General features: G+C 66.5%; 41 protein-coding genes, 1 tRNA gene and 2 pseudogenes. 19 read left to right on the forward strand and 25 right to left on the reverse strand.

Going from position 1 to position 44,611, the window contains the following annotated elements; all coding sequences use genetic code 11:
- The first annotated feature begins 309 nt into the window (after window positions 1–309).
- The 4 genes from MKK63_RS25840 (at window position 310) to MKK63_RS25860 (ending at window position 6,125) form a co-directional block, all read left to right on the forward strand.
- Complete coding sequence (locus MKK63_RS25840; protein ID WP_244006767.1) at window positions 310–1,458, forward strand: ATP-binding protein; 1,149 nt, start codon at window positions 310–312, stop codon at window positions 1,456–1,458.
- A 333-nt stretch (window positions 1,459–1,791) separates the two neighbouring features.
- A complete protein-coding gene (locus tag MKK63_RS25845; RefSeq protein WP_244006712.1) occupies window positions 1,792–2,682 on the forward strand; it encodes an alpha/beta fold hydrolase in 891 nt (296 codons plus the stop codon).
- 908 nt (window positions 2,683–3,590) lie between these two features.
- Window positions 3,591–5,327 (forward strand): carbohydrate-binding domain-containing protein, encoded by a 1,737-nt coding sequence (locus tag MKK63_RS25855; RefSeq protein WP_244006713.1) that lies wholly within the window; start codon window positions 3,591–3,593, stop codon window positions 5,325–5,327.
- 357 nt (window positions 5,328–5,684) lie between these two features.
- Entirely contained in the window at window positions 5,685–6,125 is a 441-nt protein-coding gene (locus tag MKK63_RS25860) for a hypothetical protein (protein ID WP_244006715.1), read from the forward strand.
- Window positions 6,126–6,485: 360 nt separating this feature from the next.
- On the opposite strand, the gene MKK63_RS25865 is transcribed toward MKK63_RS25860, so the two are convergent.
- The gene (locus tag MKK63_RS25865; RefSeq protein WP_244006717.1) at window positions 6,486–6,728 is read right to left on the reverse strand and encodes a hypothetical protein; all 243 of its coding nucleotides are present in this window, start codon (window positions 6,726–6,728) and stop codon (window positions 6,486–6,488) included.
- Window positions 6,729–7,037: 309 nt separating this feature from the next.
- Window positions 7,038–7,340 carry a histidine kinase gene (locus MKK63_RS32305; protein ID WP_409564561.1) on the reverse strand — a complete coding sequence of 101 codons (303 nt, stop codon included), beginning with the start codon at window positions 7,338–7,340 and terminating at the stop codon, window positions 7,038–7,040.
- A 131-nt stretch (window positions 7,341–7,471) separates the two neighbouring features.
- Between MKK63_RS32305 and MKK63_RS25875 the strand changes: the two genes are divergently transcribed.
- Entirely contained in the window at window positions 7,472–7,684 is a 213-nt protein-coding gene (locus tag MKK63_RS25875; RefSeq protein WP_244006768.1) for a DUF4287 domain-containing protein, read from the forward strand.
- Window positions 7,685–7,886: 202 nt separating this feature from the next.
- Window positions 7,887–8,774, forward strand: coding sequence for a LysR substrate-binding domain-containing protein (locus MKK63_RS25880; protein WP_244006719.1), 888 nt, complete (start codon window positions 7,887–7,889; stop codon window positions 8,772–8,774).
- A gap of 71 nt (window positions 8,775–8,845) precedes the next feature.
- Here MKK63_RS25880 and MKK63_RS25885 read toward each other — a convergent pair whose 3' ends face one another.
- The 4 genes from MKK63_RS25885 to MKK63_RS25900 form a co-directional block, all read right to left on the reverse strand.
- Entirely contained in the window at window positions 8,846–9,925 is a 1,080-nt protein-coding gene (locus MKK63_RS25885; protein WP_244006721.1) for a molybdopterin-dependent oxidoreductase, read from the reverse strand.
- A 62-nt stretch (window positions 9,926–9,987) separates the two neighbouring features.
- Window positions 9,988–10,320 carry a cytochrome c gene (locus tag MKK63_RS25890; protein WP_244006724.1) on the reverse strand — a complete coding sequence of 111 codons (333 nt, stop codon included), beginning with the start codon at window positions 10,318–10,320 and terminating at the stop codon, window positions 9,988–9,990.
- Between the two features lie 11 nt (window positions 10,321–10,331).
- Window positions 10,332–11,543, reverse strand: a complete 1,212-nt coding sequence (locus tag MKK63_RS25895) for a molybdopterin-dependent oxidoreductase (protein ID WP_244006725.1) — start codon at window positions 11,541–11,543, stop codon at window positions 10,332–10,334.
- A 112-nt stretch (window positions 11,544–11,655) separates the two neighbouring features.
- Complete coding sequence (locus MKK63_RS25900) at window positions 11,656–11,973, reverse strand: hypothetical protein (RefSeq protein ID WP_244006726.1); 318 nt, start codon at window positions 11,971–11,973, stop codon at window positions 11,656–11,658.
- A gap of 534 nt (window positions 11,974–12,507) precedes the next feature.
- Between MKK63_RS25900 and MKK63_RS25905 the strand changes: the two genes are divergently transcribed.
- Both MKK63_RS25905 and MKK63_RS25910 read left to right on the forward strand, forming a co-directional pair.
- Complete coding sequence (locus MKK63_RS25905; RefSeq protein WP_244006727.1) at window positions 12,508–14,532, forward strand: TonB-dependent siderophore receptor; 2,025 nt, start codon at window positions 12,508–12,510, stop codon at window positions 14,530–14,532.
- Window positions 14,513–14,905, forward strand: coding sequence for a hypothetical protein (locus tag MKK63_RS25910; RefSeq protein WP_244006728.1), 393 nt, complete (start codon window positions 14,513–14,515; stop codon window positions 14,903–14,905). The genes MKK63_RS25905 and MKK63_RS25910 overlap by 20 nt, the downstream gene beginning before the upstream one ends.
- Window positions 14,906–14,918: 13 nt before the next feature.
- Here MKK63_RS25910 and MKK63_RS25915 read toward each other — a convergent pair whose 3' ends face one another.
- Window positions 14,919–15,845 (reverse strand): LysR family transcriptional regulator, encoded by a 927-nt coding sequence (locus tag MKK63_RS25915; protein WP_244006729.1) that lies wholly within the window; start codon window positions 15,843–15,845, stop codon window positions 14,919–14,921.
- A 95-nt stretch (window positions 15,846–15,940) separates the two neighbouring features.
- On the opposite strand from MKK63_RS25915, the gene MKK63_RS25920 reads away from it, so the two are divergent.
- Both MKK63_RS25920 and MKK63_RS25925 read left to right on the forward strand, forming a co-directional pair.
- Complete coding sequence (locus MKK63_RS25920) at window positions 15,941–17,035, forward strand: aldo/keto reductase (RefSeq protein WP_244006731.1); 1,095 nt, start codon at window positions 15,941–15,943, stop codon at window positions 17,033–17,035.
- A gap of 61 nt (window positions 17,036–17,096) precedes the next feature.
- Window positions 17,097–17,375 carry a hypothetical protein gene (locus MKK63_RS25925; RefSeq protein ID WP_244006733.1) on the forward strand — a complete coding sequence of 93 codons (279 nt, stop codon included), beginning with the start codon at window positions 17,097–17,099 and terminating at the stop codon, window positions 17,373–17,375.
- Between the two features lie 160 nt (window positions 17,376–17,535).
- Here MKK63_RS25925 and MKK63_RS25930 read toward each other — a convergent pair whose 3' ends face one another.
- Complete coding sequence (locus tag MKK63_RS25930; RefSeq protein ID WP_244006734.1) at window positions 17,536–17,958, reverse strand: DUF2852 domain-containing protein; 423 nt, start codon at window positions 17,956–17,958, stop codon at window positions 17,536–17,538.
- Window positions 17,959–18,297: 339 nt separating this feature from the next.
- The gene (locus MKK63_RS25935) at window positions 18,298–20,040 is read right to left on the reverse strand and encodes a sensor histidine kinase (protein WP_244006735.1); all 1,743 of its coding nucleotides are present in this window, start codon (window positions 20,038–20,040) and stop codon (window positions 18,298–18,300) included.
- Window positions 20,041–20,160: 120 nt separating this feature from the next.
- Here MKK63_RS25935 and MKK63_RS25940 point away from each other — a divergent pair, with 120 nt between their 5' ends.
- Entirely contained in the window at window positions 20,161–20,319 is a 159-nt protein-coding gene (locus MKK63_RS25940; protein ID WP_244006736.1) for a hypothetical protein, read from the forward strand.
- A gap of 138 nt (window positions 20,320–20,457) precedes the next feature.
- Here MKK63_RS25940 and MKK63_RS25945 read toward each other — a convergent pair whose 3' ends face one another.
- Both MKK63_RS25945 and MKK63_RS25950 read right to left on the reverse strand, forming a co-directional pair.
- On the reverse strand, window positions 20,458–22,074 hold the full coding sequence (locus tag MKK63_RS25945) for an FAD-dependent oxidoreductase (RefSeq protein WP_244006738.1): 1,617 nt from the start codon (window positions 22,072–22,074) through the stop codon (window positions 20,458–20,460).
- 523 nt (window positions 22,075–22,597) lie between these two features.
- Window positions 22,598–23,326, reverse strand: coding sequence for a helix-turn-helix transcriptional regulator (locus tag MKK63_RS25950; protein ID WP_244006740.1), 729 nt, complete (start codon window positions 23,324–23,326; stop codon window positions 22,598–22,600).
- A 471-nt stretch (window positions 23,327–23,797) separates the two neighbouring features.
- Here MKK63_RS25950 and MKK63_RS25955 point away from each other — a divergent pair, with 471 nt between their 5' ends.
- On the forward strand, window positions 23,798–24,514 hold the full coding sequence (locus MKK63_RS25955) for a Crp/Fnr family transcriptional regulator (protein ID WP_244006742.1): 717 nt from the start codon (window positions 23,798–23,800) through the stop codon (window positions 24,512–24,514).
- Window positions 24,515–24,834: 320 nt separating this feature from the next.
- Here MKK63_RS25955 and MKK63_RS25960 read toward each other — a convergent pair whose 3' ends face one another.
- The 7 genes from MKK63_RS25960 to MKK63_RS25990 form a co-directional block, all read right to left on the reverse strand.
- On the reverse strand, window positions 24,835–26,853 hold the full coding sequence (locus tag MKK63_RS25960; RefSeq protein WP_244006743.1) for a hypothetical protein: 2,019 nt from the start codon (window positions 26,851–26,853) through the stop codon (window positions 24,835–24,837).
- 21 nt (window positions 26,854–26,874) lie between these two features.
- On the reverse strand, window positions 26,875–27,861 hold the full coding sequence (locus tag MKK63_RS32070) for a phosphatase PAP2 family protein (RefSeq protein ID WP_244006744.1): 987 nt from the start codon (window positions 27,859–27,861) through the stop codon (window positions 26,875–26,877).
- Window positions 27,862–27,979: 118 nt separating this feature from the next.
- Window positions 27,980–29,800: an adenylate/guanylate cyclase domain-containing protein gene (locus tag MKK63_RS25970; RefSeq protein ID WP_244006745.1), complete on the reverse strand. Its 1,821-nt coding sequence runs from the start codon at window positions 29,798–29,800 to the stop codon at window positions 27,980–27,982.
- Window positions 29,801–29,974: 174 nt separating this feature from the next.
- Window positions 29,975–30,502 carry a hypothetical protein gene (locus tag MKK63_RS25975; protein WP_244006746.1) on the reverse strand — a complete coding sequence of 176 codons (528 nt, stop codon included), beginning with the start codon at window positions 30,500–30,502 and terminating at the stop codon, window positions 29,975–29,977.
- 253 nt (window positions 30,503–30,755) lie between these two features.
- Window positions 30,756–31,514 (reverse strand): multiprotein-bridging factor 1 family protein, encoded by a 759-nt coding sequence (locus MKK63_RS25980; protein ID WP_244006747.1) that lies wholly within the window; start codon window positions 31,512–31,514, stop codon window positions 30,756–30,758.
- Window positions 31,515–31,606: 92 nt separating this feature from the next.
- A complete protein-coding gene (locus MKK63_RS25985) occupies window positions 31,607–32,197 on the reverse strand; it encodes a class GN sortase (protein WP_244006749.1) in 591 nt (196 codons plus the stop codon).
- Window positions 32,194–34,371, reverse strand: a complete 2,178-nt coding sequence (locus tag MKK63_RS25990; protein ID WP_244006751.1) for a marine proteobacterial sortase target protein — start codon at window positions 34,369–34,371, stop codon at window positions 32,194–32,196. Before MKK63_RS25990 ends, MKK63_RS25985 begins: the two co-directional genes overlap by 4 nt.
- Window positions 34,372–34,724: 353 nt before the next feature.
- Between MKK63_RS25990 and MKK63_RS25995 the strand changes: the two genes are divergently transcribed.
- The 4 genes from MKK63_RS25995 to MKK63_RS26010 all read left to right on the forward strand — a co-directional run bounded on the left by MKK63_RS25995 (window position 34,725) and on the right by MKK63_RS26010 (window position 37,816).
- Window positions 34,725–35,711: an SPFH domain-containing protein gene (locus MKK63_RS25995; protein ID WP_244006753.1), complete on the forward strand. Its 987-nt coding sequence runs from the start codon at window positions 34,725–34,727 to the stop codon at window positions 35,709–35,711.
- An 11-nt stretch (window positions 35,712–35,722) separates the two neighbouring features.
- Window positions 35,723–36,616, forward strand: a complete 894-nt coding sequence (locus MKK63_RS26000; protein WP_244006755.1) for a hypothetical protein — start codon at window positions 35,723–35,725, stop codon at window positions 36,614–36,616.
- A gap of 27 nt (window positions 36,617–36,643) precedes the next feature.
- On the forward strand, window positions 36,644–36,799 hold the full coding sequence (locus MKK63_RS26005) for a hypothetical protein (protein WP_244006757.1): 156 nt from the start codon (window positions 36,644–36,646) through the stop codon (window positions 36,797–36,799).
- Between the two features lie 384 nt (window positions 36,800–37,183).
- Window positions 37,184–37,816 (forward strand): outer membrane protein, encoded by a 633-nt coding sequence (locus MKK63_RS26010; RefSeq protein WP_244006758.1) that lies wholly within the window; start codon window positions 37,184–37,186, stop codon window positions 37,814–37,816.
- A gap of 7 nt (window positions 37,817–37,823) precedes the next feature.
- On the opposite strand, the gene MKK63_RS26015 is transcribed toward MKK63_RS26010, so the two are convergent.
- From MKK63_RS26015 to MKK63_RS26025, 3 genes are read right to left on the reverse strand one after another with little or no spacing between them, the layout of a single operon-like run.
- Window positions 37,824–38,420 carry a GNAT family N-acetyltransferase gene (locus MKK63_RS26015; protein ID WP_244006759.1) on the reverse strand — a complete coding sequence of 199 codons (597 nt, stop codon included), beginning with the start codon at window positions 38,418–38,420 and terminating at the stop codon, window positions 37,824–37,826.
- Window positions 38,421–38,455: 35 nt separating this feature from the next.
- Window positions 38,456–39,499 carry a MaoC family dehydratase gene (locus MKK63_RS26020; protein ID WP_244006760.1) on the reverse strand — a complete coding sequence of 348 codons (1,044 nt, stop codon included), beginning with the start codon at window positions 39,497–39,499 and terminating at the stop codon, window positions 38,456–38,458.
- Between the two features lie 12 nt (window positions 39,500–39,511).
- Window positions 39,512–39,814: a YggT family protein gene (locus tag MKK63_RS26025; RefSeq protein ID WP_091722957.1), complete on the reverse strand. Its 303-nt coding sequence runs from the start codon at window positions 39,812–39,814 to the stop codon at window positions 39,512–39,514.
- A 123-nt stretch (window positions 39,815–39,937) separates the two neighbouring features.
- Here MKK63_RS26025 and MKK63_RS26030 point away from each other — a divergent pair.
- Window positions 39,938–40,013: transfer RNA gene (locus tag MKK63_RS26030), tRNA-Ala, on the forward strand.
- Window positions 40,014–40,647: 634 nt separating this feature from the next.
- Here the strand turns inward: MKK63_RS26030 and MKK63_RS26035 are convergent.
- Window positions 40,648–40,926 (reverse strand): annotated as a pseudogene (locus tag MKK63_RS26035) (transposase family protein); the annotation flags it as partial.
- Between the two features lie 621 nt (window positions 40,927–41,547).
- Window positions 41,548–41,757: a hypothetical protein gene (locus MKK63_RS26040; RefSeq protein ID WP_244006761.1), complete on the reverse strand. Its 210-nt coding sequence runs from the start codon at window positions 41,755–41,757 to the stop codon at window positions 41,548–41,550.
- A 551-nt stretch (window positions 41,758–42,308) separates the two neighbouring features.
- Here MKK63_RS26040 and MKK63_RS26045 point away from each other — a divergent pair.
- On the forward strand, window positions 42,309–42,599 hold the full coding sequence (locus MKK63_RS26045; protein WP_244006762.1) for a hypothetical protein: 291 nt from the start codon (window positions 42,309–42,311) through the stop codon (window positions 42,597–42,599).
- A 62-nt stretch (window positions 42,600–42,661) separates the two neighbouring features.
- On the opposite strand, the pseudogene MKK63_RS26050 reads toward MKK63_RS26045, so the two are convergent.
- Window positions 42,662–43,120: pseudogene (locus MKK63_RS26050) on the reverse strand (hypothetical protein); the annotation flags it as partial.
- Window positions 43,121–43,322: 202 nt separating this feature from the next.
- Between MKK63_RS26050 and MKK63_RS26055 the strand changes: the two are divergent.
- The gene (locus MKK63_RS26055; RefSeq protein ID WP_244006764.1) at window positions 43,323–43,601 is read left to right on the forward strand and encodes a hypothetical protein; all 279 of its coding nucleotides are present in this window, start codon (window positions 43,323–43,325) and stop codon (window positions 43,599–43,601) included.
- Window positions 43,602–44,019: 418 nt separating this feature from the next.
- On the opposite strand, the gene MKK63_RS26060 is transcribed toward MKK63_RS26055, so the two are convergent.
- Window positions 44,020–44,611 (reverse strand): outer membrane protein (locus tag MKK63_RS26060; RefSeq protein ID WP_244006766.1); only part of this gene is annotated, 592 nt, incomplete at its 5' end.

The following is a 44,611-nucleotide window of genomic DNA, read 5'->3' on the forward strand; positions in this document are numbered from 1 at the left end:
CAGGCTCGCTTGACTATGCTGGATCGCTCGACGGACTGCCCCCGTCGTTGTGGCGCTGCCGTGAAGAACCTGGCCCATAGCGCATCCCTCCACTCCGAGGTGAAGAGTGCACCATCAAACCCTGGGATCAAACATCTAACCGTCGTCAACGACATCCTCGACTTCTCTAAACTGGAGGCCGGGCAGGTCGAGATTACGTCACGGCCGTTCGCGCCTGTGGCCCTGGTCGATAACACCGTCTCGATCGTTCGGGGCTTAGCCGAGGCAAAGGGACTGACGCTTGCCGTCAGCTTAGATCCTGCGTTGCCCATGTGGTTGATCGGCGACGAGGACCGATTGCGGCAGGTGCTGCTGAACCTGCTCAACAACGCCGTGAAGTTCACCGCACGGGGCAGGATCGACTTAAGCGTAACCCTGAGCGGCTCGAAGGAGGGGGCGGTCCAACTCCGCTGTTCGGTCCAAGACACCGGCATCGGCATACCGGCGGACAAGCGCGACCGCCTGTTTCAGCGCTTCAGCCAAGTCGATGGCTCGATCGGACGGGATTTCGGCGGTAGCGGGCTTGGTCTGGCGATCTCAAAAGCGCTTGTTGAGCGCATGGGCGGGGCGATCGGCGTCGAGAGCGTGATTGACCACGGCTCAACCTTCTGGTTCGCCCTCGAACTCCCTGTGGCAAGCGAACCGGCTATCGTCCTGGAGGCCTCGTCCAACTCCAGTGGTCGCTTCGGCCGACGCCTGTTGTTGGCTGAGGATGTTCCGCTGAACCAGGATCTCGCCCGAGCGATCCTGGAACGCGCCGGGCATAGTGTAGACGTGGTCAGCGACGGCGCCGCGGCGGTGGCTGCGGTGCAGGTCAAGACGTACGACCTCGTGCTGATGGACATCCAGATGCCGGGAATGGACGGCATGAGCGCCACGCGGCACATCCGTGCCCTGAAGGGTGCTGCCGTGCGCATGCCGATCGTAGCTATGACGGCCAACGTTCTGCCGGAACAGGTGGCAGAGTTCCGCGCCGCGGGCATGGACGATCACATCGGCAAGCCGTTTCGGCAAGACGCGCTTCTCTCGGTGGTCGCTCGCTGGGCCTCGGATGGAGCACACGCGGCAGTGATCTCGGACCTCGACAGCTCCGTCTTCAACGAGATGCGCGATATGGTCGGCCACGAGCGCATGGTCGGCCTGCTTGCGATGCTGGCGGATGAACTCACGCAGCGGTTCGGACCGTCCTCCCACTCTCACGAACGCAAGCAAATCGCCGAGGATGCGCACGCGATGGTGTCGGCTACGAGCATGGTGGGCTTCGCTTCACTCGCAACTCTTTGCAGAGAAGTCGAAACCGTTTGCCGCTCGAAAGAGGACCACACAGTACTTTTAGGAATCTTGCGCGCCCGCTCATCCGAAACCGTCGCCCGTATCGCCACCATTCGCTCTGAACTAACTTTGAGTCTTGCGGGTTGATTACTCAGGAATACGGGCGCTCTATCAGCTGTTTTGGTGGAGATCGGCAATAATAATCCCATCAAATAGTTTTCCGAGTCCGGAATTTTACATATAATCTGTGACGAATCCCGATCAATATTTGCTCAGGACGGTGCGCTTGCTCCGTCGTCTTTCTTGGCGATGGACCTGCCGCTTACGGCCAAATCAAGTTGCGTTACAAAGCGACTCTGAATGGCGGGGCTGGGTGGAAAGCAGTCGGGCAGCTTTCGTGAGGAACCTGCCGTATAGGGGACGTTAAGAGCCCAATTCGATCCGCTGAATTTCCTCATGGGACGCAGCACGGAGTGTGAGATGAAGCGTTTCCGGACTGGCGTTCTCGACATCGGCTACAACGAAGGCGGACCGCCCGACGGTCCGCCCGTCCTTGTGCTTCATGGTTGGCCGGATGATCCGTCTGGGATGGTGAACGTTCAGCAACATTTGCACGACGCCGGTCTCCGCACGATCGCTCCGTGGTTGCGCGGCTTCGGCGGCACGCAGTTCCTATCAAATGAGACGTTGCGCGACGGCAGGGCGCTCGTTCTTGCGCAGGACGCTATCGATCTTCTGAATGGTCTGGGCATCGAACGATGTATGGTCATCGGGCACGATTGGGGTGGCCGCGCTGCCTACAACTTGGCAGCGCTTATCCCAGACCGGCTCGAAATGATCGCGGTGCTCGCCATAGGCTACGCACCCTTCGGTCGATTCGAGACACCTGATTTCAAGCAGGCGCGTCGTTGGTGGTATCAGTGGTACATGAATACCGATGGCGGCGCGGAGCGGGTGCGGGCAGACCCGATCGGCTTTGCTCGGGCGCAATGGGATAGCTGGTCGCCTGCCGGATGGTACGAGGAGGCCGCGTTCGTTCGAGCTGCCGAGAGCTTCCTCAATCCCGACTGGGTAGCGATCACGCTTCATGGCTATCGGTCTCGGTGGCTGCCTGAGGCCGTCGACGAGCGATATGCGGGCGTCGATCAGACGATTGCCCGCACCGGCAAACTCCGCGTTCCGACGTTAATGATCCAAGGGGATGCTGACGCGTGCGACCCGCCGTCGGCCTCGGCTGACGATGCCCGCTGGTTTGAGAACCGCTACGAGCGATTGGTCTTACCTGCCGTTGGTCATTTCCCGGCGCGCGAAGAACCGGATGCGGTCGCTCGCGCGATCCTTCGCTTCCGCCAGGAGACGTTGCGAGCTTAGTTGGGTGGGGACTGCCACCGCTCTTCGGAGCCGAATTACCGTCGGCGATTGTTCGGATAGGGTCGGAAGCGCGACGGCTGCGATGGGTGGAAATCTGCCAGTCCGCTTGTGGATGCAGAAGCCAAGCAGCGGACGTCCGAGGTCCAGCAGAAGCTGGCCGAAGACTGACAGGCTGGTTTCCGCTGGGCGATGCGAACGTGCAGACATGAGCCTATTGCCGCCACCGATCTTTCTCAGGCCTTCGGACGATAGGCTGGCGACTCGGCTGGGTGGAAAACCGCCTGCTTAAAATAGCGTGAGTGCGGCTAGGGCGCGGCATAAGGTGCCATGCCCCCGAGAAGCTGGGTATCAGCCGGCTGTTCGAGCAGTCCCACCTGCCGGCGCGCGCTACCCTGAACAAGCTCGGCATCATTTGAGCGACGTTCCACCGCTGGTACGAGGCCTACAGTCGGGACGGCTCCGAGGGCCAGGCCAACCGCTTTCCGCCGATACCCTCGACAGAATGAGTCCCCTCCAGAGCCAAGCCGCCATCGATTTCCTTAGCAGGCAGCTATGCCATCAGTTCAAGGGGCGGCGGTTAAGCTAAACTGCTCGGGGAGGTTCAGCAGCTAGCCTCAAATTTTTGCATGCTCATTCCCTTCTGCAATCCGAGTTCATCATATAGAATAAAAATCGGTCTTATAATTGCCAAACTATAATGCTCCAACGGCTGGAAATGATTGGCAGAAAGATCAGCCATGCCTGGTAGTAACGTGAATCTTGTTATAGCCGGCGACAGCATTGGAGCCGGCAGCATCAGCGGTGCGGATCCGTGGCATGACCTCGATCTAGGTGGGACGTACACAGTCAAGAACCATTCGTTCGCCGGAGCCTATATAGGCCAGCAAGCTGGGCTGAACGAGAGCGCCGTGCTGAAGGACTTCGATCCAAATTCCGGCACCAATTGGCTGGTTGTTCAGGCCGGAACCAACGACTTGGCGCAGGGCGCAACGGCTTCTGTCTTGTACACCGGGGTCCAGAAACTGGTCCAAGACGGACATGCGCAAGGCTTCAAGGTTGCCGTTGCCACCGTGCTGCCGCGGAGCGACGCTGTGTTTGCTTGGTCGAGCGCTGACGAAAGTGCTCGGCTTGCGTACAACGACACGGTGAGGGCCAACTCCGCTGGCGCTGACGCGATCGCCGACATCGCCGCGAGTCCGATCATGGGCAGTGCTGCCGCGCCTGCTAATGCGGCTCTTTACCTCGACGGGCTGCATCCGACGGCATCGGCGGTCCAGGCCTATCTCGAGCCCATCTATGCCGCTGTCTTCTCGTCCAGTGCCTCGTCGGTTCCTGCATCTCAGCCGAGCGAAGCTCCCGCTCCAGTCTCCTCGACGCACTCCGATACCACGCCCGCCGCTGGGAACGCGCCAGCGGAAGTCACCACACCCGCACCCGCTCATACGTCCGACCCAGGCATCACGCCCGCCGCTGGGAGCACGTCCGGAACTGACGTCGGCTCGGGAAATAATACCCTGGTGGTCCATGTCTCAGGTGACCACTACCAGGGCGATCCGCAGTTGCAGATCTACGTGGATGGCAAGGCGGTGGGCGGCACGCAGACCGTCACGGCCGTTCACGGCCTGAACCAGTGGCAGGACATCGCGCTGAAGGGCGATTTCAGCCCGAACAGCCCGCATGCGGTTGAGGTGCGCTTCCTCAACGATGCGTACGATGGCAGCGGGCAGTTCAGCGAAGGTCATGACCGCAACCTCTATGTCAGTTCCGTCAGCCTGGATGGCCACAGCTTCGGGACCTCGGAGGCCGACCCGGCCGTCCTCCTGCAAAACGGCGGCGTCACCATTGCCACCACCGCCGCCACCGTTGCGCCAGACAACACCAGCCCCCCCGACACGAGTGCCGCAGCGGGAACGGGCGGCACGGCACCGGCCGTCAGCGCCACGACGATCGGCGCGGGGGAGAATCAGCTGGTGCTGCAGATCAGCCAGGACGCCTATAACGGTGACGCGCAGTACACGATCTCCGTGGATGGCCACCAAATCGGGGGCGTCCAGACCGCTCATGCAGCACACGCAGCGGGTCAGTCCGACACTCTGACCGTGAAGGGTGATTTTGGTCCGGGCGATCACGCCGTTAGCGTCAGCTTCCTCAACGACTTTTACGGGGGCTCAGCGAGTACGGATCGCAATCTGTACGTCGACGGCGCCAGCTACGACGGCATGACCGTGGCCCATAGTAGCCTAAGCCTGCCCAACACTGGATCGCAGCAGTTCACCGTCCCGGGAGCGGGAACGGGCACGGGTACAGGCACAGGCTCCGGTACGTCTGGCGCCGCCACGGCTGCTGCTGCGCCGTCCGCCCCAACCGTCGCGCTCACGCACGACACCGGAACGGGCGGTACCCACGCGACCAGCGATGGCCTGGTGACCTATGCGCCGTCCGTGAGTGGCGACACGCTGCACTACAAGCTCGACAACGGCGCGGTCACTACGACGACCCCAGTCCTGGCCACCGACGGCAGCGCCGACGGCCAGCATACGGTCACCGTCTACGAGACCGATGCAGCTGGCCACACGTCAGCCGACGCCAGCCTAGTCTTCTCCCTCGACACCCATCATGACAGCAGCGGATTCCACATGGCGTGAGGGGGCGATACGGGCAGCTCTCGGTGCTACCCGTTGCGCTGAATGATCGCGGCAGAGGACGAGATTCGGATCGGCAATGCTGGTCACGCGCCGGGATATTGCGTCCCGCTATCCCGGCGCAGCTCGTATTATGGCGCCGTCTGTAAGTTTACCGCGGCTCAGTCAATTCCATAATGTTGAGACCGGGCGTTGATTAGCAGATTATATTCTGCTTTATTCACTTCTATGCCCGGCGCTTCAATGAAACTCGATCATCGCGCTGGCTGAGCTGGGCCTTGATTGACATCAGCACGGACCGTGTGACCCTGCACTAACTTTGAACTTGGACCACCGCGTGAAGGCCGATCATAATCCCAGATGGTCGACGCTCAGCGGTCGGAGCTGGAAAAGATTACCGGGCGCGCGCAACGGCTTCGCGCCGAACTGAGAAGCGCCCGCGACGCAGCTCAGAGCGACGTGACCAACCTGAAGCTCCTGAAGACGTACTTTCTCGATTGCTTGGTGCGGGCGGGTGTTCCCGGCATCACCACCGAGGATTGCGTAGAGATTTTTCCGGCGAATTTCGATCCAGAGCTCTATGGCCAGGATCAGGACGATCGCGCCGTTACAAACTTCGCGACCCTGAGCAGTGGTGGGAAAAAGACACTGTTCAAATGCTGCTTCGCAATCGCCGCCCGCCGGTTGGCGGTGCAGCTCGAGACTCCACTTCCGGGGATGCTGATTATCGACTCGCCGATGAGGAACATCAGCGAGCGAGAAAATCGTGAGCAATTCGGAGGTTTCTACACTATGGTCTGAGAGCTGAAGGCAACGGAGCTACGTAAGACGCAACTAATACAGATTGACAAGGAGCTCTCTCCGCCTGCGGGTGTCCTAGTGCTCTGACGCATTCACTTCGTTCATGCGAGTGAGCACTAGTTCTTTGGTTTTGCATCAACTCTTCCAAACTCGGCTGACGCCTCCGCCTGGATCGATGCACCAGGATTAAAGCTCTTAGAGCGGCACAGGCGTCCAGAGGATCCGGTCAATCCACCCCTCATCCCTTACAATCAGGGCAAGTGACCCTGCGCAGCGCCTTCCATCTTGGACCGGAATTCGACGTGCCAAGTGTCATTCCTACTACTTAACAATGTTCAAACGTACCACTCAACAGCGGGATCAGGCGCCCCCCTCACTAGCAACGTCCGCTTCCCGGCAAACATCAAATGTCAGCTCTTGGCGCAAAGCTGTCGGACGTTCGCTCGGATTGAACGCCTGTTTTTGGATTTCGCCACCCGAGACCGGACTGATTGGAAACCACTCAACCTTGACGCCCGGAACGCCGTCGATGGTTCTCCAGGCCACTCGTTCAGACTGAAGCGGCAGCTCGAACACCACCAGAAAATACTGTTGCCGCTTCACCCACCGTCCGGCGCAAAGCGGAGCAAAAAGGTCCGCGGGAGCTTTGCATCGGCTTGACCGACAAACATCGTACTCAGAGACGGACACACTCGCTGCACACCCGAGATCCGCGGCAAGCGATAGCAACGACTTAAAAGGGCGTGCGTCGACGAACTTCGACTACCGGCACAATTGGGCGAGCGCAGGACGTCTGTTGGCTGCAGAGGGTCGGGGGTTGACGTGGTGGCGCGAAGTTTGTCGGCGCGCGTCCAGGCCAGCCGGAACACCGAACCCCGACCCTGAATGCGTGAGGGTGCTTCCCGGCGCGCGTCATTGAGCGCGCGCTGGCCAGCCGTGAGTTTCATGCGACCTGCGACGACCGGGCCCACGTGGGGGCATGCGGGGGTTGTCGCCTGCCTCATGGCTTCCAACGTCCTCCACAATCCTGCCTGAGCTCTCGATGTCCTGGGCACCACCGCGAAGATCCTCGCGCGCCGGGGGCGCAGCCAGTTCGATCGCTGCGGCACGTGCCCCCAGTGCGGCAAGGCCCTGGCCGACGGCATCGTGCAGGTCACGCGCGAGGGCCTGCGGCTCCTCTTCTTGAACGGATGCTTCGAAGGAGATCCGCAGCAGAGGCGGACGGGCGCCTTCGGCCCTTGCGGGGGCATCAGCGGGCTCACCGTGTTGGTTCTCGCGTTAGGGTTGCGGTCGGCGCGATGCGCGGCGAAGCTGGCGCCGACCGCCTGCTGCGTAAGACGCCCCGCATGTCGACCGACTCCGTCAAGGGACCGGCATCGTATTGTCCGTTCATCGAGAAGACGTACGGGCGTCCGATCGGCGAATGGCAGCAGCTGGTCCGGACACGCCTTCCAGCAAAGCATCTGGACTTGGTCGCCATGCTGAAAGCAGATCCTGGACGAGGCCACGGTCACGCCAACGCGATCGTCGCGCACGTGTTGTCGGACCATCAGCGGTAGCCGACCTGCGCCGCCGATACGGCGCGGCCGCTTTCCAGACGTCTCAGACGCTTCATGAGCGATCGACAGCGACGAAATCTGGCCGAAAACCCCTGGTCCGCCTCCGAGCAGGTATGCGGGACAAGCGTACGCGCAGCCGCCGACCGAAGCTTGGTCGAGGCATGATGGGCTCGCAGCTTCCTCTCTGCCGCCGAGCCCGTCGATGACCCTCGATCAGTTGCGCATCTTCGTGGCGGTCGCCGAACGCCAGCACGTCACCCGCGCGGCCGAGGCGCTCAACATCGTGCAGTCGGCGGTCAGCGCCGCCGTTTCCGGACTGGAGGGGCGGCATGCGGTCAAGCTGTTCCACCGGGTGGGTCGCGGCATCGAGCTGACGGACGCCGGACGCATCTTCCTCAGGGAAGCCCGAGCCGTGCTCGCCCGCGCCGAGGCGGCCGAGCAGGTGCTGGCCGACCTCAGCGGGTTGCGGCGCGGGAGCCTGCGCGTCCATGCGAGCCAGACCATCGCCAGCCATTGGCTGCCCCGCCGTCTCGTGGCGTTCCGAGCAGCCTGCCCGGAGATCACGGTTCGCCTCGCAGTGGGCCATACCGCCGACGTGGCGCGGGCGGTCAACGAGGGCGCGGCCGAACTCGGTTTCGTCGAAGGCGAGATCGACGATCCGGCTCTGGCGAGCACGGCGGTCGCGCAGGATCGCCTCGTTCTGATCGCGCCGCCGAGCCACCCGTTCGCCGCCGCAGGCGCACGCACGGCGGCCGATCTCGCGGCTCATCCCTGGGTGCTGCGCGAGGCGGGATCCGGCCCGCGCTCGGTCTTCGAGGCCGCGCTCGCGGCGGCCGGCGTTCCGCCCCGGGACCTCCCGGTCGCGCTGGAGCTGCCCTCGAACGAGGCCGTTCTCGCCGCGGTCGAGGCCGGCGCGGGGGCGAGCGTCCTGTCGGAGGCCGTCGTGGCGGGCAAGCTCGCCGCTTGTGTGCGGGTCGCGGCGCCGTTCCCGCTGCCGACCCGGACCGTCCGGATGCTGCGCCACAGGGAGCGCTACTGCAGCCGGGCCGCCGATGCGTTGCTCGGCCTGATCCAGGCGGGCAAGCCGTGAGCGGCGCTTCCTTGCCGAGGCGCTGCCGGACTGGCCCCTCCGGGTCATGGCTCTGGCGCATTCGAACGCGCTCAGTCCACGGTGACCCGCACGCGGTGCCACGATGCGCCGAGATAGCCCTTGTAGTTCCAAGTGTCGTCGGGAGCGGCCGGCTGGGTCTGGCCGGCCTCGTCCCAGGCGCGCACCGCCAGTTCATGCTCGCCCGCGGGTAGATCGAGGTCGATCGACCAGAACGTCCAGGCGAAGGGCGCGGTCGCATCATGCTCGAGCGCGGCTTGCGCCCAGGTTCGGCCGCCATCCCCCGAGACATCAACGCGAACCACCGCGCGATCGCCCGAAACGGCATAGCCGGTGAGGCTTTGGACCCCAGCCGTCAGGCTCGCGCCCCGCGCCGGCGCGCAGATCACCGCGTTGAGCGGCATGGTGTTGATGGTGTGCCCCTTGGCCGGGTCTGCCGTCGCCGCGGTGACGTCGGCCGGGAACAGCTTGTAGTCGTCGGCCTGGATCGGGTTGTCGGACGGGTGATCCTGCACGGTGATGCGTGTCAGCCATTTCGGGCTGCGCACCCCGGCAAACCCGGGTACGACGGCGCGCAGCGGGAAGCCGTGTTCGGGCAGCAACGGCGCACCGTTCATCGCGAAGGCCAGCAGGGTCTCCGGGGCGAGCGCCTTGGCGAGCGGGATCGAGGCGCCGTAGGGATGCCCCTGGATCGTGTCGTGACACGCGAAGGCGACATGCAGGTCCGCGCCCTCGGTGATGCCGGCCGCGCGCAGGACGTCGCCCAGCCGCACCCCGGTCCAGTCGGCGGTGCCGATCGCGCCTCCGTCCCAGGGATCGCCGGAGACCGGCGCCACCGTCCGCATGTCGGCGCGGCGGTTGCCCGCGCACTGCATCGTGGCGGTCACGGTGACCTGGGGAAAGCGCGACCGCAATCCGTGCAGCGACAGCTCCAGCGCGGTCGGGATCGCCCCGTCGACCGTAAGCCGGTAGCCATCCGCGTCGATCTCGGGCAGGTCGCCGTGCGAGCGCACGTAGAAGTCGTCCGCCGCCGTGCGGTAGGCCGCGCGCAGCCGGGCGAGCGGCGGCTCGGCGTTGTAGGGCGCATCCCCGTGCACGATCAGGCGTGCCTTGCGCTCGGCCAAGCTCGACATCTGGATCTCCACGTTCGGGCACCGGGGTACAACGTGCCGGGGTCGATCCCGGCACGCTCCACTCACGGCTTCATCGCGGCGAGGTAGTCGACGATGGTCTGGATGTCGGCCGGCTCGACTGGCGCCTTGTAGATGTGGACCATCTTGTTGACGGTCTCGGTCCACTGGGCCTTCGACAGTTTGGGTTGGGTCAGCACCATCCCGGCCGAGTGGCAGGCGAGGCAGTTGTTGTTGACCGCCTCCACCCCGGGGCCGTCCGGGAAGGCCCGGTCGGAACTCGGCAGCTCGACCCGCTGCGCGGTGAAGCGCATCGGCTCGGGCGCCGGGGTGGCGAGTGCCGTGGCGGGGGCGAGGACGAGCCCGGCAAGCAGGCATGCGGTGCGGGGTGTGGACATGGATCTCTCCCTCAGGCGACGTGGAGCGACACGGTCTCGACGCCGTTCTGCATGAACCCGGCCCCGTTCCAGACCTGGTCCATCGGCTGCGCGAGGCCGTTCATGTTGGTGCAGCGGACCTTGATAGCGTGGCCGCCGGCCGACAGCGCCGGAAGGCTGCCCTCGAAGCGGCGGAAGCTGTAGGGGCCCGCGTCGGCCCCGAGCCGTGCCGGCGTCCATGTCGCGCCGCCATCGCTGGAGATCTCGACTGTCTGAACCCCGCAATCGCCCCCGAAGGCGATCCCACGCACGGCCACCGGTGCGCCGGCAGCGACCGTGGCGCCGTCCTGCAGGTTGGTCACGAACGAGCGCGGGACCATCCGGTTGATCGGCACCGTCTTGAAGCCGGTCTGGCCGGGCTTGATGTTGGCCCCGGGCACGTCCGGAATACGGTAGGCTGTCTTCATCCAGTACTGATCGTCGGGCTTGTCCAGCACTTCGATGTCAAACAGCATCTTGACCCAGTAGGTCGAGTACCAGCCCGGAACCACGAGGCGCAGCGGGAAGCCGTTGAGCAGCGGCAACGGCTCACCGTTCATCGCGTAGGCGAGCATGACCTCGCCGTCCCGGGCATGGTCGAGGTCGAGCGATTTCTTGAAGTCCGGCGCGTCGTCCACGACCGGCTCGTCGAGGCCGCTGAAGCGCACCTGCACGGCCCCCGCCTTCACCCCGGCACGGTCGAGCACGTCCTTCAGGCGCACGCCGGTCCAGCGCGCGTTGCCCATCGAGCCATTGGCCCACTGCGCCCCGGGCACCCGCGGCTCGAACAGGCCACGGGAATTGCCCGAGCATTGGTTGACCGCCGCGATCTCGAAGCGCGGCAACTGGGCGATCGCGTCGAGCGACAGCGACAGCGCCCGGTCGACATGTCCGCGCACCGTCAGCCGGAAGGCGTTCGCGTCGATGTCGGTGGGGATCGAGGCCCAATGCCAGCGCACGTAGAAGCGGTCGTTGGGCGTGAACACACCCTGGTCGAACACCGCGAACGGCGTCTCCAGGAGCGGCGGCCGGGTGCGCTGCAGGATCATTGACCCCTTGCCGGGGAAGGCGGTCGTGAGGTCGCGCGTGTCGGGACCGCCGGGCAGCGGCAGCGTGACCGTGCCGGCGGCCCAAGCCGGCGCGGCGGCCGCGAGACCGCCGAGGCCGGCCAGCACGGCACGGCGAGGGATGGCAGAATGGGTCACGTGCAGGCCTCCGCGTTTGGGTCGGGCGCCTCAGGCCCCACCTCTTGATGAGAGAGATACTTCCCCGCTTTGTGCGGTCTAATAGAAAAAGCGGCTCGTTTCGTTCGGCTGGTCAGATAATTCCTTCCCGCAAGCCGAAAAACGTCTGCCGCTCGGTCACGCCGCGGAGCGTGACGGTGTCGATCGCCGGTAGATGGCCCGCCTCGGCCAATGCGGACCGGGCCGACCGCAATACGGCGTGGCGCGCCCGCGCTTCGTCGCCGGCGCGGTCGAACACCGCGAGCACGCCATCGCCGCTGTAGTTCGGGATTTCGCCGCCCGCATCCTCGATCGCCCAAGCGGTGCCAAGCGCTGGACGTTCGGTTCGATCATCTAGGATTCCTGCTCCGCAGGCGCAACGGCGCCGGTCGCGGCAGAGGTCCGGGGCCACATGATGCCGTGGACTCGGATCAAACCGAGGCTGCGGCACGTGCATCTTCCGAAAAGCGGAATTGCCAGCCGTTTATCTCGATGATCTGAACAAGGAAGGCATTCCATTCTGCTCTCCTGCGAGGGAGTCTATGACATAGGCTGATCTGACCCTATTCTATATTTGTCTGGAATTCAGAGCAGACCATTCGATCCTGGATGGCTCTGGCCGCTGTAGCACGCGCGCCACACGCAAACTTGGAAGGGAGGCATCTTACAATCCTTCCAGAAATCTCAGGATGTTCATTGAAATTACTACAAACTAAGGATGTTTACATAGCCCCGTACAAGCTTGACCCCTTATGTTTCTGGATCGTAACGGACGTGCCCCGATCAAGGTTGGTTTGTGTCCGTGGCCGTTTCGCGCATAAAATTCAAACACACCAGGGTACTCGCCGCATCGACCGCGCTCGTATTCGTAGCGCAATCAGGCTCCCTGATCGGCCTCGGACCAAGTTCTGCCGTCGCACAGCTCGCAGCCGATGCTACGCAGGAGGTGCAGCTCGACGAATTATCGGTCGCCGGGAATGGCAGGCCAGGGAGCAAGGTCGATGACTATCACGCTAAGAACAGCGTCAGCGCGACGCGCACCGACACGCCCCTGCGCGAAGTCCCGCAGACCGTCGTCGTCGTGTCCGATCAGGTGCTCACCGATGCGGCTGCGACGCGCATCGACACGGCCCTGGACCTCGCGGGCGTGGGGCGCGCGAACAATTTCGCGGGCCTCGGCCTGACCGAGTTTACGATCCGCGGCTTCAACACGGGCGAGTTCTACCGCAACGGCTTCCCAATCAACCGCGGCTTCCCGAACTCGCCCGACATCGTCTCGATCGAGCGGATCGAGGTCCTGAAGGGGCCTTCGGCCTTCCTCTACGGCCGCGGCGACCCGGGCGGCACCTTCAACATCGTCACCAAGCAGCCGCTCGCCGAGCGCTCCTTCGCGGTCGGCACCCAGTACGGCAGCTTCAACCAGAAGCGCACCACCTTCGATGCCACGGGAGCCCTCGACCAGGAGGGCCAGGTGCTCGCCCGCGTCACGGGCGCCGTCGAGGATAACGGCAGCTTCCGAGACTTCGTACACGGTGACCGCTACGATCTTGCGCCCGTGATCGCCTGGAAACCGTCGGCCGATACGACCATCACGCTCGAGGGTGAGGTGCTGAGCACCGCGGCGACCTTCGATCGGGGTGTTGTGCCCATCAACGGTCATTTGCGTGCCGTGCCGCGCAACCGCTTCATCGGCGAGCCCGGCATCCCGCCGGTCCGCAACGACAATGCGCTCGGCCAGCTCCGCATCGAGCACCGCCTCGACCCGGACTGGGTGGTGACCGCGGGTGCGCAAGCGCTCGGCGGCCATCTCTACGGTGAGGGCGTGGGCGCGATGAACGTGCTCGGCGACGGCCGGACCCTGCGGCGAACCTACGAGCACCGCGACCTGAGCTGGGCCGATCTCGACCTTCAGTTCAACCTCGCGGGCAAGTTCGAGACCGGCCCCTTCCGCCATACCCCGCTGATGGGCCTGGAATACGACAGCTACCGCTACCGGGAAATCTTCAACCGCTCGAACGCGAACGCCAATCCCTTCGCCCTCGATCTGCTCAACCCCCGCTACGGACGGCTCCCGCTGCCGCCGCTCGGCTCGATCACCAACTTCCTCCAGAACATCCAGAGCTACGCTGGCTACATCCAGGATCAGGTCGACATCACGCCGCGGCTCCATGCCCTTTTCGGCGTGCGCGTCGAGGATCTGGGCCTTGTCTCGACCGACTACCGCACCGGGCGCACCACGAGCCTGCAGGGAACGGTCGCGACCCCGCGGTTCGGCCTCGTCTACGATCTGACGGACGCGCTCTCGCTCTACGGCAATTACGGCCGCTCGTTCTTCCCCAATACCGGCACGGACCGCTCGGGACGCCCCTTCGCCTTCCAGCAGGGCGAGGGCGTCGAGGCCGGTGCGAAGCTCACCATGCTCGACGGCAACCTGAGCGCCACGGCGGCCGTGTTCGACCTCAGGCGGACCAACGTCCTCACCGTCGATCCGGTCGATCCGAACTTCAGCGTCGCGGCCGGTGTCGTGCGGAGCCGCGGCTTCGACCTGACGGTTGCAGGCGATCTCGCACCCGGCTGGCGGGTCTTCGGCACCTACACCCACGTCGACGCCGCCGTCGCGCGCGACAACTCGTTGCCCGTCGGGACGCGGCTTGCGAACATTCCCGCCGACAGCTTCGCCATGCAGACCGTTTATGAGTTCCAGAGCGCCGCGCTTCGCGGCCTCGGCCTCGGCGGCGGCGTGACGTATGTCGGCCAGCGTGCCGCCGGGACCGCACTCTCGACCTTCAAGCTGCCGAACTACACAACACTCAACCTGATCTCTTACTATTGGATCACGCCGGGAGTGCGGGTTTACATCAACGTCGACAACCTGTTCGACGCCACCTACTACGATCGTGCATTCCAGAACCGCTACGCCACGCCGGGCGCCCCCCGCACCATCATGGGCGGTGTCGCGGCACGGTTCTGACGAACACCGCCGGCGGGACGGGGCCCCTCTGCCGTGGCTGGAGCGGGCAGACGTCCCCCTGCCGGCCGAGACCTACAACCTCGTCGGCCCGGACGCCCTGACGGATCCGGCGATGGCCGGGATCTGGTCCGAGGCGCTGGGCCGCGTGGTGCCCTATGGCGGCGGCGACCTCGACGTACCGGAGCAACGCCTCCGCGCCCTCGCCCCGGCGTGGCTCGCCTACGACCTGAAGGTGATGATGCGCCGCGATCAGGAGGACGGCGCGGTCGCGCGCGAGGCCGAGGTGAAGCGCTTCGCCGGCCTGCTCGGTCACCGGCCGCGCAGCGACCGCGATTTCGCCGGCGAGGTTGCGCGCGGCTGGCTCGGCGCCTGAGTCAGGCTTGGTCTCAGGGGCGATCCGGGGGCGCGACGAGCCCCCGTGCAGCCGGCTCTCTCCAACGCAAGACGTCGATCAGGCTCCGCAGGGCCGGGGTGACCTGCCGGTCGGGATAGTACAGGTGGCATCCGGGGAATGGCGGGCACCATGGGTCCAGCACCTGGACGAGCCGCCCGGCCGAGAGGTCGTCCGCCACGTCGTCCTCCAGCATGTAGCCGAGCCCGGCCCCGGCCCGCACGGCCGCCGCTGCGAGGGGGCCATCGTTGGCGACCAGCTGCCCGGCCGCACGGATACGGACCTCGCGTCCGTCGCGGGCAAACTCCCAGGGCAGCAGGCCGCCGCCGACGAGGCGATAGGTCACGCAGCGATGCGCTTCCAAGTCGGCGGGCGTCTCGGGGCAAGGAGAGCGGGCGAAATAGTCGGGCGTGCCGACGACCACCGTGCGCAAGTCCGGTCCGACCCGGACCGCAACCATGTCCCGCTCGACGGTCTCGCCGAAACGAATGCCGGCATCGAACCCGGCCGCAACGATGTCGGTCAGACGGTCGTCGACCACCACCTCGACCGAAACGGCAGGGTGGTCGATCAGGAATCGCGGCAACCGAGGTTCGAGGACGGTGCGGGCGGCGTAGGGAAACGTCGTCAGGCGCAAGCTGCCCGAGGGCTCCCCGCGCCATTCGGCCAGGGCCTCGAGGCCCTTTGCAACCTCGTCGAGGGCCGGGCCGAGGGACCGCAGAAGCCGCTCGCCGGCCGGGGTCGGGGCGACGCTTCGGGTCGTGCGGGCCAGAAGGCGCACGCCGTACCGTTCTTCCAGCGCCCGCATGGTGTGGCTGAGGGCGGAAGCCGACACCCCCATCTCGGCCGCAGCGCGCGTGAAGCTGCGAAGCCGCGCCACCGCCGCGAAGGCCGCCAGGTCGTCGAGGGTGCCACGCCGCATTCCTGAGCCCTGCTCACAAGCCCTTGCCGATCATAACGGCTAATCGCGGCATTGACCGCGAATTACCTCTCGATCCTCACCAGAGAGGTACGGCGATGGACCTGACGCACTATCTGACCCTGGGACGCTCAGGCCTGGCGGTGAGCCCGCTCGCGCTCGGCACCATGACCTTCGGCGCGGGCCGCTGGGGCAGCGACGCGGCGACCTCGGCGGCGATCCTCGACCGCTACGTCCAGGCCGGCGGCAACTTCGTCGATACGGCGGACGTCTATTCCGGGGGCGAGAGCGAGGCGATGCTCGGCGCGATGGTCGCGGAGCGCGGGCTGCGCGACCGACTGGTCATCGCCACCAAGTCCGGTTTCTCCCGTGCGCAGGGCACGCCGCTCGCTGGCGGCAACAGCGCCCGCAACATCCGCGCCGGCCTGGAGGGCTCGCTGCGGCGGCTGCGGACCGACTGGATCGACATGTACTGGACCCATGTCTGGGACCGGACGACCCCGCCCGAGGAGGTGCTGCGCGCCCTGACCGATGCTGTCGCTCGCGGGGACATCCTCTACTACGGCTTCTCGAATGCCCCGGCGTGGTACGCGGCGCAGATCGCCACCCTGGCGCGCGCCCACGGCCTGCCGGAGCCGGTCGGCCTGCAATACGGCTACTCCCTGGTCGACCGCGGCGTGGAGCTCGACGTCCTCCCCGCCGGCAAGGCGCTCGGCCTGGGCCTGGTCCCGTGGAGCCCGCTGGCGGCGGGTCTCCTGACGGGGAAGTATGGACGCGAGAAGCTCGCGGAGGCGGGACCGGCGGGGTCCCTCCCGGACCGGTCCGGCGCGGCGAGCCAGGGCGGCAGCGACGGGCGGCTCAACGGCGACAATCCGTTCGGGGGCATGCTGTTCACGGAGGCCAACTTCGCGGTCGTCGACGTTCTGCGGGCGGTCGCGGCGGAACTCGGACGTCCGATGGCGCAGGTCGCACTGGCCTGGGTCGCGGGGCGTCCCGGCGTTTCATCGGTGCTCGTCGGCGCGAGCCGTCTGGAGCAACTGGACCAGAACATCGCTGCCCTCGACGTCACGTTGAGCGCCGACCAGCAGGGGCGGCTGGACGCGGCCGGCAAGCCGCCGAGCCTCAATCCCTACTTCATCTTCGACTTACCGACGCCGACCATCTTCGGCGGCCACGACGTCCGAGCTTGGTAGCCTCATCCCGCACGATTGCCGGTTGCAGCTCGGCTGATACCTGGAGGAACCGATAATCCTGGTGATCGACGACACCCCCGGTGCCGGACCACGCGTCGCGGATCGGACGACGTGGCACGGCATGGCGACGCAGGTCGCGTCGCTGGAGCGCCTGCGTTGGGAGCCTTGGCGTGCCACGGTAGCGACTGCCAAGGCCGGAGTGGCTCGCCGTTCGGGGTGTTCGCCGACTGGTCGGTCACCCGAGGCCCCACGGCGCATCACCGAGGGCTTCTCCTACCTGTCGGCGGGGCGTGTCGCTCCGAACCTGCGCCGGGACCTCGATCGCGCGGTCCTATCGTGAACGGGCGATCCGAATTGCGGTGGTTTGCCTGCGGAGCCGCGTTGATACAGTGCCGAGGCAGCACCGGCACCGACGAGCCTGCAGCAGATCGATGGTGCGCCCCGGCAGGCTCAGGAAGGTTTGCAGGCGGCCAGCACCGTCCGCGCAACCCCAGGCGACGCTAACCGAGCCGGTGACCGGGGTGATCGGCAATTCCGACGCTGTCGATTACCGCGCCTGATCCGGCGGGATGTTCCGCCACGAAGCGCTCGAAGGTCGCCCGATCCTTGGCGCGCTTCAGCTTGTCGACGAAGCTCTCGAAATCCTGGAGACGGGTTTCGAGTCCTTGGCGCTGCGCCTCGATCCGGCTGATCTCGCCGTCGCGCCACGCGTCGAAGGCGGTATTGCCGCTGGTTCGTGCCGATGTGAACCAAGGCCGCTCGCGGGACGCAGCGCCGGGTCCGAAGGGACGGCGCAGGCGTTCGAGGCCAGGGAGGCCGGACAGCCTGAGATCGCGCCGTCCGAGCGCCTGCCGCGCTACGATGGCCAGTCCGGCGAAACCGCCGACATAAAGGGCCTCATGGATCCAGGGCATGATGGGCATGGGAAAGCTCCTTGCGCGCGTATCGGCGCCGTTGACGATGGCCGGAGCATGCCGCCGTGTCCGTGATGCAGCCTGAACCGGTCGGTTCAGCGCGGGTTAAGCTTTCCGGCCATGAACGCGGAGCGGGTCGACCGTATCCGGTCCCACGCCAGCCGCGTTGACGTGACGGTCAGGCGCTTGCCCATCAGGATCGGATCGTCATTGCCGAGCGCCTGGATCCCGGTCAGAGACCGCGACCCTCGCGACGCGCCAAAGAGGGACCCAAGTTCAAGCACCCTATCGTCCCCCGTGTGACGGACGGTGGCCCGGGCGCCTTTTTGGGTAGCGGTTGCCCGGCTTTCAGACCCTGCGCACCGGCCGGCCTTCGGGTGCGTCCGCGAACGAGGTGAAACGGTCCGGCTCGTCGAGGGGAACGTCGAGGCTGCAGCGCAGGCCCTCCGGGGCGAACGCGAGGCTGACCTTGCCGCCGAGTTCCCGCCCGACCCCGCCCGTGATCAGGCGTGTGCCGAACCCGCGCCGGACCGGGTCGCGCACGGGCGGCCCACCGCTCTCGCGCCAGTCCAAGGTGAGCCGCCTTGCGCCGCTCTCGCCGACGACGACCGTCCAGGCGACGTCGATACGGCCGGTTTCGTTCGAGAGCGCGCCGTACTTGGCCGCGTTGGTCGTCAGCTCATGCACCGTCATCCCGAGGGCCAGGACGTAGCGCGGCGGCAGGTCGATGTCGGTCCCCTCCAGACCGAAGCGGTGTGCCTCCTGGTCTCGGAAGGGGGAGAGTTCGTTCTCCAGCACCGTACGCAGCGAGGCGCCCTCCCAGTCGTCGCGCGAGAGGAGGTCGTGGGTCTTCGACAGGGAGAGGATGCGCCCCTCAAGCCGTTCGCCGCGGTCCTCGTCGCGGCGGGCCTGCCGTGCCAGGGATTGAACGGTGGTGAGGGTGTTGCGGACGCGGTGGTTCAACTCGTGCAGCATCATCGTCTGCCGCTCCTGCAGGACGCGGCTGCGGGCAACCTCCTCGCGCAACTCCCCCTGGTGCCTCTGCAGCGACGCCGCCATGGCGTCGAACGCCTCGCCGAGCTGGCCGAATTCGCCGTGCCCGGACAATCCGGTCCGTGTCTCCAGCTCGCCGGCACGCCATGCGCCGGCCGCACCCAGCAGGCGTTGAACGGGCCGGCGTATGAAGGCGCGTCCGGCCAGGAGCGCGGCGCCGATCGCCAAGATCGCTCCGAGGCCGATCAGAACGATCCCGCGGTGGGTCGCGGCATCGATGTCGGCGAAGGCGGTGGCGGGCAACAGGCCCACCGCCACCGTCATGGTGTCGAGATCCCCCGGCGATCCACCGGCCACCGCCGTGATCCGCGGGTTGCCCCGCAATCCGGTCAGGTCGGCGACCCTGCCCCGATGGTCCGTCAGCGCCTTCCAGACGGTCGGAGGGAGCGGCCTGCCCGCCCACGCCTCGTGGTCAGGCAGGCGGACCAGGATCGTCCCCTGCCGGTCCGCGACTGTGAGGGCGGCGTCGGGCGGCAACCCGGCATCGGACTGTCGGGCCGCAAGATAGGACAGGTCGATGCTGGTGATCACGATACCGTCGGGCCGACCGTCACCGTCCTCGTCGGCAATGGCCTGGGCGAACTGGATGGTTGGCCGGCCCGTAACCCGGCCGGACACGACCTCCCCGATGGCAAAGCCGCCGGTGCGCATCGCCTCCTGGAAGTAGGACCGGTCGGCGACCGTGTAGGCCCCCACCGGGGACCCCATGGTGTTGCACCGGATGCGCCCGTCCGGTTCGGCGACGCCGAAGAAGAACGAACCGGGCACCTTCCCGACGACCGTCGCGAGATACGCCGTGCAGGCCCGTGCGTCCTTGCCGCGGATCTCGGAGATGCCGGCCAGGATGCCGAGAATTTGCCGCGCCCCGCGACCGAACTGCCCCAGGTCGGCCGCGACCGCCCGGGCCCCGCGCATGGCCTCGTTCCGGACGGCTTCAGCGCGGGCGGCCCGAAGCGCGTACACGTTGTAGCCCTGGACAGCCAAGGCGGGAATCAGCGCCAGCACGACCAGGCCCACGATCCGCTTCGTCAGAGACATCGAGGGCTGCTTCCCGACCCTGGTTACCCCGTCGCGTCTCGGGACCCGGCCACCGAATTAGGTCGGGTTGGCGCTACGACCATGGTGTGGCGCCGGGCACCATGCGGACACCGGGGCATCTTGGCCTCGCTTCATCCTCGGCTCGATCCGGTGCTTGAGGCGTATGAGCGAGGTGCGGCCGAGGATGTCCACGGGGTGGATGTCAGCGACGCGGGCCGCTCGCCGCGCATCCGCGCCTCCGTCGATTTCCTCGCCGCCTCTGCGACAGTGGATGCCTGACGTCGTCGCCGGCCTCGACGCCGACGATTCGGGGATCCGCGCCGAACGTTATGATCGGCCGGGCCGCAAGCGCAGGCGTGAGAGCCCGGTCGTCGGAGGATCCGGCGCTCCGGTCGGATGCGTGCCGGGCGGCGGGATCTACGTCCGAACGTGCTCCCACACCTTGGAGATGACGACCGATCCCTCGCCGACCGAAGCTGCGACCCGCTTGACGGAGTTGGCGCGCACGTCACCGACCGCGAAAATTCCTGGGTGCGACGTCGCATAAGGCGAACGCCCGCCGATCGCGTCCCCGGTCAGGACAAAGCCGTGGCCATCAAGCTCGACGAGCCCCGAGAGCCAGCCGGTGTTGGGAGCGGCGCCCACCATGACGAACACGGCACAGGTCAAGATCCTGCGCGTCGTTCCGTCGGCGACGGTGCGGATCGTCACCGCGTCGAGATGGTCGTCGCCGTGCAGGGCGGTGACTTCGGCCCCGTACTCGATGGTGATCGCCGGGTCTGCCTCCAGCCGGCTCGACAGGTACCTCGACATGGAGGTCGCGAGCGATTGACCGCGCACCATGAGGCGAACGTGTCGCGCCGAGCGGCTGAGATACATCGCGGCCTGGCCCGCCGAATTGCCACCGCCGATGACGATCGCCTCGGCATTCCGGCAGTAGCGCGCCTCGATCTCCGTCGCAGCGTAGTAGATGCCTGCGCCCTCGAACGCTTCGAGGCGGTCGATCGGCAATCTCCGGTACTGGACGCCGGTCGCGACGACGACGGCCTGTCCCCGGACGCGCCGGCCGTTCTCGAACGTCGCACAGAACGATACGTCCTCGAGCCGTTCCAACTTCGCCACGCGCCGCGGCATCGCGAAGCGCGTGCCGAACTTCATCGCCTGGATCTCGCCGCGCCAGACGAGGTCAGCGCCCGAGATCCCGGTCGGGAAGCCCATGTAGTTCTCGATCCGGCTCGACGTGCCGGCCTGGCCGCCGATCGCCAGATCCTCGATGACCAACGCGCGCAGCCCCTCCGCACCCGCATAGACGCCCGCGGCCACCCCGGCCGGGCCGCCGCCCACGATGAGGACGTCGAAGGCCTCGTCATCGACGAGGTTGTAGTCGAGGCCGAGCAACCGCGCGACCTTGGCGGGCGTCGGCTCGGTCACGACCACGTCCCGGCCGAAGATGACAGCCGGTCGGTTCGCCGAGATCGAGCAGGCCGTGGCGACGCTCGCCGCCTCCGGGCTGCCCAGCGGATAGGTCCTGTAGGGAAGCCGGTTGCGGCTCGCGAATTCGGCGATCCGCCGTACGCTGCGGTCGTCGTCCTCACCGATGAGCACGAGCGTGCCGTCGTGCGCGTCGAGCTGCCGCCGCCGCCGTGCAGCGAGGACTGTGATGATGATGTCCGACATCTCCGGGATCTCAGACATCAGTCGCAGCATCTCGGGGCGCGGCACCTCGGTGACGACCGTATCCGCGCTCGCCCGCATGGGCATCGACCAGACGCCGCCGTTCAGGAACGAGATCTCGCCCATGAATTGGGTCGGACCAAGGGTGGATGGGAGATGGCGCTCGTCCGTGAAGGGATTCACGACTTCGATCTCGCCGGCCTCGACATACACGAAGCGATTGGCTGGATCACCGGTCCGGACGAGAAACGCGCCGGCGGGATAATGCTTCTCGGTCCCGATCGCCCGCAATGCGGCGACATGTGATGCAGCAAGGGGGATGCGCTGCATCTCGCGCAGGTCACGGCCGATCGTTTCCATGGATCGCTCCCGTCGCAGACTATCCGATGCGGCGCAGCATCGATGGCTCGGCCATTACCGGCAAGCCCCTCGGCGTGGGCGATTGTTTGATCGAAGCCGGTGGCCTGCAGTGGCTTGCGTGAACCCGCAACCCGGCCTTGACCGAAATCCGCTTCGGAGCGGGAGCACGGCAAAGCAGACGGTCACTTGCCACCGTGAGCATAACGACAAAGGGGATTTTGGAAGCGCACGAGAAGCATGCGCGTTCAATGGGCGCACAGCAGGGACGTTTCCGAAAGCGCGCGGGATTCAACAATATTGTTTGCCGCTTACGGACAGCGCCGGCATTCATTTTTACAGATTTGTTTCATGAGCAATTTGTAGTAAATTTAAACTTAATGAACATGAAATCTATTTTAATCTTTCGACAGATAAAGGCGTTTTTGCGTCGGTGGATCTCCCGATTGTCTGGGCAAGGGCGCCTCTTGATCTGACCCGTTGAACACCACACCCGATCACGACTTAAAAGGCGTTCCGATCTGGCTTATCTGCGGGCGGCTGACGCACTCTGTTCCACAATCGGCTTGGGGCAGAGCAGGAGGAGACGCATTAAAGCGGATTGACGACGTGTATCCGTTTTCTCAAAGATATGGCGCAAGTGAACCCGCGCGGTGTTGAGCGTAATGCTGCGACGCGCTGCGCTCGCCGCAAGATCATTTCCGGCCAGCATCTCAAGCGCGAACGCAGCCTCAGTGGCCGTTAGACCGAACTGAGCCTGCAACGCCGCTTTGGTTGGAGGCCGCACATTGACCGGATCGATCAGGCGCAGAAGCACGATGCGATCAACATCCGCGTCGGCCCCTGACGGAAACGCGCTCGCCGCGATCAGCAGCGTCTCCTCTTCAGCCCCGAGCCGAAGCGCCCCCCCAAGGCCGCTGGCCGCGCAGTCGGCAATCAACGTGCGAAGCGCTGCACTGCCACTCGGCGCGCTGGCGCTTAGACGGCCGTTTGCAAGGCGCAGGTGAGGACCTCGCACAATGCCTTGGGCCTCCCGGTTCAAGAAGAGGGCGCAACCGAATCTGTCGACGACCGCCACGCCCTCCTCGAAATGGTCGACGAACGCTTCGAGCGCGGCAGCTACAGACGCTGGGTCGAACCCGCGTCGGCGCTCGTCCGCGAGACCGTCCCAGTAAAATGGGGTACGCTTCTGATCGTGAGACCTTTCCGGCGTGCTGCCAGATCCTACGAACGCCTGTTTTGCGGATGCGTGCATCTGCGGCCTCGCGTCAATTTCGCGTCGAATACACTCTCGAGAGCCCGCAGCGTACGATTTCCCCTCTCCGAGCGGGTGTGACCTGCGTCACTCTCGCGGGGCAGACGCGGACGGCAGGAGCCGACAGAAACGATTCAGACAAGGCTGCAACGATCCCTCGCTCGACTTCTGGAAGCCCCATCCCGGCTCACCCGTGGCCGCATGCCCCCGGGACCAGTGGGCCGAAGGCGCTTGATTGAGAGTGAAGGGCAAACTTGTCCTGTATCGCCCCATGCTTATACTGTCTTCCCGCCACTCGACGGCCTCTAAGTACCGTCGCACCCGGCCGGTACAGGATGTATGGGGTCGAGCATGGGCGCACTGAGACGAGACAGCCAGTCGACATCCTCTGTTTCGGCGTCGTCCTTCGGACTGCCGGCCAGATCCGCGCGCAGTTCGCGCGACGCTGTCCGTTAGGCGCGAGCCTGCCACGTGTCGTCCGGCAAAGTCGGTTCCGTCTTTGACAAGCGGACCGCACTGTCGCGGCATGAGTTGTTCCGGGATGCGCCGCAGATTGTCATCGAGCGCCTCAGCGTGCGCGCTCAGCCCCTCACGTTCAACTGTGGTCGGCGTGTCTTTAGCCGAGGCGATGAGAGCCATGGGCTCTTTGCAGTTGTCAGTGGCCATGTCCGGATCTCTACGAGCTGTCCGGAGGGCCGATCCGAACTCATCATGAATCTGATTGGTCCTAACGAAGTCTTTGGGGAGGTCGCACTGCTTGATGACGGGTTGCGAACGGCTGACGCGATCGCGGCGACCTCTTGCTGCCTCCTGCTCCTCGAACGGCGAGACCTGTTTCCTATCCTCAACGACTTTCCCATTCTCGCGGTCAGACTCCTGGCGATCTTGAGCGGGCGATTGCGGCGCACGAGCCAGCAATTGTCCGATTACGCGTTCGTCTGCGCCGAGCAGCGCTTGGCGAAGACGCTCCTTACGCTGGCCGGACACACGGAGCGCAACGATGTCCGTGTGCTCACAACGCAGCGCGAGCTGGGCCACATGGTCGGCCTGTCCCGCGAGGGCATCAACCGGCATCTCTCGGTCTGGCAGCGCAAGGGCTTCATCGCGCTGGCTCCGGGAGCCTGCACAATCCGCGACCGTGCAGCCCTGGCGAAAATCGCGTTGGGTGATGGGGAGGTTCAAAGCTGACTGCTCCTTCTTCGATCGGACCTCTCATGCGGAAAAGCTCGACTCGCGGGGCGACCGAGTTCATCGAGCGCACAGGACCGTCTTCTTGGCTCGAACACGCATCTCTTCTCATTGCGAGATCCGGCGAGCCCGCAGCAGCTCGATGTGAGGCGACTCACACCAGGGCTTTCTGAGATCCGATAAAGTATTGGCATCCACCCTGCGGAGGCTGGCGCAGAACAGGTGTCTTCTAGGAAGGGCCGTATCGACCGCTGGAACGCATGGCGAAAGCGGTCTTGATGCAACGCGCATCGGCCTGCATCCCTGCGCGCGACGCGCCGTCACGCCGGTTTTAAATTCCCGCCGCCGCGCTTCGCGATCTCGCCCGGAGTGGTAGGCACCCGGGTTGGTGCCGGAAGCGGAGGGTTCGTGAGCTGACGGGCGAGCTGGGGTGACGCCGTACTGGTCCCGATCAGGCGGAAGACGCTGCCGGTTCTATTGCCCCCGCCCCGCAAGCCCTTGAGCGCGAACGTACCGTCCGTAGGCAGCAGGAATTCCGGACCCGCGCGGAGCGTGAGCGGGCCAGGGCGCGCAGGTCCCGCCGACGAGTACGCAGCACGGCGGCCATTCGCGAGGATGTAACCACCCGCCACATGCACGTTGCTGTCGCCTGCGGTGGCGATCCCGTTCAGGGTACCGTCGCGGCGGATGAGTGAGCCGGCGTCATCGAAAGCGCCGTCGACATAGGTCAGATCGGCCTCGGCGGACTTGGCTAGGCGCCACGCGTCGTCGACGAAATATGATCGTTTGGCACCGGTGCGGACGCCGATGTTCGGGTCGCTGCGTGCTGCGTAGGCATGCATTTCAGCGCCTCGCGGGATACCCGAGACGGTGATGCGCCAGTCGCCATGTTCCGCGGCGTCTTGGGTCGCCTGAACCGCCAACAGCCAGAGCGTGTCCGTGCCTTGCACGATCGGCGAGGAGACCTGGAACGCCGCGGCTGGCGCACCCGGCGGTGGGACAGCGGCCGAGGAGGCGCTCGCGCCACTCGGCGCGGTCAGCGTGATGGTGACGGTCTGCGCCGCGCTGCCGGGCATCCAGATCTCGGCAAAGCACGTGACTGGGTTGTCGGGTAACAGGCGCCAGACCCATTCACAGATGTCGCCCGGTCCGGGTCCGCCGACGTGGCAGACATGGCTATCGCTGAGGTCGCTGTTCCCCGCCGGAAGCACGATCTCCAATCTCGGTTTGCCAGGCGTGCCGTTGAAGTCCGCCACGAACGCGGCAAGCGCTCTTTCAAGCTCGGACGTGCCGTTATGGGGGCCCGTCGTAATCCCGTAGCTGATGTTGATGATGACGTGCTCGGTGTGGTCCGGGTCGACGTAGGACAGCACGTATCGGATGCCGTCGAAGATGTAGGCCTTCAGCCACACGCCGGTGGCGTCCTTGATGCAATCTTCAGAAAACTGAACGAAGACGATGTCTGCGCTGGACGCCGGGTCGGTCCCGTCCTGCCAGCTTGGTGGATCCCTGTTATCAGTGCCAGGACCGGTGGGGCCGACACGCGACGCGGTCGGCATAATCCCGGCCAGAACATCCATCACGTGCGCGCCGTGCGACTGGCGCGACAGGAGCCGCCGAAAATCGGCGTCCGCGTAGCAGCCGTCCTCATCTATGCTCCCGCTCCCGGCATGGAGCGCGATCCACGCATTGAGATCGAGCCCTGTTGGCGCGGAGGGGGGCAGAGGCGCGCGTCTGAATTCCACGCCGTAGAGAAAATCAGCCGGAATCATGCCGAACTGGAGTAGGTTGCCTTGGTTGTCCGGGAACGAGATCGGCGATTTTCCCCGATCCTGATCCCAGATACCCCGCACGCGCGTGCTGGCTGGACCTCTTAGGAACTGGGCCGCCGCGAAGGGGCAACCATCGTCGAGCAGGCCGATGAGAACAGGGCCGGGCGGTGTGTGAGGCGCGCGGTGATGGCGATGATGAACCCTATGCTGACGTCTCGTCACGGCGGCGCGCTTTATCGGGAGCGACAGCTCGACCTGGTCGACGAATGCGTCCCATATCGCGGCAGTCGGGGGCGTCGTCACCCCCTCCAAAGTCGTGAACACGGTGGCGAAGCACCGCTGCGCGCTGTCCGGGCCGAGCTCGACGTCGACTGAGGCGTCCCGCCCCATCGCCTTCACGAAGGCCGATGCCGATCCCGCCCGCTTGAACGCCACGAGCAGGAAGAGCTTGTGCGTCCGGCTGTGAAGCAATGCGAAATCGCGGAATCTCGTGACGATCGCATAGCGAAGATAGGGCCCAAAGCATTTTGGCAGATCGGACCAGGGATCGGATTTGACGTCGCGCATCGCCACAGCCTCCTCGACCGCTCACGGATAGCGTCCGGCCCACTCGTCGTGCGCCCGCGTCCAGAAATGCTTCATCAACGGTGAGACCGGGATCGGCCCGCCCGGCGCATGTGCGTAGAAGGGTGCCCCGAGCGCGGTCTGGGCCGCATTGAACGGGTTGAAGTCGGTCTTCGGGGCGCTGTCGATTGCGGACGCGACGAATGTACGACCCGGACAAGCCACCTGCCCGGTGCAGCGACCGACAATGTATTCGCCGAGCGCCGTGCCGAGCATCCGCCCGGCCAGATTGTCGACCGGGAAGTGGACGCCGGCGATGACCCTGTTCGTGGCGATCCGCGCGGCTTGGCGATCGAGCTGCTCGACGATCTGCGTGTACTTCGGCTCGAGCCCGAGCAGCATCTTGAGAACATGGGCGACCGCATGGGCCTGCGTCGCGTGTCCGCTGGGGAAGCTCCCATGCCCCGGCGTCGTGATCATCGGCTGCACCTGGGCGCTGTATTCGACCGGACGCCAGCAGGCCAAGGCTTGCTTCAGCCGCATCTCCACGTAGACGCAGAACTGCAAGACAATGTTGAGTAGTTCGAACGTGCGTTTGGTACGATCGGGATGCAGATAGACGACCGAGGACCAAAATGCGTACTGTGGATCGATCTGCGCCATGATCTCGGTGGCACGCTCGCTGCGCAATTCCGCCCAGCTGAAGACCAGCGGGATCTGAGCGGCAAAAGTCGCTCTTTGCGGCCGATCGACGTGCGCGATCAGATCCGGCCCGCGAGAAACCCTGAAGCCCGACTGCGTGTCTTGGAAGACGATACCGTGCAGCAGATCGCCAATCGCGATGTAAGCACGAACCCAGGGTTCCCAACGTTCAAGCTGCTCGGGTGCGTCGATCGCTGGAAGTGCGGGCGCGTGCAGCGTGAGATCGTTCGTAATAATCCCTTCGCGCTCGAGGATCAGCGCATCCACCATGATCGGATTGGCATAGGCATCGGCGAGCGTGCCGAGCACCGAGCCGCCTGCCCCGCCGGCCCCACCAGCTCCCCCTGCCCCACCAGCACCGCCGGCCCCACCAGCACCGCCTGCCCCGCCCAACTGTGCCATTGCTTCCCTCCCTCAGAGTGGGTCGTCACCCCGCCGGCAATCCAGCCGCCGCCAAGCACCGTGCCCAGTCTCGGCCCGTGTTGAGGTTCGCGTTGGGCATCCTCGCCAGGTAACCTTCGACGGTCAGCGCAGGCTCGAGCTGACGGACGTTTCGAAGAGCCTCGCGGGCCTCGCTCATCCGGCCCTGGTTGACGAGCGCGATCGTGAGGACACGCCAGGTCGACAGGTGCATGCGGTTGAGCATCAAGGATGAGCGCGCGAGCCGCTCTGCGTTCTCATAATCCTGCGCCGACAGTTCGGCCGTCGCAGCGAGCGACTCGTAGTAGTAGCGCAGGGGATCGAGGGGCGAGAGTTCCAGAGCGCGCCGTGTCGAGGCGACCGCCGTTTCGCCATCCCCGAGGAAGGCGTGGACCGTCCCGCGGTAGAGCCAGCCCAAAGCATGGCTCGGGTTGACAGCAATGGCCTCGTCGCAACGCGCCCGCGCAACATCAAGGTCTTTCAGCAGATGGCAGTAGACAAAACCTTCTGTCGCAAGGGCGAGGGCATCCGAGGGATTGCGGTCGAGTGCTGCGCGCGTCGAGCCCAAGGCTTCGGCCGCTTCCTGATCGCGGTTCTCGGACCAACCCCTGGTGACGCGCAGGACGAACCAATTACCCAGCAGGGCGTGCGGCGCGGTCATGCGGTTGTGTCGGTTGATCAGCTCGTCGAGGAGTTGGCGAGTCCGCAGGAAATCCTGCCTGTTCGCGCGATGCATCAAGGTGGAGCTGCCCAGAAGCAAGGAGTAGCTCTCCAGGCTCGGCAGGGGCTGGGTCCGGATATGTTCGATTTCAGTTTCGAAGATCGACTCATGCGTAGCCTGGGCGATGAGAGCTGCGAGCTCACTGTCTGCCTGGAGGAGGTCATCGACCCGTCCGCTGAAGCGATCAGCCCACAGCACCCGATTGCCGCGAGACTCGGACAGTTCTGCCGTAACCAGGATGTTACCGCGATCCGCGACAAAACTGCCACTGAGGATATAGGTCGCTTCTAGACAGGCCGAAATCTCCTCAATGGCGTCGGACCGATCCCGAAATACAGCGGTCGACCGTCGTGAGATGACCTTAAGGTTCGTGTTTTTGGAAAGGCGACACATGACACCATCGGCGATCAGGGTGCCGACATCGAGATACGCCGCTGTCTTGCTGCTCGCCTGGAAGGGAATGACCGCAACCGACGGTACCATTGCGGCTTCGGAGTCGCGCCGGCCGGGCATGGTCGTTCGCGGAGCAGCGGGCCCGATCCGATAGGCACGGACCGGCTTGTCGAAATGCTTGAGGAAGCAGTCGCCGAGATCCTCGCAGGAGGCATCCACCCCGTGCGTCAGCTCATCTCGGGCGGCGGCGTTTCCGATGGTGTCACCGGGCCCGCCCAATTGAGCGAGCGCGGCGGCAAGCCCCTCATACGCCGAAATGCCAGCGATTGTTTCGCCTGGGCCAGCTAGTGTCGCAAGCCGCGCCGCCAAATTAATGCCCGTGCCGTATACGTCTCTGCCGTCGCTCCAGGCCGCGGTCACGTTCAAGCCGGCTCGGAGGTGAAAATGTCGATCCTCGGGCAATCCGACGTTTAAACGGGCGGTCGCCCGATGCATGTCATGCGCGGCGGACGCCGCGTCGGATACGGCTTGGAACCGCAGCAGAAGGCCATCGCCAAGGCTCTTTACGAGCACTCCGTCATATCTTGGTAATATTTCCTGCGAGACAACATTAACAAAGTCCATCCATCGACTGACAGTCTCGTATTCGTCCTGTCGCATGAGACGCACGGATTCGACGAGGTCAACGAGCAGGATGACGACGTCTTCGCGCACGAGTCCTGAGCTTGCGGACCGCAAGCTCAAGCGCTCCGGAAGGATACATGGCTTGTCGTGGGGAATGGCTAAGCCCTCGCTCACGCCGAATCAGCGATGCCAGATCTATTATTCTCATGAATACCATATTCGAGCCGTAACATCCCGCATTCGCGCGTGCGGTTAGCATTATTTTTAACTGAAAATTAGAATGGATAAAGTTGCATTAATTAAAATGATCACCGAGCACAATATTCTTAGAAAGCAATGCGCCAAAAATTCTTTAAGACAGCCGATAATAACGCACTGCTGCTTATATATGCCGATCGATTTCATCACCGCCCCTCGGAGCAATATAAGACCGGATTCTTGCGACGCTGGAGTCGTCCTGATCTCGGCTGCGCATTCTGATTGCGGCTTGAAAAGTGTTTTCCCGCGCTCCCCGCGCGCTGATAGGTGTCTCTGCGACGAGCGAGCGCCTGCCCGCTCGATCCACGCCATCACGGCGCGAGCCCCCGGCCCATCGTCGTCAGCGACTAAAGGAGTGCGGTTAGCGATATCGAGGGCTTGAAGTGGTGCCATCCGGCAAGCTTCGACGTTCGGCCGTTTGTGCGAGCGTGGGACGCTGGTCAGCGCGCGGTCAAGCCGGCTTACAACCCGCCCGAACCAAGTATCCTCCGGCAAGCCTTTCGCGTCGTCGCTGGCGCCAAGGCGGTCGCGCATCCGGACAGGCTCGCGATGGCCGCGCTGGTCGACAACAGGGCGACCAGCGCCAGGGTCGAGCCCGACGTGGCCGACGCCAAACCCCGCCTCCACCGAGAACACCGCGTCCCGCTTGCCCCGCTGGCGCGTGAGCAGGGCCGTGCCGAGCTTGGGGACGGAAGCGCCCGGGGCCACATCGCCGCTATCGCCGCCGGCACGCCTCGACGATACTCAGGCGGCGTGAGACAGTCTGGCGGCGCGGAAGCGGGCGACGCTAGCGAGCGCCGGTGAAGAACGTAGCGTAGCCATCCATGTGGACGCGTTCGAGATGCGCTTGATAGGCCGCGTAAGCCGGCTCATGCGGCGCAATGCGGCCGTAACCGAGGTCAGCCGCGAGGCGCTCCGGCAGCAGGGCGAGCGGGGCCGCAGCGGGCGTGAGTTGCGTGCCGCGGCCGGCGTGGAGCGTAGTGAGAATTCCGTACATCGCGCCGCGAATGTTGGGACGGCACAGCACCGCGAGGCGATGCTGCCCGTGCCAGTTGGTCACGAGATAGATCATGCCGGATTGGCTCGGGACGGCGACGCTGCCGGACTGCGCAAAGGGGGCATCGACCCGCTCGGCCTCGCGGAACACCAAGCGCGCGCTGGCCGCATCCCAGGCGATCTCGGTGCGGTAGGCGAAAATGGCCCCCGCCGTCTCGAACGAGGGACGCAGGGTGAGATAGCGGCCCTCCAGCCAGGACACGCCTTCCTGCGCGTAGGCTCCGAGTTCGTCGGGGGCGTGACGCGGCAGGTCCGGAGCCGAGGCCTGCCCCATCGGCTGCCTCAAAGATTGGCCCAACGCCTCCTCCAGCCGGATCGTGGTCGCCAGGGTGAAGGGCCGGCGGCCGGCGAGCGCCTTCTCCAGCGTCGAGAGGCTGATCCGAGCCTCCTCGGCCAGCGTCTGCCGGGAGATGCGCCGGCGGGCCAGCGCCTCGCGCACGGTCTGGGCAATGGCGCGGCTCTGCGCCTCGGACAGTTCGATCTCGCTCACAGGCTCGGCTCGCACGGGCTCGATCCGCACAGATCCGCACGAAACCGCACATTTGCGCAAGCGCGGCCAGGCTGATCGTCCTCGCCAACCCGTCAGGAACGCCCCGCCTCCGAGGCCAGCTCGGTCTCGACGATCAGCCGCAGCGGGCCGGACTGGAGCGCCTCAAGGGGCCAGCAGGTGACGAGGTCGAGGTGCCGGCCGGGGGCCTGCGGGTCGATGCCCGAGGCGTCCCAGCGCGCCACCCGGGTTCCGGTGACGCGGAAGCGCCGGGTCCGGCCGTCGCGGCCGGTTACCGTGACGGGATCGCCGGGCCTGAGCTGCCCCAGCACCGCGAATTGCGTGTCGCGGTGGGCGGCGATGATCGCGGTGCCGGGCGCGCCGGCCTCCGGGGTGCCGTCCAGATGGCCGGGGCCGAAGGCTAGGGCCTGACCGCTTCCGCCCCGCAGCACCACGAAGCTGCGGCCCGCGACGGAGAGCCGGGCGACAGGCTCGGTGTCGGCCCAGGGCCAGGGCCGGGCGGCCCGGCCCTCGGCCAGGGTGCGGGCGAAGGCGCGCTCCAGCAGCATCTGCGCCAAGGCGGCCTTGGCGGGGATCCACGCGGCCCGCGCCGCCAGCCCAAGACCCACAAGGGTGAGGAGGGCGGCTAGCGCCCTCCCCAGTCCGGTTGCCAGGCCGCTTCTCACCGCGCGTCTCCGACTGACCGGCCGCTGCGCCGCAGGCCGACGCCCAGCAGGAGGCCCAGGAGTGCGAGGAGCAGGCCCAGGCCGAGCTGCGCCAGAATCCCGGCCCCGGTCTGCGGCAGGTCGATGGCCGCGCCGTCGGCGCGGATCGGCACGATCCGGGCGGCCCCGTCGTCGGCGGGCGCGACAGCGGGCCGGTCCGTGCCGAACACCTTGGCGAAGTCCCAGCCGGCCGGCAGGTTCAGCGGCAGGTCGGCGGCGACCAGGGGCGTGCCCGGCGCCCGACGCGGGGTGGCGTCGATGGCCACGAGGCTTGTCAGCCGCGTCGTCAGGCCGTGCTCCAGGGCGAGGGCCAGGATGGTGGCGTCGGCCGCGTCGCCGCCGAGGCGCCCGGTGATGCGCGCCGTCTCGGTCTCGCCGATCCGGGAGCGCGCCCAGATCTTGGAGATGCCGGCACCCGCGCCCGCCTCGGCCAGGGGAAGCGTCCGGGTCCAGGTCCGGCCGCCCACCCGGCCCGAGACGGTCACGGTTCCTTCCGACGCCCCCGGCAGCCGCGCAGCGAAGACCAGCGGCTCGCCGCGGTACAGATCGGGCAGCGCGCCGGGCGTGACCGCGACGCCCGGGACCGAGAAGGTCGCGGTGAGGTCGGTGACGGCCGGGGATTCCAGCTTCTCGTAGAGCGCGCGGGTCCGGTCGCCGACCTGCGCAAGGTCGCGGATCTCCGTGAAGCTGCCGCGGCCGATCTCGGCGGCGTGACGCATCAGGTGGTCGTTGGGCGCCGAGCCGAGGCCGACCATGAACAGGCGCGTGCGCCCGAGATTCGCGTGGATCGCCGCGAAGATCCGCTCCTCGTCGCCGACGGCGCCGTCGGTGAGGAACACGACCTGGCGCACCCGCCCGTCCTCCGGGTGGGGATCGGCGAGCGCCGCCTTGAGGGGCGCCAGCATCTCGGTGCCGCCGCGGGCCTCCAGGGCGGCGACGAAGCGCTCAGCTTCCGCCAGGGCCGCCGGCGTGGCCGGGACCGGCTCGGGATGCAGCGCGTCCCAGGTGTCGTCGAAGCGGATGACGTTGAAGCGGTCCTGTGACGTCAGACGGCCGAGCCCGGCCAGCAGCCCGGCCTTGGCCTGCCGCATCGAGGCGCCGGACATCGAGCCGGAATTATCGATGACGAAGGTGACGTCGCGCGCCGGCCGGGCCGCCGCATCGGTCTCGATCGCCGGCGGATTCACGGCGGCCAGCAGGTAGGTCCGGCCGGCGACGGTCTCGCGAAACAGGCCGAGATCGGGCACCCGGCTTGGGGCCGGTGTCCAGGTCAACTCGAGATCGCGGTCGGCCGGTACGACGCCGTCGGCGAGCGTGATGGTCCGCGCCTCCGGGCCGGTCTCGGTCACGCGGATCGCGTGGGTGGCGCTCTGCACGGCGCCGACCGCGAAGCCCGCCTGGAGACGCACCGTGACGGCGACCGGATTGGTCGGCGGGGACAGGGCCGGGTCGAGCACCGGCGGGCTGATCCGGGCGCGATCCGGCACCGGATCGCGGGCCGCCTCGGCCACACCGTCGAGGGAGACGGCGTCCACCGCGGCGGGGGCGGGATTGTAGCGGGGCGCGACCACCAGGGGCAGGCGCAGCATCCGCATCTCGCCCGAGACGGAAATCGTCTGCTGATAGGTGATCTGGACCAGCACCGTCTCGCCGGGGCCGATATTGGCGACCGCGTTGGTGAAGATGTTGGGCCGCTCCTGCGCGGTGAGCGCCGCCGACTGCCCGGCCGCCTTCGCGGCCTCGTAGGCGCGCTTGGCCGCCGCCCGCTCGCGGATGTCGGCGACGATCACGCGGGTGCCGACGACGAGCTTCATCCCGTCGACGGCCGCGTCCTCCGGCAGGGGATACACGTAGATGCCCTCGACCCAGTCCGCCGTGATGTTGCGGAAGGCCTGGGTGACGGTGGCCCGGGCGGTCGGGCCTCTGACATCGACGCCGATGTCGGTGGCGAGCTGAACGGCCTCGACCGGCGCGGTGCCGGCCGGCCCGCGCAGCGTCAGGCCGCCGCGTGCCGGCCCCGGCGCCGAGTGAGCCGAGGCGAGCATGACGAGAAGCGCCAGCAGCGCGAGGAAGAGCGGCGACAGCGCGGCGTTGCGGTTGGGCTCGACCGCGGGTCGCGGAGCGAAGAACGGCATCGGGGAAACCTCCTGCGCCGGCGGATCGGGGCCGGCTCGCCGCTGAAGCTCCCGCGCCCGCCGCTGGGCCGCCACGAGAAGCTTCGCCCTTTTTCAGGCTCCGGCCGTACCCACCGGCCGCGTCCGGGCGGATCCGTGCTGGGCCGGTGCGGTTTCGTGCGCCGCAGGACGGTCCGTGACGGAACGGCCGGACGCCTTGACAGCGGCACCATCCACATCCTAGTTATACTCATGTTGAGTATAACTAGGATGACGATCGAAGCCGCCCTCCGCCACATGCGAAGCCGGGACGGCGTTCCGCCCCGCCGAACTCTACCGCTTCGACAGGTCGGGTCCGTTCTGAGGAGACCATTATGGCCGCGCTCCGCAACATCGGTGTGATCGCCCAGCTTCGAAGCGAGGCGAGCAGCCACGTGATCCGCTTCCGCAACGGCCGGGTCCGGCAGAGCGGGCGGGGTCTGGTCTTCTGGTTCCGGCCCGAGACCGCCAGCATCAGCGAGGTGCCGGTGGACGACCGCGAGATGACCCTGTTCGTCCGCGGCCGCAGCCGGGACTTCCAGACCGTCGTGGTCCAGGGGACGATCGGCTGGCACGTCGTCGATCCGGAGCTGCTGGCCAGCCGGGTCGACTTCTCGATCAACCTCCGCACCGGGCGCCTGCAGGGTGAGCCGATCGAGCGGATCGAGGCGCGCCTCGGCGGCATCGCCAGCCAGGCAGCGCTGCACTATCTCGGGGCGAGCCCGATCGGCGCCCTCCTCGATGCGGGGCCGGAGCCGCTGCGCGCGGTCCTCGAACGGGTGCTTTCCGACGCCCCGGCGCTGGCCGAGATCGGTGTCGCAGCCGTGTCGATGCGGCTCACCAACCTCGCGCCGACCAGCGAGCTGGAGCGCGCCCTGCAGACGCCGACCTTCGAGGCCCTGCAGCAGAAAGCCGACGCGGCGACCTTCTCGCGGCGCGCCCTGGCGGTCGAGAAGGAGCGCGCCATCGCGGAGAACGAACTCGCCACCAAGACCGAACTGGCCCGGCGCGAGACGGTACTGATCGCCCAGGAGGCCGAGAACGCCCGCGACCGCGCCGCCGGCGTCGCGGAGGCGCGGGGCCTGGAGGCGGCCGCGGAGGCCGGGCGCATCCGGCTCGTCGAGGGCGCCCGGGCCGAGGCGGAGCAGCGCCGCGCCGCAATCTACCGGGACATGCCGCCCGCCGTCCTGCTCGGATTGGCAGCCCGGGAACTCGCCGGCAAGCTGGAGACGATCGAGCACATCAACGTCACGCCCGACCTGCTGGCTTCCATCCTCGGCGAGATTCGCGGTGCGCTTCCCGCGCGGCTCACGCCGCGCTGAGGTGACCCGTCATGCCGGCCATCACCCCCCGCGTGGTCTTCGTGATCCGCGACACGGATTACGAGTTGCTCATCGCCCGGCACGCGACCCGCGGCCAGGTCCGGTTCTTTCTGGAAAGCCGGGGCCAGACGCTCGCCGAGGTCGAGGCATGCCACGCCCGGTTCCTGGCCGTGCTGGCGGAGGCCCGGGCGTCGGTGCCCCTGGACTGGCGGCAGGCCCTGGTGCGGCGCCCCGACCTCGACCGCTTCCTGTTCGCCCCCGAGGACGTGGTCGTGGCGGTGGGGCAGGATGGGCTCGTGGCCAACGTCGCCAAGTATCTCGACGGGCAGCCGGTGGTCGGCGTCAACCCGGCGCCCGACCTCTACGACGGGGTGCTGGCCCGGGTCCGGGTCGAGGCCCTGCGCGAATTGCTGCCGGCCAGCGCGGCCGGCGCCACGCCCTTCCAGCGGCGCACCATGGTGCAGGCGACGTTCGACGGCGGCGAGCGGCTGCTCGCCCTGAACGAGATCTTCGTCGGCCACCGCAGCCATCAATCCGCGCGCTACCGCATCGACGACGGGGCGCGTGTGGAGGACCAGTCGTCGAGCGGGCTGATCGTGGCCTCGGGCACCGGCCTGACCGGCTGGGCGCGCTCGATCAGCGAAGCGACGCACCTCACCGTGGAGGTCGGCATCGAGGAGGCGGCCTTCGGCTACTGGGTGCGCGAACCGTTCCCGAGCGTCGCCACCGGCACCGACCTGCGCGGCGGCAAGTTCGCCGGATCGCCCCTTACGGTGGTGTCGCGGATGAACGAGGGCGGCGTGGTGTTCTCGGACGGGATCGAGCAGGATTTCGTCGCCTTCGACTGGGGGCGGCGCGTCGCGATCACGCCGGCATCCCGGTCGCTCAATCTTGTCCTTCCTTGATGCAACACGATTTCGCTCGACGTGGTCATGTCCCCGGTGATCCCCGAACAGCGCCGGAGGGGCCTTGGCCGGGAGGAGCACAAGGGGACGATTCTGCGGGACAATCTCGGCCTGCCGCGCTTCGACAACCGGTTCTCCGCGCCGCACGGTGATCGACGTGTTTTGGGTCCGGACATTGTCTGACGGCGCTCGAAATCCGCGGCTGCGGCGACCAAGTCGAGGCGCGGCTGCCAGGCAGTGCAGCCACCTCAGGCCCACCCTGTGGTCCGTCGCCTTGCCCACCGGCACGACCGGCATAGCCGACCCGCACGCCGGAGGTGAAGGTGGCGGGGGCGGCAACAGCACGGTCACCCGCAGGCCCGCCCGCGCACCCGCATGCTCTGGCCGACCTCGCAGACCTGATGGCGCCCGCCCCCGCGGGCGCCGACACCGCAGCCCCCAATCGCCGTAGCTCGGCTCGCGTGGTCCTCGCCGGCATGGCCGGCCCCAGAGACACCTTGGGCGATGCGCCGGTGACGCGGCCGCTCAGCCCTGTCGCGGCTCTGCGCCTTCGGCTAAGCTGCCGGCATGATTCGATGTGCCGAATCCCGTCCGTTTCGCCGGCTCGCAGCTGGTCTCGTGCTCGGGGCCTGCTGCCTGTCGGCGGGGCCCGCCGCCGCTCAGGCTCTCCTGTGGCCGTCGATCGGCTTCGCACCCCTGCCCTCCTTTGCCTGGCCCGCGCCCGCCGAGGACGCAGCCGGCCGCTGGACCGGCTCCTACGCCCGCCTGTCGACCGGTTATGCGGTGACGAGCTCCCGGCATTTCGGCAGCTATTCCGGCCCGACCATCGGCTTCGAGGCCGGGCGGATGTGGCAGGAGGGCCCGATCCTCTACGGCATCAGCGGCGGCTTCGATTATCTCGCCGGGCTCGACGGCACCCTGGCGCCCGGCTACGGGCACCTCGCCTACAGCCGCGACTTCGCCGGCGCCCTGGCGGTAAAGGTCGGGACGCTGCTGACACCGGACGTCCTGGTCTACGGGAAGGGCGGCGCCTTGGCCCTGCACGAGAGCCTGCGGGTCGGCCCGACGCCCGCGACCCTGCCGTTCAGCCGGCAGGACATCGCGGTGCGTCCGGTGGCGGGTGTCGGGGTCGAGTGGGCCGTCACGGACCGGCTGTCGCTGGCCGTCGAGGCCGGGGTAGTCGGCGGCGGGATTCGCTGAGGGACCGTCACGCCGAGCGGGATGCCGGGTCGCAGGACCGCGCCAGGGATGGGAGGTCGCGCCACCCGTAGGCGACTTCGGTGAACCGTCCGCGCCCGCGGACGGCCTCCGGCCGATCGAGCAGGGTGCCGCCGAAACCCTCGACGAAGCGGCGGCCGGGGGCGTTCGTACGCAGCACCCAGGCGCCGATGGCCCGGTAACCCGCCTGCTGCAGGCTCGCCGCCATTGCGGCGGCCAGAGCCCGGCCAATGCCGCGCCCCTGGGCGGCCCGCACGACATAGGGCCCCCGGAACTCCCCGTCGAAGCCTGCCGCCGCCAGGTCGCCCGCGCGCTGGGCGTTGCCGAGGCTGAATCCGACCGGCTTCCCATCCAACTCGGCCAGGAAGGCCACTTCGTCAGCATCCGGCTGCGGGCTGCTGAGAATCTGCGCCCACCACGCCTGCCGCACCTCGACCGTGAGAGCGTCGATCATCTCGGGGGGTAGGAGGCCGCCATAGGCCTCGTGCCAAGCCGTCACGTGGAGTGCGGCGATCGCGGCTGCATCGTCCGGTCCCGCGCGCCGCACGACGAGCGCGCGCGTCGTCGCGATCCTGATCACGGCCATAGGCTCAACGTCCGGTCGCCGGACCTTGCCGTCCGCTACTTTGGCACGAACGCCCAGTAGTCGAGATCGAGAATCACCGACGGATCGAAGCCATCCCCCGCGCGATCCGGGAAGGCGCCGCAGGGTTGGTTCTTGGTGGCCACGGTACGCAGGCGCAGGAGCCCGACATCGGCGCGGCCGACATCCGCCGTCGCCAGAACTTCGCTCCAGGCATAGACCGTGTCGCCGGCAAACAGCGGCGCCACGTGCCGGCCGGCATTGATGCCAGCGAGCGCGAAGGCGTTGGCGAGCCCGTTGAAGCTGAGCGCCCGGGCGAGCGAGATCACGTGCCCGCCGTAGATGAGGCGGCGGCCGAAACGGGTGTCCTTGGCGGCCAGCCCGTCGAAATGCACCTTCGCGGTGTTCTGGAACAGGCGCGTGGCGATCTGGTGCTCGGCCTCCTCGACGGTCATGCCGTCGACGTGGTCGATCTTTTCGCCGACCGCATAATCCGCGAAGCGGTGCGGGCTGCCGGCCAAGTCCGTATCGTAGGCGGTGGCCGAGAGTGGCGGCAGCGCACCCGCCAGATCCTGCGGATCCACCACCTTGGCGAGGGTCGGCACGCGTTCCTCGGCGATCGCGGCTTCGGGGTCGCGCTTGCGCACTAGCACCCAGCGGCAATAGCTCAGCAGGGTCTCGCCGCGCTCGTCGGAGCCAACCGAGCGCACGTAGACCACGCCGGTCTGGCGGTTCGAACTCTCCTTGAGGCCGATCACCTCCGAAACGGTCGATACGGTCTCGCCCGGATAGACCGGCCGCCGGAACCCGCCCTCCGCGTAGCCGAGATTGGCCAGCGCGTTGAGGGAGACGTCCGGCACGGTCTTGCCGAACACCATGTGGAAGGTCAGCAGATCGTCGAGCGGGCTCTTCGGGTAGCCGAAGGCGCGCGCGAAGGCGTCCGAGGACTGGACCGCGAAGCGCGGCCCGTAGAGGCCCGTGTACATCGCCACGTCGCCCACCGTGACGGTGCGCGGGGTGGCGTGGCGGATGGTTTCGCCGAGGCGGAAATCCTCGAAGAAGCGGCCGGGATTCGTCTTCACGGGGGATCGATCCTACTGCGCGTAAACGTAGGTTGCGGGCACGGCATACTCGTGCAGCAGGCGGCTGATGAACAGCAGCAGCAGGATGAGGATGATCGGCGAGATGTCGACGCCACCGAGATTGGGCAGCAGGTTGCGGATCGGCCGCAGCACCGGCTCGGTGATCCGGTAGAGCACCTCTCCGATCTGCGCGACGATCGGATTGCGCACGTTCACTACATTGAACGCCACGAGCCAGCTCAGGACCGCGCTGGCGATGAGGACGTAGATGAAGAGCTGGACGACCGTGTCGAAGAGCCAGATCAGGGCGTTCATGCGGGTTCGCGCGCTATCCTCGGGGCGCCCGCATCCCGGCGCCGGAGCGGCGCGCGGCGGGCGACGTTGAAACAGGGAATTGACAGGCTGAGCCGCCCGCGCCTACAAGGCCGGCGCCTCGACGGGGCTGTAGCTCAGATGGGAGAGCGCCGCAATCGCACTGCGGAGGTCAGGGGTTCGATTCCCCTCAGCTCCACCACTTACTTTTCGCTCGAGAAAGGCAAGTGGTGGCAATGAGTTACGAGATAGCTCCCTAGCCTTTCTCACCAAATCTTCCATCTGGCGGGTGGATTTCTCCCCACCCGAAGCGCGCGGCACGAGTTCGTTCCTTCGTACGATTCCTTTGTCGTTATGGTGTGGTCCAAGCACACGCCGCACCACTCGCACTGCACGCCGGATACCCACGCTTGGTCACCCGGCGCAACTTGGGCAAATGCGTGGACCAAGGTACGCTTAGCTTCGATGCGCCTACAAATTTAGCATGCGACGAAGAGGCGCGCAGTATGCGCCCCGTTGCATGAAGCGCCGCTTCGACGCTGACGGGGCTCCGAACATCCACGACGATAGGCCCGCTGCCGGATCGACTCCATTGATCGAGCCGGCCCGCACCGGACCAACGAGATGTCGAATGGGGACGTCGGATCCACATGCATCGAGCTGGCAAAGGTGCGATGCCGCGATCGAGGTGCTGCAACCGTAGGAAGCCACGACGGAAGGAACCGAGCGACACGCCCACGAAATCATCTCCGGGTGGTCGTCCAAGCATAAGGAACTCCCGCAGCACCTGATCGGCGGCTGCCGCTGCACCTGCGCCTCTTTCCAACGCGCATGATGGGGAAGCACTCGGCGAAGACTTTCCGCCCGCAGGCAACCTCGTTGCACCGGAAGCGCCGCACCATCACGTGCAGTTCGACGCGCCGACCACCGAGCGGCAGGTCGACGGCACGGCGCTGGTAGCGGCTTTGGGTGCGACGTGAAGAGGTCCGGCAGTCTGGGCAAGTTGCTGTCGTAGACCCGGACCTCACGACCGCACCGATCCGATCGACGCAGACATCGAGGTGATCGACGAATCCGGCAGAGACGAGGTTCGACGGCCTGAAATGAGGGCGCATGCTGCGGCTCCATCGTGGATGTCCGCAACCTCAACGCCGTTGGCATCAGCTAGAATGAGTAAGAGCCACCGTTGCACGCCCAAACACAGGTCGACGGCGTGATCTACCGTCTGGAGGGGTGAAGGACCGTCACCGCACAACTCGTCCCGCACGACCGGTCGCAAGAATTCCTCCGGGATCGATTCGGCTAGAGTCGCCTGCTGCTGTTAGGAGGCGGGCCGACACTTCAGCCAAGCAAGCCCTCAAAGCGCCCGCGATCGGATCAGCCGATGACTAGGAGTAACGGGGGAATGAGCTGGGCACTGGTCAGCCGCTGATCGAGATCGGCGCTACCCGATCCTCGGTTCAGCGGCACCAAGAGGCAGCACCACACCACCGGATAGGAGCACGATCGATAGCGCCGGTCGTGACAGGATCTACAGACGGCAGGTGCGCCACGGCTGGTTCTGCGGGTCGATTGGCTTCCACCAGCATAGCCGCCGAAAAGCAGCAGAGACCTAGAACGGCGATCCAGAAGGCGCCTTTTAGGGTTCGAAGCGTTCGCTTGGGCATGGCGGCGATGCTGGGGGCTATCAGTTAGCGAACCCTTGCGCCGCTCAACTGCTACGAGAACTGCTTGCATCAAGCGGATCGCAAGGATCCCATCTGCAGCCGCTCCGCCTCCTCCCGCCACGCATCCCGCTCGTCCTGTACTGCCTCGATGCGGGCATGCAGGTGGCCGGCGTCGACCGCGGTCTCCATCGGCATGTCCTGGGCGGTCGCGAGCTGCTGGCGTAGGTCGGTATTCTCGGTCGCCAGGGCGAGGAGAAGGGCAGCCAAGTCCTCGCTCATCCAGGCCCCACGCCGCCGCAAGGCAGCGCGTCTAGCCGGGCTCAAGCTTGGCCGCAATCGCGTCCGATCATCGCGACTGCACCGGCGAGGCCGCACCTAGGCCGAGGGGTGTCAGGCCCCGGTGCTGCTCTTCCGGCGCGCGGCCGAAGCCGATCGCTGGGGGCATGGTGGCGCAAGGCGGTTAAAGGTTCTTGTATGCGGTGGAGCGGGGGGATCTCGCGGCAGCAGGTGGGAGCTATGTTCGACCCAGGCAAGTACTGCGGAATGAGGCGTTCTCGTCGCCGGATCCGACGCTTGATGCGCAGCTCCAGAGTCGACTTAGTAAAAATTCTCTTTCGATCGACGTACAAATGTCGTTGAATTCGAGCATAGCGAGCGAAGCACGAGCGGATTTAGGCGCATATACTGATACGAGTTGGGCGACATATAGCCAAGCTATGCTACTCATACATCCAGATAACTAATTTTGCCGGGTTGTGTCTGTGACTATTAGCAATTTACGCCGACCGTTCCTCCTTGGGGGCCCCGTCGCTCTGATCGTAGCGCTGCTGGTGGCTGGATCAGCCCAAGCCGGCCTCGCCAGCGCCTTTCGCATCGTGCTGCAGAAGGGCAGGCACTTCGACCCGACCGATCTGTTCCTGCGCCAGGGTGACACCATCACCCTCGTCAACGGGGACGACAACGCCGTCCACCACGCCTTCATCGAGGCTGATCGGTTCGCGTTCGATGCTGGCGATCAGGAGCCTGGCAAGCAGGCCACTTTGACCCTCAAGGAGCCCGGCGACTTCATCATCCAGTGCGGCATCCACCCGAAGATGAAGCTCACTATCCACGTGCAGTAGGCATTCCTGCAGGCGCCATCCCCGGGCGCTGTCTCGTAAATCACCGCCAGTTTGGCGAGTTCGGGGAATTGCTGGCCCGTGTCGAACAGGGCCTCGTGCCCGAGATAGTACAGCGCCAGGAAGGCAGCGAGAGCACCACCATAGTACGCGGGCGCCCGGGCGGCGTCGCGCGCCCGCACTGTCGTCCGGGCATCATCCGCCGCGATCCCGAGCAGCACCACGATTATGCCGGAGTGCCCGATCGCGTCCACCTTACCGAACTCGAAGATCGCCGAGACGAAGATCCCCGTCAGGATCAGGGCCGCTACACGTCGCACCAGAGGCGTCCGGACCAGGGCGAAGGCCAAGGTGAACTCAATGACACCAGCGGCCTGCATGAACAGTTCAGGCGTCGCGCTCATGGTCATCTGCGGCTTGGCGGCGAGCAGCGGATCCGTCCACTGCGGGTAGGCCCACTTCTCGACCGACGCCCGCAGCAGCGTGGCGGCGGCGGTCCAACGGACGATGTCGAGGGGGCGTCGCAAGCGATCGCCTGTTCCTCAAGGGCGGCCCTTCGTTTTTGAAGCACACGCTTCAGTCAGCCCGGCCAACTCGGATTTTAATCCGCGCCGCCGCGTGCCCGGTGGCACGTCACGGAGACAAGGCGCTACCCACCTACGGATCACACGGGACGCGACGGGGCCGGACAGGCTGGCCCAGCCCCCGAGGAGATCAAGAAACGCCATGACGACGACCCGCTACTCCGCGCTGGCCGCCGCCCTCGCCTTCACCGTCGCTGCGCTTTCGCCAGCCGCAGCCAGCCCGCGTCCCACCGCCTGGACTGGTCTTCAGCTCGACGGCGTCGAGGCCACCGGTTCGCTCGGTGCCCCGGCCGGCGGCCTATTCGGATACGACAACAACCCGGTGACTTGCCCGATGAGCTCGGCCGCCGAGGGCAACGCGAACCAGCAGCACTTCCCCGTCAAGCAGTACGGTCAGACCACCGGCGGCAACCGCTGCTGATGAAGCTGAAGCCTGTTTCTTACGCGATGATTGGCCTTTTCGCCTTCGCCTTGGGGGCGACGGCTTTGGGCTCGGCGCGGGCGCTGCTCGGCCTCTGACACGCGGGTAGTTGAGCGTTCGCCAATCCGATGAAGGCCCGCCCCCACCCTCAGGGGCGGGCCGTCTGCGTTTATCAGGCTCGCGCCGTCTTGAGCCTAGCCACTCAGCCTCCGGGCTGGATCGGCCAATGAAAAACACCCCAGGAGCGGGGCTCCCAGGGCGCTGCCGATCGAGCGGCCAGTTTGATCAGGCTGGGTATGCGAAGGTCAGCCGGATGGCTGCTCTTCGACGGCGGCGAGCGGTGGGGAGGACCAACTACCCCTCGCCCGCCACCGTGTTCTCCCGGCATGATGGCCGGGAGCAGCGCGACCGGATCTTATTACGAGCCGAACCTGTAGTTCAGGCCGGCGCGGACTACGGCGAACTCGTCGGAGCGGCGACCGATAGCGCTGTAGGCGACCGGGACGAGGTTGGCGGCGTTGACGATCAGGGCACCCTGGTTGCGGTTGCCGCGCTCCAAGTTGACGTACAGGCCTTCGACCTTGAACGTCACGGCCGAGGAGCGGAAGAAGTTCAGGAACGACTCGGTGGGGAGCGCGAACTCGACGCCGCCGCCGACGGCGTAGCCGGTGCGGAAGCTGTCGTTGCCGGCGTAGCCGCCGACCGAACGGTCGGCGCTGCCCGAGCCGTAGGCGAAGCCGCCGGTGCAGTACACGAGGGTGCGGTCGAAGGCGTAGCCGAGGCGGCCGCGCACGGTGCCGAAGGAGTCGAGGCCCGACAGGCCGCGCGGGTCGGTGACGTAGAAGCCGGGGGCCACGGCGCCGTTGATAATAGCGTTGTGCCGCTTTGGGCCGATGTCGGGGGACTTGGCATCGGTCTCGATGCCGCAGACCACGCAGGAGGGCGGGGGGAACTGGTAGTTTGATCCGAGCTGTGCGCCCGCGGAAGAGCCTGTCTGGGTCGCACGTCGG

The sequence above is a fragment of the Methylobacterium sp. J-088 genome, assembly GCF_022829295.1.
Classification (GTDB): Bacteria; Pseudomonadota; Alphaproteobacteria; order Rhizobiales; family Beijerinckiaceae; genus Methylobacterium.

Excerpts from the sequence above, each read along its gene's own strand:
- MKK63_RS25840 (WP_244006767.1), top strand. The coding sequence starts at position 310 with ATGTGGTTGATCGGCGACGAGGACCGATTGCGGCAGGTGCTGCTGAAC.
- MKK63_RS25845 (WP_244006712.1), top strand. The coding sequence starts at position 1,792 with ATGAAGCGTTTCCGGACTGGCGTTCTCGACATCGGCTACAACGAAGGC.
- MKK63_RS25860 (WP_244006715.1), top strand. The coding sequence starts at position 5,685 with ATGGTCGACGCTCAGCGGTCGGAGCTGGAAAAGATTACCGGGCGCGCG.
- MKK63_RS25875 (WP_244006768.1), top strand. The coding sequence starts at position 7,472 with ATGTCGACCGACTCCGTCAAGGGACCGGCATCGTATTGTCCGTTCATC.
- MKK63_RS25880 (WP_244006719.1), top strand. The coding sequence starts at position 7,887 with ATGACCCTCGATCAGTTGCGCATCTTCGTGGCGGTCGCCGAACGCCAG.
- MKK63_RS25885 (WP_244006721.1), bottom strand. The coding sequence starts at position 9,925 with ATGTCGAGCTTGGCCGAGCGCAAGGCACGCCTGATCGTGCACGGGGAT.
- MKK63_RS25890 (WP_244006724.1), bottom strand. The coding sequence starts at position 10,320 with ATGTCCACACCCCGCACCGCATGCCTGCTTGCCGGGCTCGTCCTCGCC.
- MKK63_RS25915 (WP_244006729.1), bottom strand. The coding sequence starts at position 15,845 with ATGCGGCGTGGCACCCTCGACGACCTGGCGGCCTTCGCGGCGGTGGCG.
- MKK63_RS25920 (WP_244006731.1), top strand. The coding sequence starts at position 15,941 with ATGGACCTGACGCACTATCTGACCCTGGGACGCTCAGGCCTGGCGGTG.
- MKK63_RS25930 (WP_244006734.1), bottom strand. The coding sequence starts at position 17,958 with ATGCCCATCATGCCCTGGATCCATGAGGCCCTTTATGTCGGCGGTTTC.
- MKK63_RS25935 (WP_244006735.1), bottom strand. The coding sequence starts at position 20,040 with ATGTCTCTGACGAAGCGGATCGTGGGCCTGGTCGTGCTGGCGCTGATT.
- MKK63_RS25945 (WP_244006738.1), bottom strand. The coding sequence starts at position 22,074 with ATGGAAACGATCGGCCGTGACCTGCGCGAGATGCAGCGCATCCCCCTT.
- MKK63_RS25950 (WP_244006740.1), bottom strand. The coding sequence starts at position 23,326 with ATGCACGCATCCGCAAAACAGGCGTTCGTAGGATCTGGCAGCACGCCG.
- MKK63_RS25960 (WP_244006743.1), bottom strand. The coding sequence starts at position 26,853 with ATGCGCGACGTCAAATCCGATCCCTGGTCCGATCTGCCAAAATGCTTT.
- MKK63_RS25975 (WP_244006746.1), bottom strand. The coding sequence starts at position 30,502 with ATGCGCGACCGCCTTGGCGCCAGCGACGACGCGAAAGGCTTGCCGGAG.
- MKK63_RS25990 (WP_244006751.1), bottom strand. The coding sequence starts at position 34,371 with ATGCCGTTCTTCGCTCCGCGACCCGCGGTCGAGCCCAACCGCAACGCC.
- MKK63_RS25995 (WP_244006753.1), top strand. The coding sequence starts at position 34,725 with ATGGCCGCGCTCCGCAACATCGGTGTGATCGCCCAGCTTCGAAGCGAG.
- MKK63_RS26000 (WP_244006755.1), top strand. The coding sequence starts at position 35,723 with ATGCCGGCCATCACCCCCCGCGTGGTCTTCGTGATCCGCGACACGGAT.
- MKK63_RS26005 (WP_244006757.1), top strand. The coding sequence starts at position 36,644 with ATGTCCCCGGTGATCCCCGAACAGCGCCGGAGGGGCCTTGGCCGGGAG.
- MKK63_RS26010 (WP_244006758.1), top strand. The coding sequence starts at position 37,184 with ATGATTCGATGTGCCGAATCCCGTCCGTTTCGCCGGCTCGCAGCTGGT.
- MKK63_RS26015 (WP_244006759.1), bottom strand. The coding sequence starts at position 38,420 with ATGGCCGTGATCAGGATCGCGACGACGCGCGCGCTCGTCGTGCGGCGC.
- MKK63_RS26025 (WP_091722957.1), bottom strand. The coding sequence starts at position 39,814 with ATGAACGCCCTGATCTGGCTCTTCGACACGGTCGTCCAGCTCTTCATC.
- MKK63_RS26040 (WP_244006761.1), bottom strand. The coding sequence starts at position 41,757 with ATGAGCGAGGACTTGGCTGCCCTTCTCCTCGCCCTGGCGACCGAGAAT.
- MKK63_RS26055 (WP_244006764.1), top strand. The coding sequence starts at position 43,323 with ATGACGACGACCCGCTACTCCGCGCTGGCCGCCGCCCTCGCCTTCACC.